This window comes from Marinobacter similis (assembly GCF_000830985.1).
Taxonomy (GTDB): domain Bacteria; phylum Pseudomonadota; class Gammaproteobacteria; order Pseudomonadales; family Oleiphilaceae; genus Marinobacter; species Marinobacter similis.
The window spans coordinates 804,331-862,001 of the sequence record NZ_CP007151.1; the positions used below are offsets into that span (position 1 = coordinate 804,331).

General features: G+C 58.1%; 44 protein-coding genes, 1 other RNA gene and 13 pseudogenes (2 of these 58 only partly in view). 37 read left to right on the plus strand and 21 right to left on the minus strand.

Annotated elements, in window-relative coordinates; translation table 11 throughout:
• Both AU14_RS03655 and ubiE read right to left on the minus strand, forming a co-directional pair.
• Positions 1-316, minus strand: partial view of a ubiquinone biosynthesis accessory factor UbiJ gene (locus AU14_RS03655; RefSeq protein ID WP_041339007.1) — the 5' portion only. Its footprint begins 326 nt before the window's first position; the window shows 316 of its 642 coding nt (coding positions 1-316); its start codon is at positions 314-316; its stop codon lies off the left edge, out of view.
• Positions 316-1,107, minus strand: coding sequence for a bifunctional demethylmenaquinone methyltransferase/2-methoxy-6-polyprenyl-1,4-benzoquinol methylase UbiE (gene ubiE, locus AU14_RS03660; protein WP_041339010.1), 792 nt, complete (start codon positions 1,105-1,107; stop codon positions 316-318). The genes AU14_RS03655 and ubiE overlap by 1 nt, the downstream gene beginning before the upstream one ends.
• Before the next feature lie 126 nt (positions 1,108-1,233).
• Between ubiE and AU14_RS03665 the strand changes: the two genes are divergently transcribed.
• Positions 1,234-1,512, plus strand: a complete 279-nt coding sequence (locus AU14_RS03665; protein WP_041339013.1) for a polyhydroxyalkanoic acid system family protein — start codon at positions 1,234-1,236, stop codon at positions 1,510-1,512.
• Between the two features lie 17 nt (positions 1,513-1,529).
• Here AU14_RS03665 and AU14_RS03670 read toward each other — a convergent pair whose 3' ends face one another.
• Together AU14_RS03670 and AU14_RS23155 are read right to left on the minus strand one after the other, a co-directional pair.
• Positions 1,530-2,279 carry an FFLEELY motif protein gene (locus tag AU14_RS03670; protein WP_041339015.1) on the minus strand — a complete coding sequence of 250 codons (750 nt, stop codon included), beginning with the start codon at positions 2,277-2,279 and terminating at the stop codon, positions 1,530-1,532.
• A gap of 72 nt (positions 2,280-2,351) precedes the next feature.
• Positions 2,352-3,274: pseudogene (locus AU14_RS23155) on the minus strand (alpha/beta hydrolase).
• Positions 3,275-3,609: 335 nt separating this feature from the next.
• On the opposite strand from AU14_RS23155, the gene AU14_RS03680 reads away from it, so the two are divergent.
• A complete protein-coding gene (locus AU14_RS03680) occupies positions 3,610-5,019 on the plus strand; it encodes a WS/DGAT domain-containing protein (protein ID WP_041339018.1) in 1,410 nt (469 codons plus the stop codon).
• A gap of 108 nt (positions 5,020-5,127) precedes the next feature.
• Positions 5,128-5,997, plus strand: coding sequence for a bile acid:sodium symporter family protein (locus AU14_RS03685; RefSeq protein WP_041339022.1), 870 nt, complete (start codon positions 5,128-5,130; stop codon positions 5,995-5,997).
• 18 nt (positions 5,998-6,015) lie between these two features.
• On the opposite strand, the gene AU14_RS03690 is transcribed toward AU14_RS03685, so the two are convergent.
• The gene (locus tag AU14_RS03690) at positions 6,016-6,939 is read right to left on the minus strand and encodes a DMT family transporter (RefSeq protein ID WP_041339025.1); all 924 of its coding nucleotides are present in this window, start codon (positions 6,937-6,939) and stop codon (positions 6,016-6,018) included.
• Positions 6,940-7,191: 252 nt separating this feature from the next.
• Here AU14_RS03690 and AU14_RS03695 point away from each other — a divergent pair.
• From AU14_RS03695 to AU14_RS03705, 3 genes and pseudogenes are all read left to right on the plus strand, one after another.
• A pseudogene (locus tag AU14_RS03695) lies at positions 7,192-8,300 on the plus strand (porin).
• 251 nt (positions 8,301-8,551) lie between these two features.
• Positions 8,552-9,712 (plus strand): nitric oxide-sensing protein NosP, encoded by a 1,161-nt coding sequence (gene nosP / locus AU14_RS03700; protein WP_169745955.1) that lies wholly within the window; start codon positions 8,552-8,554, stop codon positions 9,710-9,712.
• Positions 9,699-11,920, plus strand: a pseudogene (locus tag AU14_RS03705) (NahK/ErcS family hybrid sensor histidine kinase/response regulator). The gene nosP and the pseudogene AU14_RS03705 overlap by 14 nt, the downstream one beginning before the upstream one ends.
• Positions 11,921-11,986: 66 nt before the next feature.
• On the opposite strand, the pseudogene AU14_RS03710 reads toward AU14_RS03705, so the two are convergent.
• A pseudogene (locus AU14_RS03710) lies at positions 11,987-12,662 on the minus strand (response regulator).
• A 187-nt stretch (positions 12,663-12,849) separates the two neighbouring features.
• Here AU14_RS03710 and AU14_RS20495 point away from each other — a divergent pair.
• From AU14_RS20495 to AU14_RS03725, 4 genes and pseudogenes are all read left to right on the plus strand, one after another.
• The gene (locus tag AU14_RS20495; RefSeq protein WP_236744357.1) at positions 12,850-13,497 is read left to right on the plus strand and encodes an ABC transporter substrate-binding protein; all 648 of its coding nucleotides are present in this window, start codon (positions 12,850-12,852) and stop codon (positions 13,495-13,497) included.
• Between the two features lie 23 nt (positions 13,498-13,520).
• Positions 13,521-13,865, plus strand: a complete 345-nt coding sequence (locus tag AU14_RS20500) for a hypothetical protein (protein ID WP_236744358.1) — start codon at positions 13,521-13,523, stop codon at positions 13,863-13,865.
• 105 nt (positions 13,866-13,970) lie between these two features.
• Positions 13,971-14,719, plus strand: a pseudogene (locus tag AU14_RS03720) (ABC transporter permease).
• Positions 14,712-15,383, plus strand: a complete 672-nt coding sequence (locus tag AU14_RS03725) for an ATP-binding cassette domain-containing protein (protein WP_041339030.1) — start codon at positions 14,712-14,714, stop codon at positions 15,381-15,383. The pseudogene AU14_RS03720 and the gene AU14_RS03725 overlap by 8 nt, the downstream one beginning before the upstream one ends.
• A gap of 15 nt (positions 15,384-15,398) precedes the next feature.
• Here AU14_RS03725 and AU14_RS03730 read toward each other — a convergent pair whose 3' ends face one another.
• The 4 genes from AU14_RS03730 to AU14_RS03745 are packed head-to-tail and all read right to left on the minus strand — an operon-like array spanning position 15,399 to position 19,111.
• On the minus strand, positions 15,399-16,205 hold the full coding sequence (locus AU14_RS03730; protein ID WP_041339033.1) for an ABC transporter permease: 807 nt from the start codon (positions 16,203-16,205) through the stop codon (positions 15,399-15,401).
• Position 16,206: 1 nt separating this feature from the next.
• Entirely contained in the window at positions 16,207-16,929 is a 723-nt protein-coding gene (locus tag AU14_RS03735) for an ATP-binding cassette domain-containing protein (RefSeq protein WP_041339036.1), read from the minus strand.
• The gene (locus tag AU14_RS03740) at positions 16,926-17,900 is read right to left on the minus strand and encodes a YVTN family beta-propeller repeat protein (protein ID WP_041339038.1); all 975 of its coding nucleotides are present in this window, start codon (positions 17,898-17,900) and stop codon (positions 16,926-16,928) included. The genes AU14_RS03735 and AU14_RS03740 overlap by 4 nt, the downstream gene beginning before the upstream one ends.
• Positions 17,901-17,941: 41 nt before the next feature.
• Positions 17,942-19,111 carry an ABC transporter substrate-binding protein gene (locus tag AU14_RS03745; RefSeq protein WP_041339042.1) on the minus strand — a complete coding sequence of 390 codons (1,170 nt, stop codon included), beginning with the start codon at positions 19,109-19,111 and terminating at the stop codon, positions 17,942-17,944.
• A gap of 325 nt (positions 19,112-19,436) precedes the next feature.
• Between AU14_RS03745 and pedF the strand changes: the two genes are divergently transcribed.
• The 5 genes and pseudogenes from pedF (at position 19,437) to exaC (ending at position 24,535) form a co-directional block, all read left to right on the plus strand.
• Positions 19,437-19,799: a cytochrome c-550 PedF gene (gene pedF, locus AU14_RS03750; protein WP_407942846.1), complete on the plus strand. Its 363-nt coding sequence runs from the start codon at positions 19,437-19,439 to the stop codon at positions 19,797-19,799.
• Between the two features lie 77 nt (positions 19,800-19,876).
• Complete coding sequence (locus AU14_RS03755; protein ID WP_236744359.1) at positions 19,877-20,692, plus strand: substrate-binding periplasmic protein; 816 nt, start codon at positions 19,877-19,879, stop codon at positions 20,690-20,692.
• Positions 20,650-20,832: a hypothetical protein gene (locus AU14_RS20505; RefSeq protein ID WP_236744360.1), complete on the plus strand. Its 183-nt coding sequence runs from the start codon at positions 20,650-20,652 to the stop codon at positions 20,830-20,832. Before AU14_RS03755 ends, AU14_RS20505 begins: the two co-directional genes overlap by 43 nt.
• A gap of 193 nt (positions 20,833-21,025) precedes the next feature.
• Positions 21,026-22,799 (plus strand): annotated as a pseudogene (locus AU14_RS03760) (PQQ-dependent methanol/ethanol family dehydrogenase).
• Positions 22,800-23,015: 216 nt separating this feature from the next.
• A pseudogene (gene exaC, locus AU14_RS03765) lies at positions 23,016-24,535 on the plus strand (acetaldehyde dehydrogenase ExaC).
• A gap of 101 nt (positions 24,536-24,636) precedes the next feature.
• On the opposite strand, the gene AU14_RS23160 reads toward exaC, so the two are convergent.
• Genes AU14_RS23160 through AU14_RS23170 form a run of 3 tightly spaced genes read right to left on the minus strand, consistent with a single transcriptional unit; the run spans position 24,637 to position 26,761 of the window.
• Positions 24,637-25,527, minus strand: coding sequence for a 4Fe-4S binding protein (locus tag AU14_RS23160; RefSeq protein WP_330217954.1), 891 nt, complete (start codon positions 25,525-25,527; stop codon positions 24,637-24,639).
• Positions 25,497-25,997, minus strand: a complete 501-nt coding sequence (locus AU14_RS23165; protein ID WP_330217955.1) for a hypothetical protein — start codon at positions 25,995-25,997, stop codon at positions 25,497-25,499. Before AU14_RS23165 ends, AU14_RS23160 begins: the two co-directional genes overlap by 31 nt.
• Before the next feature lie 8 nt (positions 25,998-26,005).
• The gene (locus AU14_RS23170) at positions 26,006-26,761 is read right to left on the minus strand and encodes an FMN-binding protein (protein WP_330217956.1); all 756 of its coding nucleotides are present in this window, start codon (positions 26,759-26,761) and stop codon (positions 26,006-26,008) included.
• A gap of 221 nt (positions 26,762-26,982) precedes the next feature.
• On the opposite strand from AU14_RS23170, the gene pqqA reads away from it, so the two are divergent.
• The 11 genes and pseudogenes from pqqA (at position 26,983) to AU14_RS03825 (ending at position 37,269) form a co-directional block, all read left to right on the plus strand.
• Positions 26,983-27,054 (plus strand): pyrroloquinoline quinone precursor peptide PqqA, encoded by a 72-nt coding sequence (gene pqqA / locus AU14_RS18915; protein ID WP_007153157.1) that lies wholly within the window; start codon positions 26,983-26,985, stop codon positions 27,052-27,054.
• A 53-nt stretch (positions 27,055-27,107) separates the two neighbouring features.
• Entirely contained in the window at positions 27,108-28,037 is a 930-nt protein-coding gene (gene pqqB, locus AU14_RS03775; protein WP_041339045.1) for a pyrroloquinoline quinone biosynthesis protein PqqB, read from the plus strand.
• A complete protein-coding gene (gene pqqC, locus AU14_RS03780; protein WP_041339048.1) occupies positions 28,034-28,789 on the plus strand; it encodes a pyrroloquinoline-quinone synthase PqqC in 756 nt (251 codons plus the stop codon). The genes pqqB and pqqC overlap by 4 nt, the downstream gene beginning before the upstream one ends.
• Positions 28,786-29,064: a pyrroloquinoline quinone biosynthesis peptide chaperone PqqD gene (pqqD, locus tag AU14_RS03785; protein ID WP_041339050.1), complete on the plus strand. Its 279-nt coding sequence runs from the start codon at positions 28,786-28,788 to the stop codon at positions 29,062-29,064. The genes pqqC and pqqD overlap by 4 nt, the downstream gene beginning before the upstream one ends.
• Positions 29,061-30,205: pseudogene (pqqE, locus tag AU14_RS03790) on the plus strand (pyrroloquinoline quinone biosynthesis protein PqqE). The gene pqqD and the pseudogene pqqE overlap by 4 nt, the downstream one beginning before the upstream one ends.
• Positions 30,171-32,069: an alpha/beta hydrolase family protein gene (locus AU14_RS03795; RefSeq protein ID WP_094191145.1), complete on the plus strand. Its 1,899-nt coding sequence runs from the start codon at positions 30,171-30,173 to the stop codon at positions 32,067-32,069. The pseudogene pqqE and the gene AU14_RS03795 overlap by 35 nt, the downstream one beginning before the upstream one ends.
• Positions 32,070-32,126: 57 nt before the next feature.
• Positions 32,127-33,289: pseudogene (ercA, locus tag AU14_RS03800) on the plus strand (alcohol dehydrogenase-like regulatory protein ErcA).
• A pseudogene (locus AU14_RS03810) lies at positions 33,273-35,019 on the plus strand (NahK/ErcS family hybrid sensor histidine kinase/response regulator). Before ercA ends, AU14_RS03810 begins: the two co-directional pseudogenes overlap by 17 nt.
• A 66-nt stretch (positions 35,020-35,085) precedes the next feature.
• Positions 35,086-35,367, plus strand: coding sequence for a hypothetical protein (locus AU14_RS03815; RefSeq protein WP_041339054.1), 282 nt, complete (start codon positions 35,086-35,088; stop codon positions 35,365-35,367).
• A 66-nt stretch (positions 35,368-35,433) separates the two neighbouring features.
• Positions 35,434-36,809, plus strand: a pseudogene (locus AU14_RS03820) (class II fumarate hydratase).
• 58 nt (positions 36,810-36,867) lie between these two features.
• Positions 36,868-37,269, plus strand: a complete 402-nt coding sequence (locus AU14_RS03825; RefSeq protein WP_236744361.1) for a CDP-archaeol synthase — start codon at positions 36,868-36,870, stop codon at positions 37,267-37,269.
• A gap of 98 nt (positions 37,270-37,367) precedes the next feature.
• Here the strand turns inward: AU14_RS03825 and AU14_RS03830 are convergent, their stop codons facing one another.
• Positions 37,368-38,339: a metallophosphoesterase gene (locus AU14_RS03830; RefSeq protein ID WP_041339056.1), complete on the minus strand. Its 972-nt coding sequence runs from the start codon at positions 38,337-38,339 to the stop codon at positions 37,368-37,370.
• 219 nt (positions 38,340-38,558) lie between these two features.
• Between AU14_RS03830 and msrA the strand changes: the two genes are divergently transcribed.
• Genes msrA through AU14_RS03845 form a run of 3 tightly spaced genes read left to right on the plus strand, consistent with a single transcriptional unit; the run spans position 38,559 to position 40,438 of the window.
• Positions 38,559-39,224: a peptide-methionine (S)-S-oxide reductase MsrA gene (msrA, locus tag AU14_RS03835; protein ID WP_041339058.1), complete on the plus strand. Its 666-nt coding sequence runs from the start codon at positions 38,559-38,561 to the stop codon at positions 39,222-39,224.
• Positions 39,225-39,234: 10 nt separating this feature from the next.
• Entirely contained in the window at positions 39,235-39,660 is a 426-nt protein-coding gene (gene msrB, locus AU14_RS03840; protein WP_041339060.1) for a peptide-methionine (R)-S-oxide reductase MsrB, read from the plus strand.
• Positions 39,661-39,673: 13 nt separating this feature from the next.
• A complete protein-coding gene (locus tag AU14_RS03845; protein ID WP_041339062.1) occupies positions 39,674-40,438 on the plus strand; it encodes a lysophospholipid acyltransferase family protein in 765 nt (254 codons plus the stop codon).
• Positions 40,439-40,476: 38 nt separating this feature from the next.
• Here AU14_RS03845 and AU14_RS03850 read toward each other — a convergent pair.
• Together AU14_RS03850 and nhaD are read right to left on the minus strand one after the other, a co-directional pair.
• Positions 40,477-41,461 (minus strand): annotated as a pseudogene (locus AU14_RS03850) (calcium/sodium antiporter).
• A 9-nt stretch (positions 41,462-41,470) separates the two neighbouring features.
• A complete protein-coding gene (gene nhaD / locus AU14_RS03855) occupies positions 41,471-42,721 on the minus strand; it encodes a sodium:proton antiporter NhaD (protein WP_041339064.1) in 1,251 nt (416 codons plus the stop codon).
• A gap of 354 nt (positions 42,722-43,075) precedes the next feature.
• Here nhaD and mqo point away from each other — a divergent pair, with 354 nt between their 5' ends.
• From mqo to AU14_RS03880, 5 genes and pseudogenes are all read left to right on the plus strand, one after another.
• Positions 43,076-44,557: a malate dehydrogenase (quinone) gene (gene mqo / locus AU14_RS03860; RefSeq protein WP_041339068.1), complete on the plus strand. Its 1,482-nt coding sequence runs from the start codon at positions 43,076-43,078 to the stop codon at positions 44,555-44,557.
• A 155-nt stretch (positions 44,558-44,712) separates the two neighbouring features.
• Positions 44,713-45,945 (plus strand): ATP-grasp domain-containing protein, encoded by a 1,233-nt coding sequence (locus AU14_RS03865; protein ID WP_041339070.1) that lies wholly within the window; start codon positions 44,713-44,715, stop codon positions 45,943-45,945.
• A gap of 54 nt (positions 45,946-45,999) precedes the next feature.
• A pseudogene (locus AU14_RS03870) lies at positions 46,000-48,023 on the plus strand (hypothetical protein).
• A 100-nt stretch (positions 48,024-48,123) separates the two neighbouring features.
• Positions 48,124-49,800 (plus strand): acetolactate synthase large subunit, encoded by a 1,677-nt coding sequence (locus AU14_RS03875; RefSeq protein WP_236744362.1) that lies wholly within the window; start codon positions 48,124-48,126, stop codon positions 49,798-49,800.
• Positions 49,801-49,869: 69 nt separating this feature from the next.
• Positions 49,870-50,751, plus strand: a complete 882-nt coding sequence (locus tag AU14_RS03880; RefSeq protein ID WP_041339073.1) for an SNARE domain-containing protein — start codon at positions 49,870-49,872, stop codon at positions 50,749-50,751.
• Here AU14_RS03880 and AU14_RS03885 read toward each other — a convergent pair whose 3' ends face one another.
• From AU14_RS03885 to smpB, 5 genes are all read right to left on the minus strand, one after another.
• Entirely contained in the window at positions 50,752-51,639 is an 888-nt protein-coding gene (locus AU14_RS03885) for a chemotaxis protein (protein WP_041339076.1), read from the minus strand.
• 194 nt (positions 51,640-51,833) lie between these two features.
• A complete protein-coding gene (locus AU14_RS03890) occupies positions 51,834-52,430 on the minus strand; it encodes an exopolysaccharide biosynthesis protein (protein WP_041339079.1) in 597 nt (198 codons plus the stop codon).
• A gap of 151 nt (positions 52,431-52,581) precedes the next feature.
• Positions 52,582-52,946, minus strand: a transfer-messenger RNA (tmRNA) gene (ssrA, locus tag AU14_RS18920).
• 89 nt (positions 52,947-53,035) lie between these two features.
• Positions 53,036-54,466 (minus strand): WS/DGAT/MGAT family O-acyltransferase, encoded by a 1,431-nt coding sequence (locus tag AU14_RS03895; protein WP_094191146.1) that lies wholly within the window; start codon positions 54,464-54,466, stop codon positions 53,036-53,038.
• A 141-nt stretch (positions 54,467-54,607) separates the two neighbouring features.
• Positions 54,608-55,087: an SsrA-binding protein SmpB gene (gene smpB, locus AU14_RS03900; RefSeq protein WP_041339082.1), complete on the minus strand. Its 480-nt coding sequence runs from the start codon at positions 55,085-55,087 to the stop codon at positions 54,608-54,610.
• Positions 55,088-55,113: 26 nt separating this feature from the next.
• Here smpB and AU14_RS03905 point away from each other — a divergent pair, with 26 nt between their 5' ends.
• The 3 genes from AU14_RS03905 to AU14_RS03915 all read left to right on the plus strand — a co-directional run.
• Complete coding sequence (locus AU14_RS03905) at positions 55,114-56,889, plus strand: sodium-dependent transporter (protein ID WP_236744363.1); 1,776 nt, start codon at positions 55,114-55,116, stop codon at positions 56,887-56,889.
• A gap of 66 nt (positions 56,890-56,955) precedes the next feature.
• Complete coding sequence (locus AU14_RS03910) at positions 56,956-57,399, plus strand: type II toxin-antitoxin system RatA family toxin (RefSeq protein WP_041339085.1); 444 nt, start codon at positions 56,956-56,958, stop codon at positions 57,397-57,399.
• Positions 57,399-57,671, plus strand: the 5' portion of a protein-coding gene (locus tag AU14_RS03915; RefSeq protein ID WP_041339088.1) for an RnfH family protein. Its footprint extends 9 nt past the window's final position; 273 of the gene's 282 nt are visible here — the first part of the coding sequence; its start codon is at positions 57,399-57,401; its stop codon lies beyond the right edge, outside the window. Before AU14_RS03910 ends, AU14_RS03915 begins: the two co-directional genes overlap by 1 nt.

Here is a 57,671-nt window from a genome sequence, read left to right on the forward strand (position 1 = left end):
CGGTATCGCCCTCTACCTGCAACCGGCCATCGCTGAAGACGCGATCATCGCCGAGCGCGAGCGCAGCCAGGGCAATGGGTTTGCCCTGAATTTCCAGCCCCGGCGCTTCCGGGGGCTGGCTACTGACCTGCACCCGATTACCGGTGGTGTGCAATGTGTAGGCCAACGCCAGAGGCGCGGTAATGGTGACCCGGACCGGTGCATTCAAAGCCGAGAGCAACGCCTGCCGGCCTGCCGGGTCAAATTCCAGGGCCTGGTTCAGCGCACCTTCGATGATGGCGGTGACGGCGGCGAGCAGGGTCGGCCCGGGAAACATCAGGGCTTGATTCCCACGTGCAGGGCGACAATGCCGCCGGTCATATTGTAGTACTTGCAGCCCACCAGGCCGGCGTTTTCCATCATGCCCTTCAGAGTGTCCTGATCGGGATGCATGCGGATGGATTCGGCCAGGTACTTGTAGCTCTCGCTGTCGCCGGCGATCAGTTGGCCCATCAGTGGCAGGGCGGTGAAAGAGTAGGTGTCGTAGGCCTTGCTCAGCAGCGGATTAGTCGGCTTGGAGAACTCGAGGATCATCAGCTTGCCGCCGGGCTTGAGAGTCCGCGCCATGTCTCGCAGCGCCTGATCCTTGTCGGTGACATTGCGCAGGCCAAAGGCAATCGACACGGCATTGAAGCTGTTGTCCGGAAACGGCAAGTGTTCGGCGTCGGCTTGAACATACTCGATATTGCCTGCGTAGCCGCGATCCACCAGCCGGCCGCGGCCGACTTTCAGCATAGATGCATTGATGTCGGCCAGCACCACCTTGCCGGAGGGACCCACCAGGTCGGAAAACTTCATGGTGAGATCGCCGGTGCCGCCGGCAATGTCGAGCACCTGATGACCTGGGCGCACACCCGAAAGTTCGATGGTAAAGCGTTTCCACAGGCGGTGAATGCCCATGGACATCAGGTCGTTCATGAGGTCGTATTTGCCAGCTACGCTGTGGAATACGTCCGCCACCTGGCTCGCTTTCTGGCTCTTGGGTACATCCCGAAAACCGAAATGGGTGACGTCATCCTGGCCCTGGCTGTTCTGGGCCTGATTGGCCGGCGTTTGCTGCTCGCTCATGAGAGAAATCCTGTCTGAATCTGAACCTCGTATTCTAACCGCTGGCGGGGTCGCTACAAGGGTGGCGGCGAGTTTAATAGCGCCCTAAACTATAAAACCTTCCATTTTCCAAGAGAAAACTGATTTATGTCCGTTATTGATGTACGCCGTCCGCACACACTGGACAAGGAGCACGCTCGGGAAGCTGCTGAAAATTTGGCGAAAGATCTGTCCGAACAGTTCGACGTGAACTACGAGTGGGATGGGGATCTGCTTCGATTCAAGCGCAGCGGCGTTAAAGGTCAGCTCGAAATCAGTCATGCCGACCTGCACATTCATCTTGAGCTTGGCATGATGCTCCGCCCGTTCAAATCCCGGATCGAACAGGAAATCAACTCCCAACTTGACCAGATGCTGAAGGCCTGAGGCTGTTCTAGCTCGGGTCAGAGATCGGCCGGTAGCCGGAACGGCTCCGGGTGGCCTGCAAGGATGTTATCCATCACCCGCTGTTCCCGGCTCACCAGTCGTTCAATCAGTGAATCGACATCGTCCATGGCGCGAAAGGCCGTATAGCCACGGTGCATAAACCCGTGCAGGTCGGCGAGTCCGGCCATCTCGGCCGGAGTCCTGCTCATGGATAGCAGCCAGCCCAGGGTCCGGTTGCGCACGTAGCGGTCCAGTTGCAGACCAACATCCTCAATCAGTGCCAACTGGCGCTCACGCAGCGGCAGTTGCCGGCTCTGGCGAAAGGCTTCGCAATATTGGGCCACGGTCAGGTTGTCGGCGGGGATCTGTGCCTCGCGCAGCTGTTCGGCCAGCTCCAGGTCCAGTTGCTGGGTAATCAGGTTTAACTCCACCAGGCCTGCCAGGGTGCCCAGAAGGTGGTCCGGTAGCCATTTCACCATTTTTGGAAAGACCCGATCGATGTTGTCGTCCCGGCCGGTCATGGCGGAAGGAGCGTACAGATCGGACAGCAGAAACTCGAGGCCAGTGTGATAGCCAGGGTGCTGGTACAGATCCAGATGGGTGGTTTTCAGCCGTTGCGCCTGCCAGTCGGCGACCTCAAAGGTATCGGCCAGCAGCGGATGCGCGGCTTTGTGTCGGCGGAAATCGTGATATTCCAGCAACAGATGACGAAGCAGGCGCCCATTGTCGGTGCTGACTTCGGTGGCGACAAGGCGCTCGCGGTACATGAGGAACTGGCTCCGTTTAACTAGCCGTGGGACAGAGGCCAGGTAGTTTAACGAAGCTTCGCCCGCAGGACACTAGCCCTGGGCGGCTTCCGGCAGGGATTCGAGACCGGGTAGCCATTCCTTGCTGTCGAGAGTGATGAAGTGACTTGGTGCCTCGGTTTCGATTATGCGCATGGTGGTCGGGCTGTGACGGGCACTGGCGAGCATGGCGGTGCGGTCGAGAATGCGATCCACGGCCGGAATCAGAAAGGTGCCATGGCGGATGTTGTTGTACACACTGGTGTCCGTGCGCTCCATCCATTCCATGATGTTCTCGATGTTGCGAACAATGGTCAGATGGTCTTTGGTCGCTGAGAACAGTTTGCTCAGCAACTGTTTTTTGCGCGGGTTCATCTTGCCAAAGAAGGTCTGGCCGTAGGCAGATGAGGGCGCTGAGTTGATCAGGCGAATCAGCCAGGGCCACATGCCATGGCTGACCGGCTCCAACAAGGTAGTTACCAGAGCGTGAATTTTGGCTTGAGGCAGTACCGGGGCTTCCAGCACCACTTCCACATCTTCATATAATTCCGGCCACTGATTCATTGCTCCAGGATCACCGCTCCGCCCCGGGAATGCCCGTGGATGCGGATGTTCTGGGTGGTCGGAAGGTTGGCAAGCGCCTGGTTCAGGATGCAGGCATCGTATTCAATGGTGCCTTCGAGGTGCTTGATCGGCACTTCCCAGTGGGGTGTTTCCGGGGTCACGCCGTTTACAGGAATGTGGTAGTTGCTACAGGTCAGCAGGATCAGTTCGGTGGTGGGAGCCTCGTAGGCCTGCGTGAAGTAACAATGGTTTTCCAGGAATCCGTGTACACCGACTACGGTCGCCTGGGCTTTGCCACTGTGATTGCGTACTGAAACAGCGCCCTTGCCTACGCGATACACGCGGCCGGAAAACATCTCTGAATAAGCGTTTTCGATGGGCTTGATCAGTTTGCGAACATGGCTCGCTTTCATTGTTACTCTCCCGACCAGCGTGGTATTGGCCTGTTATTAGTGTTGGACGCTGTTGGAAACTCAGTATTACAGTCTGTTGTACCCCGAATCCGCATTGTTTGTATTGGCACAGTTAACAGTATCTACGCTTGTCTGGGGCCAATCGATGAGTCTTTAGTGGTATTTGGTAACGATTGACCCGGTATTTAGCCAAAGTTTAGGCCGAAAAGTCGTCAACTGGTAACCATTTGTAATCTTGTGCATGACACCGTCGATGGAGACGCTGCTACTTGTCTGGCACAATGCGGAGTTCGGTTTTTACGTAGCTTCATCCATTTCCCCAGGGACGCCCAGGTTTGAGTCACGAGCAATCGCATCTTCTTTTGCCTGCGGATTCGGCCTGGCTGGCTCTGGAACGGCCAGAAAACCCGATGACCATCACGGTCATGATGCGGGTGGACGGCCTCACGGCACCCCGATTGCGGGAATTCCTGCAGGTGTACTGGCTGGCCTGGGAGCGCTTCCGGTTCATGCCTGTTCAGCGCTCGCCCGGCTGGTGGTGGGAGCAGGACCCGGTGTTCGATCTCAAACACCATCTGGATGTCGTTCTCGACCGGTTCAGCCCCGACGACCTCCAGGATTGGATTTCGGCGCGCCTGAATCAGCCTCTTCCCTTGTACCGCCCGCGCTGGAAATTCTGGCTGGCCCCCAATGCCGAGGGCGGCGCCGCGCTCCTCCTCCGTCTGCATCACTGTTACGCCGATGGCCTGTCCTTGCTGGGCATTTTCGATCGGCTGTGTCCGCCATCACCACAGCAGCATCCCGCGCTGTACGGCGCTGCTGAAACCCCACAACTGGCTCGTTGGAGCGTCGCTGCCAAGGCCTGGTTGGAGCGGCTGATTGCGAGCGGAACCGCGACCCGGGGTGAGGTAAGTGACGACGAGCCGGAAGCCCCGGCAACAGACCGGATGCAGCAGGCAGGGCGATCGCTGGAGCGTGTCGCTGCCAGTGGTCTGAGATTGCTGAATGAGGTCAGCGAATTCCTGGTTGAGCCGGCGGATACGCCCTCCGATCTGAAGCGGCCTTTGCTGGGCCGGCGTCAGTGTCGCTGGTCGGAACCGGTGGCCCTGGCGCGCTTCCGGTCGGTGGCGGATGCCACCAATGTCACCATTAACGATGTCCTGCTCAGTTGTGTTGCCGCGGCGGTTCGCGGTCGGCTTGGAATCGAGGCGGCCGAACTTGATGATGCCGTGCTGCACGCGGCAGTGCCGGTGGATATCCGGTCCAGACTGCCGGCCGACCTGCAACCGGAGCCCGGCTCCCTCGGTAACTATTTTGGCACTGTGTTCGTGCCCTTGCCGGTGGACGGTGAGAGTCCGCTGGAGCGACTTTACCGGATCAAACACGAAACCCGGCGGCTGAAGAAGAGCTGGCAGCCTGGTATCGCCTGGGGGCTGGTGGCCAGCGCTTCGGCGATTCCAGAGCCCTGGCGCCAGCCGGTGGCTGATGTGTTTTACCGCAAGGCCAGCGCGGTGGTATCTAATGTTCCGGGCACACCAGAACCCCGCTACATGGCCGGTTGCCGCATTACCGAACAAATGTTCTGGGTACCCCAGGCCGGTGATATCGGCCTGGGCGTCAGCATTGTCAGCTACGCTGGCCAGATCCAGTTCGGGGTAGTTGCCGACGAGGCGATCATGGCCGATCCCGGTGAGTTCCTGGCCGACTGCCTGCAAGAGCTCCAGCGCTTCCCGCAAGGACACTGACCTCGAAGCGAATTGTCAAAAAGTTTACATTCTGGGGCAGATCTTTCGATTAGACTCCGGATGTCACGCCGCTGGGCCCGACCAACAACAATAACGAGGAGTCTCAACGTGGAGACCAGTCCGCTGATTTCGATCGGCCTGCCGATTTCACTGTTTATCATCATGGTGGGCATTGGCCTCACGCTGACCCTGCGGGATTTCGGCCAGGTTACTCGCAACCCCCGCAGCATCGTGGTCGGTACCATTGCCCAGATCCTGCTGATGCCCCTGGTGGCTTTTGCCATAGCACCTTTTCTTGGCCTGGCGCCGGCGCTGGCGGTTGGCCTGGTTATCATTGCCGCCTGTCCGGGGGGAACCACGTCGAATCTGTTCGTCCTGCTGGCCCGCGGCCACATCGCACTGTCGATTCTGCTGACGGTGTCTGCCAGCCTGATCACCATCATCACGCTGCCATTTTTCACCAATTACGCTCTGCAGATGTACTTCGGTGAAGCCGCGAACATCTCGCTGCCGGTGGGCAAGACCATCGCCATGCTGGTGGTGATCGTGCTGCTGCCCGTGGCCCTGGGCATGTTCATTCGCACCAAGGCCCCGGCGAAGGCGCAGAAAGCCGAGGGCATGGTTAGCATCTTTGGCGGATTTGTCTTACTGCTGCTGATCATCGCCCTGCTGTGGGGTTCCCGGGAGCGGTTGCCGGAGTTGCTGGCCCAGGCCGGACCAGCGGCGTTCCTGTTGAATCTGGCCGGAATCGTGATTGGGTTGGGGCTAAGCCGGCTGGCGGGCCTGTCCCAGAGAGAGTCCCTGGCCATTGCCGTGGAGCTGGGCATCAAGAACGGCACCATCGCCCTGATGGTGACGCTGACCCTGCTGGAATCCAGCGAAATGTCGATACCGGCAGTGGTCTACAGCGTGCTGATGTATGGCTTCGGCTGCATCCTGATTGCCATGGGCCGCCGCTTGGTGCCGGTGCACCAGTAAGCGGTTATCTCGGTTGGGCTAGAGTCTTGCGGCAACGACGCGGGACCAGAGCCGGCCATCGATAGCAGACAGCCCCAGCGCAATCAGCCCCAAGCCCGCGAGCTGGGTCGCCGTGATCGACTCGTTCAGGAACAGAATCCCCAGCAGAATTGCCGACCCGGGGACCAGTAGAGTGACCAGTAGCAGGTTGGTGGCGCCGGCCGATTCCAGCAGTTTGAAATAGATGATGTAAGCCAGGGACGTTGAGAACAGCGCCAGTCCCAGAATGGCACCCCAGCTTTGCACACTTGCTGTACTGAGCGCCTGCGTGCCCTCCAGGCTCATGGCAATCGGCATCATGATCAGGCCCGAGGCGGTGACCTGGCCCGCGGCGGTCAGAATCGGATGAACCCCCAGGGCCTTGAAACGCCGGCCATACACCCCGCCAAACGCATAGGACATCGCCGCACATAGAATCGCCAGCTGTGGCACCCAAGGCGTGGGCTCAGAGGAAGCCGGCAACCCGATCATCACCACCACGCCCAGGAACCCGATCACCACACCCAGCACCTTGAGTGGCGTTGCGCGCTCGTCCGTCAGCAGGCAGGTGGCCACCACCACGGTAAACAGCGGCGTGGTGGCATTAAGGATGGAGGCCAGGCCCGAGGCAATCTGGGTCTGACCCCAGACGATCAGTGAAAACGGAATGGCGTTGTTGATGGTACCCATGCCCAGGAACGCCAGCCAAACTTGCCATTGCCTGGGAGGGCGTAAGCCCAGGATCAGCACCACGCACCAGAGCCCAACCGCGGCCAGCGATACCCGAAGGGCCACAATGGTTAGTGGCGGTAAGTCCTGGACGGCAACGCCGACAAAGAAGAACGAACCACCCCATAGCAGCGACAGCACCAACAGCAGTGTCCATTCCCGGAGACCCATGGTCAGACTGATTGGAGATGTCACGATATGCGCTGCCTTATCAATTATTTGGAACGACCAAGGCTAGCCGGCATTAACCGGTTCCGCCATCCGATTCTTGCCAGGTCGTACTGCCAAAGTGGCGAATTACTCCCCTCCCAAATGAGCAGGTAATCAATTCCCTTGTGCCATTTTCCCTTGGTTGTGCTTCTCCGACTATGGAATTCGGGCGCCAGATTGCGCCTCGGGTCGGATTTTCGCGGCCCTGATCCGAGATTTCCAACAACAACCGGGGGAATTATGAATAACAACAATATCCGAAAAGCAGCTTTGGCCTTGGCCATTTCAGCGACGTTGGGAGCCAGTGCTGGCGCCCAGGCAGCCATTGAAGTTTACAACGAGGGCGGCACCAGCTTCTCGGTGGATGGCTACTTCAATGCTTTCTATGTGAATCGGGACGACAAGCTGGCAGATACCCGCAATTCAGACGTCAAAATGGGCTTCTTGCCGAACACAGTAGGCTTCAATTTCAGCAAGGAAATGGGTGAGCTGACGCTTGGGGGGCGTTCTTCATTTTGGAGCACGATCAATGACAGCTGCAGTCGCCAACCGATACTGCCATCGATGTGCGTCAGCTGTATGCCACCGTGGACGGATCTTTTGGTCAGGTGCTGATTGGTAAAGACTTCGGTCTTTATTCCCGTTCCAATATATTTCAGGACGAGATCCTGATGGGCTTTGGTTCTCCGGGTGCCGCAACCGGGGTGTCGTTTGGCAACATCCGGACCGGTTACCCTTACCCCAATCCCTCGGCGCAAATTACCTATCGATCGCCAGAAATGGGTGGCTTAAACGTGGCGGTGGGTATTTTCGAGCCGGCCAATACCACGCCCGGGGCTGGTTCTGAACAATCAGCGCCCAGGTTTGAAGCTGAAGTCACCTACAGTGCTGATCTCAGTGGTGTCAGCTTGACTGGCTGGCTCAATGGTCGCTCCCAAAAGTCTGAAAACGATACCAGTTCGGTGGATTCGACAGGGCTGGGCTATGGCCTGCGGGCGTCAGCGGCCGGATTTTCGCTCAGTGGCTCCGGGTTCACTTCCGAAGGTGACGTGCCGGTCCTGATCAGTGACACGGCAGCGCCTATTTCCGAGGAGGATGCCGATGGCTTCCTGGTCCAGGGTTCCTATACCCTTGGCGCCAATCGCCTGGTTCTGTCTTATGGCGAGACTGATTCCGATCAGGCTGACTATGAGACAGAAAATACCTCGGTGGCGTTGTTCCACAGCGTGAACAGCAACCTAAAGCTGGTGGCGGAATACAACATGTTCGAGCAATCCACCAAGTCCACCGGTGCTGATGCAGCCGATATCGATACCCTGGCACTGGGAGCGGTCGTGATGTTCTGAGTCGGCTCTGATCGGCGCAGCAGCTGAGACCGGAGCCGATGTTGGCTTTTCGGGGCGGCCGACGTACGACTTAAGTGTCGTTTTACCCACGCCGCAGCTGGCAGTGTCAGCTGCGGTCGGCTAAGAGGGTAATTTTATCAATGACTTACCTAAGTTTCGGCGCGCCAATAAAAAGCACGGAAGTCGCATTGGCAGGTTATCCGGATTCCGTAGAATCGGAACAAAGACCTCGACCTATGGATCCGGTGATTATGAGCTCAGAGACGGTCCCGTCGGCTGTTCGGACTGCCAGCGTTAACTTACGCGATCCGGTCCTGGCAGCCAGTCAGTTGGAGGCTCAGCTCAGTCACGACTATCTCGGCTGTGTGCTATTTTTTTGTTCGGCGGAATACGAACTGAAACAACTGGGGCCCGCGCTAGAGACGGCGTTTCCCGGTGTTCGCATTTGCGGGTGCACCTCGGCCGGCGAGATCACCCCCGAAGGTTACGGACGCGGTTGCATTACCGCCATCGGGTTTGACCAACGCTATTTCGCTATCGATTGTGCCTTGATTTCATCCCTGGATCGCTTTTCCTTGCAAGATGCCCAAGGCGTAATCAATGGCTTGCTCGCGACCTGTCGCGACGCCGGTCTTGCGCCGGTTAAAGGCAACACCTTTGCAATTACCTTGCTTGATGGCCTGTCCAGCCGGGAAGAGCTTGTTCTGGCTACACTCAATTCGGCGCTGGGAACCATCCCGCAGTTTGGCGGCTCAGCAGGCGACGACGAGCGCCTGGCCAATACCCACGTGTTTTATGACGGTCGGTTTCACACCGGTGCGGCTACCGTGATGCTGGTGAATACGCCGCTGGACTTTCGGGTGTTCTCCACCCATCACATGGTTGATCGCAGCGAAAAGCTGGTAGTGACAGACGCCTGTTCCGAGCGTCGCACGGTGAAGGAACTCAATGCCGAGCCGGCAGCCCAGGCGTACGCCAGGGTTGTTGGGGTTCGGGTGGAAGAGCTGGACCGGGAAATCTTCGCCCTGCGCCCGCTGGGGGTGAAAATTGGCGGCCATTTCTTTGTCCGTTCGATCCAGCGGGTAAATCCGGATGGCAGCCTTACTTTTTACTGTGCCATTGAAACTGGGATCGTGATGACCGCGATGGAGCCGGAAGGCCTGCTTGACAGTGTTCGACATCAGATCGAAGCCTCCGAGCGGGTAGTAGGAACGCCTTTGATCACCATTGGGTGCGACTGTTTCCTGCGCCGCCTGGAAGCAGAATTAACCGGGGAGCTGGCCGCCGTGTCCGAATTTATGCGGCATCATCGGGTGATCGGATTTAACACCTACGGTGAGCAGTTTGACGGAATGCACATCAATCAAACGTTTACGGGGGTGGTGATTGGCCAACCTGATGCCCATTCCTGACTCAGACCCGCCGTCGACCGACGAGACGAAAGACCGCCAAATCGAGGCGCTGTTGCAAGAAAACCAGCGCTTGCGAAGGATTCGAGACGCCCTGATTGTGCGGGTGGAGTCCGGTACTGCCCACAAGCCGGAGCCCTACGCTGCGTTCGAACATTCGGTAATTTTGGCGGAACAGGTCCGGGAGAGGACCGATGCCTTGAATAATGCTCTGGAGGAGCTCAAGGCTAGCCATACGGCTGTCAATTGGGCCAGGGAAGAAGCCGAAACCACTCGTCAGCGGCTCAGCGATGCGATCGAAAGCATTGCCGATGGGTTTGTCCTGTTCGACAGTCACCATAAATTGATACAGAGCAACAGTCGTTTCCGCAGTTATTGGCGTGATGCCGGGATAGCGGCGCCGGAACCGGGAGCAAGCATTCAGGAGGTCAAGACTCGTGCCGAGGCCAACGGCCTGATCGTCGAAGAGCATGATCACGACGATCCCGAAGGCTCGGTGTTCCTGCTATCTAATCAGCGCTGGGTTCAAGTTACCGAACGTGCCACCCGTGAGGGTGGCTTGGTCGTGCTCTATTCCGATATCACCGACGTTAAAAACAGCGAAATGATCCGCCGCATTAAGGCACTGGAAGAAAGTGAACGATGGATCCGGGTGGTCACCGATCATGTGCCAGCCTGATCGCCTATGTTGGTTCTGATATGCGGGTGCAGTTCTGCAACAAGGTCTACGAGGCTTGGTACGGAAGAGGGGGCGTGCCCGTTCTTGAGCAACGTCTGGATCAGATACACAGCTCTGAGTTCTACCAGCGCTTGCTGCCCCAGATTATGGAGGTGATGGACGGGCATAATGTCACGTTTGAGTTGGAAGAGACCGGGGAGAATGGCGAGGTGCGCTACATGCTCCGCTCTTACGTGCCCAACTTGGACGAGTTCGGCGACATCATCGGTTTCTTTGTGCTGATCCGGGACATTACGGATCGGCGAAAGACCGCGTTGGCGCTGGAGGAGGCCTACGATGACCTTGAGCGCCGGGTTAACGAACGCACCGCGGCGTTAACCAATCTGAATCACAAATTGCGTGACGCAAAGCTTGAAGCTGAACGAGCGAACATGTCCAAGACCAAGTTCCTGGCGGCGGTCAGTCACGATCTGCTGCAACCGTTGAACGCCGCCCGGCTGTTTACCAGCTCGCTACTGGAGCAAAGCTTTGGTCCGAAGGCCGAGGGATTGGTGCGTTCAGTGAGTACGTCGTTAGATGATGTGGAGAATCTGCTCGGCACTCTGGTCGACATTTCCAAGTTGGATGCTGGTGTCATCAAGCCGGATGTAACGGCGTTTGATCTGCGCGATTTACTCAACAACATCGCACGGGAATTTCGGCAGATGGCGCTTTCCGAAGACCTGAGGCTGGATTTTGTGCCCTGCTCGGCGGTGGTGGAGTCTGACTCCCAGTTGTTGGCTCGTATTCTCCGAAATTTTCTGACTAATGCTATTCGCTACACCCGCACCGGGCGCATCCTACTCGGTTGCCGCCGCCATACAGATCATGTCCTGCTGCAGGTCTGGGATACTGGGCCTGGCATCCCGGAAGATAAACTCACCGAAATTTTTCAAGAATTCAAACGCATTAGTCCCGCCGGTGCCCAGGCTGACAAGGGCTTGGGGTTGGGCCTGGCTATCGTGGACAAGATTTCCCGAATGCTCGGCCATGAGGTGCAGGTGTCTTCGGTTGAGGGTAAGGGGTCTGTGTTCAGCGTTCGGGTGCCCCTGGGGCAGCTGCAACCGTCGAGAGCGGTTGCGAGTGCGTCCCTTCCGGTGCTGCATGGTGACCTGGACGGAGTCCGTATATGGGTGATCGACAACGATCGCTCGATTTGCCAAGGCATGCAGACTTTGTTGGAAGGGTGGCAGTGTCAGGTGGTCACGGCGGTTTCCCTGGTTGACCTTGAGCGGCAACTGGCCATTGAGACCAGTGAGGTGGATCTAATCCTTGCTGATTATCACTTGGACAATGATGAGAACGGTGTTGACGTGGTTGGCGAGATAAACCGGCGGCGTTGCACCCCGGCGCCGGTGTTGATGATCACGGCCAATTACTCCAATGAGCTAAAGCAACGGATTCGAGCGTTGGGTTACATGCTGATCAATAAGCCGTTGAAGCCGCTGAAATTACGCAGCATTTTGCACCATGTAATGCGGGGCCAGAGGTAGGCGTGGTGCCCGGCTTAAAATGAGGTGAGGTGCGAAGGGCGACTGGGTCCCCCTTCACCTGAGATCTTAGCGTTTGAGGTACTGGCTGAAATCAACATCGCTAGCGGACAGAATGGCCTGAACCCGGTTGTGAACCCCGAGCTTGCGCAGGATCGCCGAAACGTGCGCTTTAACTGTGGTTTCAGCAATATTGAGGTTGTAGGCAATTTGCTTGTTGGATTCTCCCTTGGACATCCTTTCCAGCACCAAAAGCTGGCGGCGGGTCAGGGAGTTCAGGAGTTCCGGTGAAACGGGGTTGTCGTCGTTCCGGCTGCGCCGCTGGCGGCTTTCATTGCTCGTGCGGATTATGTCTGAGGGAGGTAGACATTGCCGTTGAGGATCTGCTGGATCGCCTCGGTCATCTGGGCCCGGGGCGACGACTTGGTGATAAAGCCAATCGCGCCGTAGGTAATGGCTTGCAGCACCACCTGCTTATCTTCCTCAGCGGACACGATCACCACAGGAATACTGGGCGCCTCATTGCGCAGCGTGATCAGACCGTTCAGGCCATGCATGCCAGGCATGTTGAGGTCCAGCAGAATCAGATCAAGGTCATCGTTGTCGCGGGTGATGTCCAGGGCGCTGTCCAGATCGTCGGTTTCGATGATCTCGCTGCCTTCAAAGCCAGAGGCAATAAGCTGCTGATGGCTTCGCGGAACAACGGGTGGTCGTCGGCAATCAGAATCTTGTAAGCCGGCTCCATGGATGGGTCTACCTGTTTGTTTTCAGTATCGGGAATGGCTTCCGAATCATGATAGCGGTTTTCGGAAGACAGTGCGGCATCGAGCTCGCTCAGCATGGCGGCCTCCTGTGCAGAGAATCGCCGGAGTCGGTTCCGATCCTCTGTTTATTATTGTGATGGTTTCATTACACGCCATCTTGGTCTCACGTTGAATGCGACCATCGCACCAAAAAACAGGCACCAAAGTACTATTCTTGCCGAGCCGTGGGCTTCGTATCGTGGTCGTATGAGCCTACAACCAACAATAACGCCTGTCTCACGACCCTATCGTGTCGCTCCCTGGATCAAAAAGGGAACGGCAGCTTTGGTGTGTATTCTCATTACTGTCACGGGCAATGTTCATGCCCAAGAAAAGGCTTCCGACTTACCCGTGCTGTCTATCAGCGTGCTGCAATTCGGCACTGCTCATTGGGAGCTTGACCATATCCGGCACCGGGGACTGGACCGGAAAAATAGCTACCGGCTGGAATTGAAACCGGTTGCCAACCTCCCGGCTTCCAGACTGGCGGTCACCAGCGGCTCTGTGGACGGCGCTGTGGCCGACCTTTTGTGGGCCCAGTCGCGATTCCAGGCCGGCACGCCCTACCTTTATGTCCCTTTCTCCTCCCAGATTGGCGATATCGTTGTCGCTGAAACCTCAACGATCCGTTCGGTGGCGGATCTGGTGGGTAAACGCATCGGCGTTGCCGGCGGGCCGAGCAGCAAGGTTGGATACTGCTCAAGAAGGTCGCACAGCGGCAGGGAATCGACCTCGAAGAATCCGCCGAACTTCAGTTCGCAGCTCCGCCTTTGTTGAACCATGCTCTAAAACGTGGGCAAGTGGATGTCATCGTCACCTACTGGCATTTCGCGGCCCGTCTCCAAGGTGAGGGCAGCTGGCGATCGGCGTTCGCCATGTCTGCCTTGCTCACTGAATTGGATCTGGACCGCAACCTGCCGGTTCTTGGCTATGTTTTTCCCGCCAACTGGGCGGAAGACCACGGCTTGCTGATCGATGGTTTCGCAGCTTCCCTGGATCAGCCAAAGCTGAACTGGCGAAAGGTGACTCCCCCTGCAGCGCTTGCGCCCTCTGATGAACAATCCGGAGGACGGTGTTTTCTCGGCATTGCGAGAGGGCTTTGTTGCCGGTACTCCAGCGCCGCAGACAGACCAGCGCATCGCTGACCTGCGGCGTTTGATGACCCTAACTGGCGCCGAGTCAGGTGACCTTATGCCGGTTGATCTGTTTTACCGGAGACCGCGGTGAAAGGCCGCTCCGGTCGGCCGCCCTTGTGGAGCTACTGGATAGCTCTGCCCTCCTTTGTTCTGCTCTGGGCACTGGTTGCCTGGTTGCTTCAATCGCCCCTTCTGCCAACGCCCCCGAGTGTTCTGGATACCTTGGTTCGGGAAGCTGCTTCGGGAGAACTCTGGCACCACTTGGGCGCCACCCTTGGGCGTGTGGTAGTCGCCTTTATTCTGGCCATGGCAATTGGCAGCGCCATCGGCATCTTCATGGGGCGCTCACAAACCACCAATGCCCTGTTGGATCCCTTACTAGTGCTCTTTCTGAACCTGCCAGCCTTGGTCACCATCATCCTCATGTATGTTTGGTTTGGTCTGGTGGAAGTGGCTGCCGTGATGGCTGTGGTTCTCAACAAAGTGCCAAACGTTGCGGTCACGGTTCGGGAAGGCGCGCGCAGCCTCGACTACCGGCTAGAAGAAATGGCCACGGTCTATGAGTTCACCCGATGGCAAAGGTTGCGTGAAGTTTGGGCGCCACAGCTGTTTCCTTACGTTATGGCAGCCACCAGAGGAGGCCTTGCCTGATCTGGAAAATCGTCCTGGTGGTGGAGCTACTCGGTCGCTCCAGCGGCGTTGGTTTCCAGCTGCACATGGCTTTTCAAGTGTTCGACGTGGCCACCATTCTCGCCTACAGCCTGGCATTTATCGGCGTTGTCCAACTCATCGAACTGGCTATCCTGCAACCCCTGGAGCGTCGATCCAGCCGCTGGCGTCAGCCGGAGGCTGCCCATGCTTGAGCTCAAAATCGCACGCCGAGATTTTGGCCAGCCGGTGCTTGGGGAGGTTTTTGCGACCATCGAACGCGGTGACCGCATCTGCCTAATGGGCCCCTCAGGTATTGGCAAGACCACGCTGCTTAATGCGATTGCCGGTCTCGACAAGTCGGTTCCAGAAGAGTCGGTTGTCGGTCGCGACCAACTGCGGGTGGGCTACCTGTTTCAGGAACATCGCCTGCTGCCGTGGCGGAGTCTGGATTCGAATCTGAGGCTGGTTGGTGCCAGTGACCAGGAGGCCGAGAGCTTATTGATGCAGGTAGGTTTGTCAGGTTACGGCCACTACTTGCCGGACCAGCTCTCCCTGGGCATGGCCAGAAGGGCGGCCCTGGCACGATGTCTGGCTGTAAAGCCGGACTTGCTGCTACTGGACGAGCCGTTTGCATCTCTGGATCCGGCAATGTCCGGTGAGCTCAAGGCGTTGATAGCCGGGCTTCTGGATTCGCATCCGGATATGGCGATGATCTGTGTTACCCATGATGGCGGGGATGCAGAGATATTGGCAAACCGCCTCTGGTATCTGGATGGTAAACCGGCCCGTTTACAGTGGGATGATGCAGTCGAAGAATCGGGTTTGATTGATGGGCTTCTCGGGAAGCTTCGGAGTCTGGAAAGCCCATCCCGCTGACTGCCGTTCACCGGATCAAGCGGGCTTGGAAGTACCGAGGATTTTGGTCTGTTGTGGTCGGAAGCCGGCGGTGGCCAGAAGCGCCAGAACTAAAGTTACACCCGCAGTGATCCCATACGCTATCGGATTCCACTCCAGATACAGTGAGAACCGAATCGCCTCTACCGCATGGGTGAAAGGATTGAACTGACAGATCCAGTACAGCCAGGGGCTGGCTTCGTTCATCCGCCAGAGCGGATACAGCGCCGAGGACATGAAGAACATCGGAAAGATAACGAAGTTCATCACCCCGGCGAAGTTCTCCAGTTGTTTGATCCAGGTGGCAATGAGCAATCCCAAAGCGCCCAGCATGATGCTGGTAAGAATCAATGCTGGCAACACTGCCAGGTAACCCCAGAGCGGTGGCTCCACATCCACCATCAATGCCAGCAGCAGAAACACATACACCTGGCCGATGGACACCACTCCCATGGCCAGTAATTTGGTCACTAGCAGGAAAGGCCGGGGCAGGGGGCTCATTAGCAGCACCCGCATACTGCCCAGCTCTCGGTCGTACACCATGGACAAGGCGCCCTGCATGCTGTTGAACAGGATGATCATGCCGCACAGTCCGGGGGCAATGTAGGTCTCGTAGGTAATGTAAGTGTCGTAAGGGGGAATGATGGAAATTCCCAGCACGGCCCGGAAACCGGCGGCGAACACCACCAGCCATAGCAGCGGCCGCACCAGGGCACTGGCAAAGCGGGTGCGCTGCTGCCAGAACCTCAGCCATTCACGGGTCTGGATGCCGACAAAACAGTGCCAGTAGTGCGCTGCGTTCATATCAGCCGGCTCCAGTCAGAGAGTGGAAGGTTTCAGTCATATCCTGATGGCCTTCGGCTTCGCAGATGGCGTGGCCGTTGTCCTCGGCCAGTAATTGGCCCCGGTGCAGGACCAGAATCCGGTCGTCTCCACAGACCTCTTCGATCAGGTGCGTGGCCCATAAGGCGGTCAGGCCTTCTTCTTCGCACAAGGTTCGTACGTGCTCGTTGAGCGCCTTGCGGCTTGCAACGTCCAGACCCACGGTTGGTTCGTCGAGCAACAGCAGTGAGGGCTCGTGAAGCAGAGCGCGGGCAATTTCCACCCGCCGGCGGTGGCCGCCGTTAAGGTGGCGGACCGCATCGTTGGCGCGATCGAGCAGGTTGAAGCGTTCTAGTTCCCGGTCACCCCGAATCCTGGCCTCCTTGCGGGATAACCCGTGCAGCGCTGCATGGTATTGAAGGTTCTGGCGTACAGTCAGGTCCAGATCGAGGGCATTTTGCTGGAATACTACGCCAATCTGCCGCATGGCCTCAGCGGGCTGTTTTTTGAGTGACTGTCCGGTCAGCAGAATATCGCCCTGCTGCAAGGCCAACAGGCGCGTAAGCAAACCAAATAAAGTGGATTTGCCGGCGCCGTTGGGCCCGAGCAGTGCGTGAAAGCGGCCGGAGGTCAGCCTAAAGCTGACCTCCCGAAGCACCGGCTTTTCGCCATAGCGAAAGCTAAGGTTACTCGCTTCGATGGTCATGACGTCGGATCAATAACCACACCCCAGGGGTAGCGGCCTACCTTGATCGATTTGAGTACTTTCAGCTCGTCCACATCGATCACCGAGACATCGCCGGAGACCCCATTGGTGGTGTAGAGGTGTTTTTCGTCCTTGTCGAGATCTAGCTGCCAGACTCGGGCGCCGACCAGCAGATAGTCCAGTACCTCATAACTCTGGGCGTCGACTACGGCCACGTGATTGGAGGGGCCGAGAGCCACGAAGGCGTATCTGCCATCGGAAGTCAGTTCAATGCCCACCGGCTGGACCCGATCCTGATTTACGCCGGGGACCTTGAAGGACATCTCGTGGATCTGCTCCAGATTGTCCACGTCGATGATGTGAACAGTGCCGCCGATTTCGGCCGAGGCCCAGGCAATCTTGCTGTCTTCGCTGAACTCCACATGGCGTGGGCGCTGGCCGACCACAATGTTCTTTTCGATCTCGAAGGTCTCGGTGTTGATCCAGTGCAGCATGCTGGTGGTTTCGGAGGTATTTACCGCCCATTTGCCATCGGGGCTGACCGCCATACCCTCGGGCTCGATGCCTACGTCAATCTGGGCCAGCACGTCCTTGGTGTCTACATCAACTACGGTCACGATGGCGTCGTCTTCGTTGGCGATGTAAAGGTGTTTGTTGTTGGGGTGAAGGGCGAACTGCTCCGGGTCTTCACCCGAGGGCAGGGTGTCGATGATCTTCCGAGTTGCCAGATCCAGAACCTGCACGGTGTCGTCGTCACTGGCGCAGATATACAGCTTGGTATGGTCCTTGGACAGCAGGATGCCACGAGGGCGCTGGCCAACATCGATGGTTTCAATAACCTCCCGGGTTTCGGTATCGATAACCGACAGAGTGTTGTCCTTTTCGTTGGACACGTAGGCCACGCTGGCCAGGGCCGGCGTCGACAGGGCAATCATGGCGGCCAGGGCCGTTTGTTTGAACAGGGATTTCATGGTGAGGCTCCTTCTTGTTTTCATCAATGGGGCTATCTGGTTCAGCCGTTTATCCGACACTCGCTTTCAGGCCTGTCAAAGCCAAGGGTGTCCATTTCTGTGTTGGGGTGGAGAAAGCCCTCGAACGGTGCGCGTGCCACCAGGCCTCTGGGGTGAATTAAGGGGATGGGCTGTCTCAGCTGTCCATTCCAGCTCCGAAAGGTAAGCTTTCGGCCCTTGAAGGCGGCCAGCTGGAATTTGTCGCTGAACAGGAAAGCCCGGATGTCAGTGGGGCTTGCCGAATTCAGATCGGTCACCGACGTGCCTACTGAGCGAATGGCCGCCCAGGCCGCGTAGTCTTCACTGTTCATATCCCGCCCGGCAAGGTCACGGAAACGGTTTTGCAGCTGGGCGGCGCCCCAGCTTTCCACCACACGGTGCCAGGTCACTGGCGACATGCCCTGGGTGCCCACCACAGGCCGAGGCAGCCAGGTGTTGAACGGTACGTATTCGCCAAAATCTCCACGCACATCAGCGACAACCACGGCGTCGTAATCGCTGGCCTGGGTAAACAGGGGCAACTCCTTGGAGGCGGTGCGACGCAGGTCGGCATCAAAGATCCAGGGTTTGTCCTCAACGATTTCCAGCCCGAACCGCTTTGCGGAACGCCGGAAGGCATCGGCCCAGCCCTTGTCGGCTTCGGTAGGCCCGGTGATCAGGAAAACCTCGTCCCAACGCCGCTGATTCAGCCATTGACCGAGGGCATCGGTGAGCATGGAATAACTGGGCATAGTGTGCAGGAGATTGACGTGGCATCGGCCAGTGCGCAGTGCATCGTCTTTTGCCCCTGCATTGAAGATAAGCTCGTCTCCGGCCTTCTCGGTGAGGGTTGTCAGTGTCGAGGAGGGCGCATTCACCACAAACAGTTCCAGTCCGTCCTGGCGCATGGCCTCGAATGCTGCCACAGCAGCTGCTTCCGAATCGGCCACTTCGCTCTGAATCGAATAGGTTTGCCCGAGGAATTTGCCGGTGGTGCTGTTGTCGTTGATGCCCAATTCGGCGCCCCGTAGACCGGCGTCTTCCGGCTCAGGAATGACATTGGAGAGCACCGGGCCCCGATCCGGAACCCACTGCAGGTAACCAATCCGCACTTTCAGGGATTCCGCTTGTAGCGGTGTTGCCGCTGCCAGTGTGATCAGTGAAGTAGCCGCTGCCCGGGACAGAAAAGACATGGGGTTCTCCGGTTTGTTTTTGTCTTTACAGCTTATGGAAGGGGGGGGCGCCCGGAAATATTCAGAAAGTAGGAATCAGGCAGTACCAAAGGATGAAGTTTCCGTTCAGAGACCAAAACTCTACTACCAAGGAACTAAGCCAAAACCCCCAAAGTGGCATACGGATTGGACAAGGAGATTCCTAGACTGGAGATCGGCACGTTGGCAACTGACAAATCCAATAGCCAACTACGGGGAATCCAATAATAGAGGTAAGACCAATGGCAATGTCCTTTTCACTCAAAGCAATCGTGCTGCCGCCGCGCTTGGCCTGGCGGGTTTCGCTATTGCACACGGCAATGTCACACCACAGGACGTGGATACGGGCAATCTGCCGGAGCTGGGCGATGAGGTGCGCAGCGAGAATCCGTTCCGTGAGGGCAATGAATTCGGCGAGTTCAACGCTCAGGCTGCAAAAATCGGGGAGAGCGCCTACGCCGGCAATTGCGCCGCCTGCCATGGAATCCGGGCAATGTCCGGCGGCCTCACACCCGATCTTCGGGAACTGACCGAATGGGATGATGAGTATTACATTGGCCGGGTGATGAACGGCACGGACCGTGGCATGCCTTCCTGGAAGAAGAGCATGGACCAGAACGCCATGTGGGCGATTCGCACCTATGTGGAATCTCTGGCCAAGCCGGAGTGATCATCGAGGTCCGCATCAACAAGAATGCTTGAATCTGGGTCGGCCATTTGCCGGCCCTTCGTCGTTGGGAGAAAACAATGAAAATACTGTCTCCAATTCTCGCCCTGTTGCTTCTCGCCGAGTTTGCCCTGGCCACGGAGGTTAACGATGGAAATGAACTTCTTAACCGGCCTGCGGAGCGCACCTACGACATCATTCTGGATTCCGGCTATTTGAAGGTCGGCGTCTACGAGGATTTCCCGCCCTATTCCTATGAGCTTGATGGTGAACCCAGGGGCATCGACATTGAGCTCGGGCGTCGGATTGCCAAGGAAATGGGCGTTGAGTTCAAAGTTCACTGGATAATCCCGGATGAAAACCTGGGGGACGATCTGCGCAATAACGTCTGGAAAGGGCACTACCTGGCCAAACAGCGTCTCGCGGATGTCATGCTGCGGGTGCCCTACGATAAGACATACGCCTATATGCAGGATTCCACCGGCGAGTACATCAACGAGCAGGTGGTGCTGTTCGGCCCCTATCAGCAGGAAACCTGGCAGATCGCCTATAACCCTGAAGAGCTCGACTCCGTCGAAACTGTTGCGGTCTTCCAATACAACCGGATCGGCGTAGAGATAGACACGCTTCCTGATTTTTACCTGACTTCCGCATTCGGCGGACGCATGCGTGAGCAGGTGCGTCACTACACCAATGTGGCGGACGCATTCAAGGCAATGCGCAATGGCGAGGTCAGTGCCGTCATGGGCATGCGGTCGGAGATCGATCACGAACTGGCCAGGCCTGAGAACGATGGTTCAAGGCCGCCGATAATGGCTTTCCGGGTATTGGTAAGCAAGTCTGGGACGTCGGTATGGCGATCAAACACACCCATCGCCAACTGGGTTATGCCCTAGAGGCCATCGTCGACCGGTTGGTGAAAACCGGGCAAATGAACGAGCTGATGGCCAGAAACAATATTCAATACAGCGTGCCGGGCTATTACAGGGATTTTTTGGGTGAACAGGCTATCGCCAAGGCCGAAGGGGAGCTCTGATCCTTCTGACAATACGCCTCGGCCGGAAAGTCTGGGGTAGTCGTACTACCAAGTGATGAGAAAACCTGTTCCGGGGGGCAATTGTTGGCTTTTTCCACAAAGCGAAGAATCGTATCAGAGGCGGGAAAAGTTCCCGGTTCGTCCTGACTCGAACGCAAGATAACCGAAAACAAGAGACTTGGAGAGCGCAATCATGAGAACCAACAAGTTCGGGATTCGCATTGCGGCCAGTGCGCTGGCCATGGCTGTTTCCTGCGGAGCCCATGCGGTAACCGACCAAGACATCATCAACGATCATAAGACCCCTGAAGATATTGTCAGCTACGGTATGGGTACTCAGGGACAGCGCTACAGCATCCTGGAAGATCTGAATACTGACAACGTCCAGTATCTACAGCCAGTCTGGGCTTTCTCCTTTGGCAGCGAAAAAATGCGTGGCCAGGAATCCCAGCCGCTGATCAAGGACGGCGTCATGTACGTGACCGCTTCCTATTCCCGAATCTATGCTATTGATGTCAGAACTGGCGAAGAAATCTGGCAGTACGATGCCCGCCTGCCGGATGGCATCATGCCCTGTTGCGACGTGGTTAACCGAGGCGCTGCCATATATGGCGACAAGGTTATTTTCGGCACCCTGGATGCCAAGCTGGTCGCTCTGAACAAGGACACCGGTAAGCCGATGTGGATCAAGAAGGTTGCTGATTACCAGGCCGGCTACGCCATCACTGCCGCACCCATGGTTATCAAGGGCAAGATCATCACCGGTGTTTCCGGTGGTGAATTCGGTATTGTCGGCAAGGTTGAAGCCTACGACGCCAACACCGGTGATCTCGTCTGGACCCGCCCGACGGTAGAAGGCCATATGGGCTATGTCTACAAAGACGGCAAGAAGATCGAGAACGGTATATCTGGCGGCAAGGCTGGTGTTACCTGGCCCGGTGAGATGTGGAAGAATGGTGGCGCAGCGACCTGGCTGGGCGGCACTTATGATCCTGATACTGACTCTTTGTTCTTCGGCACCGGTAACCCGGCACCCTGGAACTCGCATTTGCGTCCCGGCGACAACCTGTTCTCCTCAAGCCGTCTGGCGATCGATCCGGACGACGGCAGCATCAAGTGGCATTTCCAGACCACTCCCAACGATGGTTGGGATTATGACGGCGTTAACGAGCTAATCTCCTTTGACTATGAAGAGAGCGGCAAAACCGTCAAAGCGGCTGCGACGGCAGACCGCAACGGGTTCTTCTACGTGCTGAATCGTGAGAATGGCGATTTCATTCGTGGCTTCCCGTTTGTGGACAAGATCACCTGGCTGAAGGTCTGGATCCGGAAACCGGTCGTCCGATCTATGCTGAGGGTGGTCGTCCTGGTAATCCTGCTGACATGGAAGGTAGCAAAGGCGAGACGGTTCTGGCGCAGCCCGCTTTCCTGGGGGGCAAGAACTGGATGCCCATGCTTTCAGCCAGGACACCGGCCTGTTTTATGTGCCCTCGAACGAGTGGTCCATGGACATCTGGAATGAGCCGGTCTCCTATAAAAAGGGCGCGGCTTTCCTGGGCGCCGGATTTACCATCAAGCCGGCCAATGACGAGTATATTGGTGTGCTTCGGGCCATGGACCCGAAAACCGGTGAGGAAGTCTGGCGCTATGAGAATCCTGCCCCTCTGTGGGGTGGCGTGATGACCACGGCTGGCAACCTTGTGTTCACCGGTACGCCGGAAGGCTTCCTCAAGGCTTTCGACGCCAAAACTGGTGAAGAGCTGTATCGCTTCAATACCGGTTCCGGTGTGGTGGGTACCCCTGTTACCTGGACTATGGATGGAGAACAGTACGTCTCTGTTTCTTCCGGCTGGGGCGGTGCGGTTCCGCTCTGGGGTGGCGAAGTTGCCAAGGTGGTGAAGGACTTCAACCAGGGCGGTATGGTCTGGACCTTCAAGCTACCGAAGGATCGTGTGGCGTCAAAGTAAGCTGAGCAAGTTGAGTGCTTTTGGCTGCCTTCGGGCAGCCTTTTTTTTGAGGTCCTGACGCCGCGTGCCTGGAACCGCGGCTGAGGTTTCTACTACCAAGGAATGAGTTTTTCGCCCCTATTGAATCATTCACCCACCCGGCATCGGCAACTACATTGGATGGGTACACGCGAAATTCCGCGTTGTCCTGCGACAAACACAACAAGAGGTCGATGCATGATCTACGCACAACCCGGACAGGAAGGCTCTGTCGTTTCATTCAAATCCCGCTACCAGAATTACATTGGTGGCGAATGGGTCGAGCCCACCAAGGGCCAGTATTTTGAAAACATCACACCGGTTACCGGCGACGTGATCTGCGAGATTCCTCGCTCGACTGCCGAAGATATTGAACTGGCACTCGATGCCGCCCACAAGGCTGCGCCGGCCTGGGGCAAGACATCACCCACTGAGCGTTCGAATATCCTGCTGAAGATTGCCGATCGCATCGAAGCCAACCTGGAAATGCTGGCAGTTGCGGAAACCTGGGACAACGGCAAGGCGGTGCGTGAAACCTTAAACGCTGACATCCCGCTTGCCGCGGACCACTTCCGGTATTTCGCCGGATGCCTCCGCGCACAGGAAGGTCACATGGGGGAGATTGATCACAATACCGTGGCCTACCATTTCCACGAGCCGCTGGGTGTGGTGGGGCAGATCATTCCCTGGAACTTCCCGTTGCTGATGGCAGCCTGGAAGCTTGGGCCATGTCTAGCCGCCGGCAATTGCACCGTGCTCAAGCCGGCCGAACAAACACCGGCCAGCATTTTGTTGCTGATGGAGGTCATCGGTGACCTGCTGCCACCGGGTGTGCTCAATATCGTGAATGGCTACGGTATCGAGGCGGGTCAGGCACTGGCCACGAGTAAGCGTATTGCAAGATTGCTTTTACCGGCTCCACGCCAGTCGGCTCGCACATTCTGAAATGCGCGGCGGAAAACATCATTCCGTCCACCGTTGAGCTGGGTGGTAAATCCCCGAACATCTACTTCTCTGACGTCATGCAGGCTGAGCCGGAGTTCGTCGACAAGTGTGTCGAGGGGCTGGTGCTGGCTTTCTTCAACCAGGGCGAAGTTTGCACCTGCCCGTCTCGAGCGCTGGTTCAGGAAGACATGTACGAGGCGTTCATGCAGAAAGTGGTTGAACGCACCAAGGCTATTAAGCGTGGCAACCCGCTCGATACCGACGTGCAGGTTGGTGCTCAGGCATCCAAAGAACAGTTCGACAAGATTCTGTCTTATTTGGAAATAGGCAAGCAGGAAGGCGCGGAGTTGCTGACCGGCGGTGGCAGGGAAGACTTGGGCGTTGAGTTCAACGACGGCTTCTATATCCAGCCAACGCTGTTCAAGGGCGACAACAAGATGCGGGTATTCCAGGAGGAAATCTTCGGGCCGGTGGTTGGTGTAACCACCTTCAAGACCGAAGAAGAAGCTCTGGCCATCGCCAACGACACCGAGTTTGGTTTAGGTGCCGGTGTCTGGACCCGCGATACCAACCTGGCTTATCGCATGGGCCGAGCTATTCAGGCCGGTCGGGTGTGGATGAACTGCTACCACGCTTACCCCGCGCATGCGGCCTTTGGTGGCTACAAGAAGTCCGGTGTGGGCCGTGAAACTCACAAGATGGCACTTGAGCACTACCAGCAGACCAAGAACCTTCTGGTCAGCTATGACACCAACCCGCTGGGTTTTTTCTAACCAGCAAGCTGTAAGCTGCGGGCCAGGGTTGGCCTGCGGCTGGTCTCCAATCACTCAGTCTCCGACCTCTTTTGGCCCCTCCCCGGGGCCTTTTTTGTGCCTCAGGCAGAAGCATCCGTGGCCAGGATCTGGGCTTGTTGCTGTTGCCTGAGCTGTTGTTTCCCTCTAACGATGCTGTCTACGCATTGAGTCTCGTCGCGAAGGATTACCACACACTCGAGGCACTGAATGCACTCGTCGTAGTCTATCTGGCCATCTTTGCGAATGGCATTGATGCCGCATTCGTTTTTGCAGTGCTGGCACGGCGAACCACAGCGGTCGATTCGGTCTAACCAACTGAACAGCCGGAATCGGCCCAGCACAGCCAGGCCAGCGCCGAGCGGGCACAGGTAGCGACAATAAAATTTGTGTATAAACATGCCGATCATCAGCAGGCCAAGGGCATAGGCGACAAATGGCCAGTACCGCCAGAAAACCAACGTGATACTGGTTTTGAACGGTTCTACCTCCGCCAGCTGTTCGGCCAGGGTCAGCGAGATGAACGCCGTGCCCACCAATCCCAGAAGGATAGGGTACTTGATTAAAATCAGGCGCCGGTGCCACCGTTCCGGCACGCGAATCTGGCGGAAACGAAGTTTCTGACCCAACCACGCGGCCATTTCTTGCAATGCACCGAATGGGCAAAGCCAACCGCAAAACAAGCCTCGGCCCCAGACGAACAACGTAACGAAGGTATAGGTCCAGAGAATGAAAAGGACCGGGTCGAGCAGGAAAACGTCCAGAGTGAAACCGTCCCAAAGGGCAAGCAGCAAGGTGTAGATATTCACCACCGATAGCTGGCCCTGGGCGTAAAACCCAATAAAGAAAACCGTGAACAGCAGAAAGCCCCAGCGAAATCGGCGCACCAGTTCAGGGTGCCGGCTGAGCGTTTTCTGTCTTGCGAAAAAAACGGTCAACACGATCAGACTGGTGACCAGAAGTGCAATCTGCACCAGCGCTCCTGCCAGAGTCCCATCCATACCGGCTGCCGACTGGATTCCGGTGTCTCAGCGATTTCTACGGTTTCGAACAGGTCGCCGGAAAATTGCACGGGCAGTTTGAAGCTGGCGGAATCCGACACCAGATGGTTTCGGGCCAGCTCGACATGCAACTTCAGGCTGGCTTCCGCCCCAGGGTTGAACCCGGCATTGCCGCCAACCCGGAACAGGTTAACGGCATCAAACTGGGGCAACCCCTCGGCTTGGAGTGCCAGGTTCTGATCCAGCCAGTTCAGATCCCGCATCTCCACCGAAAGATTGTTTTGGGTCAGTCCAATCCGATCCGGAGAACTGCCCGGGGTGAAATCACCACCAACGTGCGGATGGACGCCGTGGGACGCCACCAGAAGAACCTGGTCATTGCTGCCGAGGCGGCTCATGAGCCGCTCGTAGCCCTCGTTGCCCAGAAGGTTGCGTCCGACCATGGGGGAATTCATATAGGCGAAGAATAACTCGGAGAAGGCAGCACCGAGGTTGGTTCCATGTTGACGGGATAGTCGGACAGCGGCCGGCCCAATTGCTGTTCAACGTCGTCTGCGCTGATACGTGCGTGGCCAATAAAACCCCGATCGATTAGCGCTTGCCATCCCAGGGGTTCAAAGAAGTCGGGCCTGGCCCGGGTTGGGGTAGTCTGGGCAAAAGCTTCCAGCTTCTGGCGGGCGACCTTAAGGGCAGAAGACAGCACGGTGTCGTTGATGATGAGCACGGATACCGTGGCCTTGCTGACGCCGTCGAAGTACACCACGTCGCCGTCCGAGGTTTTACCTTGCTTGCCGGCGTATGACGATTGCACCACGATCTGCTCCCGCAGGGAGCGACCTTCATACTGGTCGACAAACTCAAACAGGGGCTCTTCCCCGAGCCCGTGGAGAAAGACCGGTTCGTGATGATGCAGCACTTCGACTCCGGTAAATCGACCCTGGGTGTCCAGTCCGATCATCATCCGGATAGGTTTGCCGGCGAACCCCTGAAGCCGACTCAGATCGGTGGACTCGTAGGCGTAGCCCAGCAGCTCCTGCAATTGATAGACCGGATAGACGGGGACATCGGACAGTTTCTCTTCAATGGTAGTAGCAGAGGGAAACAGGGAGCGAATCAGGTCGCGTCGGCTATCGGTAAGTTCAGCCCCGGACAGCCCCGGAAACAGTAAAAGAAGGAACAGCAAGGGTGCGAGTCGCCTGACCATCATGGAACTCCTGGAAGTTATTATTTTGCTTGTTCCATGCTACGGGGCGGGTGTCAGGTCTCAATGCGACCTCAGAGCCAGGACGGTGCTACTTTGTGGGGTAGTAAAACGGTTCTAAAGTACCATGTTGGCCTAAAGCCTCTGTCGCTACATTGAAAGCGTGTAGTCGGTCATTCCGGTGATCACACGCAATGCGCTAACAATCATGACAAGAGGTGAGCATTATGTGGACTAAACCCGCTTACGAAGACCTGCGGATCGGTTTTGAAGTCACTATGTACTTCGCCAACCGCTGAGTGAGAACCGGCCGGCGCAATTGCGCCGGTGCTTCTCTCAGTGGATACTTCCCATGCAGATTCGAGTGCTTGGTTCCGCCGCAGGCGGAGGGTTCCCCCAGTGGAACTGTAATTGTCGCAACTGCGCCGGGTTCCGAAACGGTACCCTGAACGCGCAGGCCCGCACCCAGTCCTCTATTGCCATCAGTGAGGATGGTGAGCACTGGATTCTCATCAACGCCTCACCGGATATTCGTGCCCAGCTGGCGGCTTTTCCAGCCATGCAGCCAGGTCGCGCTCTCAGGGATACCGGCATCAACGCCATTGTTCTGATGGACAGCCAGGTTGACCACACCACCGGCTTGCTGTCGTTACGCGAGGGTCTGCCGCTCGATGTCTGGTGCACCCGACAGGTTCACGACGACCTCAGCTCCGGCTTTCCCTTGTTCCCTATGCTCGGTCACTGGAACGGCGGCCTAAACTGGCAATCCATTGAAGCCTCGGAGCAACAGGCGTTCACCATTCCCTGTGCGCCTTCGATTGAGCTCACAGCGATTCCGTTGTTGAGCAACGCGCCGCCCTATTCGCCGAGACGGGACAACCCCCATCCGGGTGACAACATCGGCTTATTCCTGAGGGACACTCGCACAGGCACCCGGGTGCTCTACGCGCCGGGCCTTGGTGAGCCGGATCAGCGCCTGTTGGCCTGGATGCGTATTGCCGATGTTCTGTTGGTCGACGGTACCGTCTGGCACGACGATGAAATGATTCGCCAGGAGGTCGGCACCAAGACTGGGCAGGCTATGGGGCATCTGGCTCAAAGCGGCGCGGGTGGCATGATTGACGTGCTTGGCACAATGCTGGCCAGTCGTAAGATCCTGATTCACATCAACAACACCAATCCGATTCTGGACGAGGATTCGCCGGAGCGCGCTGAATTGAGTCGGCACGGTATTGAGGTCGCCTGGGACGGGATGCACATCGATTTGTCGGGGCCGCTATGAACGCTGACACCATTGCCGCACTGAGCCGGCCGGAATTTGAGCAGGCCCTGCGCGCCAAGGGCCAGTTTTACCATATACACCACCCTTACCATAAAGCCATGTATTCCGGGCAATGCACGCCCGAGCAGATCCGCGGCTGGGTGGCGAATCGGTACTACTACCAGATCCAGATTCCTCAGAAAGACGCCGCCATCATGGCGAACTGCCCTGATCCCTCGGTGCGTCGGTTGTGGCTGCAGCGGATCCTTGATCATGACGGCCACGATGGCGATGCCGGTGGCATCGAGGCCTGGCTCAACTTGGCGGAGGCAGTGGGGCTGACCCGGGAAGAAGTGATAGACGAACGCCACGTCTTGCCGGGGGTACGGTTTGCAGTAGATGCCTATCGCAACTTTGCTCGCCAGGCCAGCTGGCAGGAAGCCGCATGTTCGTCACTGACCGAGCTGTTTGCGCCGGAAATCCACCAGTCCCGTTTGGCCAGCTGGCCGCAACACTATCCCTGGATTGATCCTGCTGGCTATGGCTATTTCCGCAAGCGGCTTTCGGAAGCCCGTCGCGACGTGGAACACGGCCTGACCATCACCCTCGATTTCTTCGTTACCGGGGCTCAGCAGAACCGGGCCCTCGAAATTCTCCAGTTCAAGTTGGATATCTTATGGTCTATGTTGGATGCGCTGACTATGGCTTACCTGCACCAGACGCCCCCGTTCCACACCGTAACCGACCAAGCGGTCTGGCATCGCGGTCTGTGAGCGAAGGCGTTGCAAGCAGAATCCCCCGTTTGCGCCGGGGCTTCCGGTTCCAATGGGAGCCGGTCCAGAATTGTCATGTGCTGCTTTATCCCGAGGGTATGGTAAAGCTCAACGACAGTGCGGGCGCCATTCTCGAAAAGGTGGATGGGCAACGGAACGTTGACCTCATTGTGGCCTCGCTTGAACTGAAGTTTCCGGACGAAAGCGACCTCGGTGCCGATGTTCGTGAATTCCTGAAAGATGCCGTTCAGCGGCACTGGATTGAATGGCTATGACCGCCGTAAACGGAACCGGTACCAGTACTCAGGTTGGCCCTCCGTTGTGGTTGCTGGCGGAGTTAACCTACCGGTGCCCGTTGCAATGCCCTTACTGTTCCAATCCCCTGGACTTTGCCCGGAGCGAGCAGGAGTTGAGCACCGAGCAGTGGTTCAGTGTCCTGCGTCAGGGCCGGGAGATGGGAGCTGCCCAGCTCGGCTTTTCCGGCGGGGAACCGCTGGTACGATCGGATCTGCCAGAGCTGATCGCGGAGGCCCGGCACCTGGCTACTACACCAATCTGATCACTTCGGGTCTGGGGCTGACCGACGCCAAGTCGATGCCTTTGCCGAAGCCGGCCTGGATCACATCCAAATCAGTTTTCAGGCATCTGATCCAGAGCTGAATAACGCCGTGGCAGGCTCCCGCAGCGTTTGAGCAGAAATTGGCTATGGCTGAAGCGGTAAAAGCGGCCGGCTATCCGATGGTGCTGAACTTCGTTATTCACCGGCACAACATTCACCAGATGCCGGATATTCTCGATCTGTGCGAACGCCTGGGGGCGGACTATGTCGAATTAGCCACCTGCCAGTACTACGGCTGGGCATTCAGGAACCGGGAGGGGTTGATGCCTTCCCTTGCCCAGTTAACCCAGGCAGAGGCAGAGGTGAACGAAGCTCGGGAGCGGCTGCAGGCCAGTGGCTCTGCAATGAAGCTGATCTTTGTTACCCCGGATTACTACGAAGAGCGGCCGAAGGCTTGCATGAACGGGTGGGGCAGCCTGTTTTTGACCGTGGCACCCGATGGCACGGCATTACCGTGTCACAGTGCTCGGCTGCTGCCGATCGATTTTCCGAAGGTACAAAGTGCCAGCCTCAAGGAAATCTGGTACGACAGCCCGGGCTTCAATCATTACCGGGGCGACAGCTGGATGCCAGAACCCTGCCGGTCCTGCGATGAAAAAGGCAAGGATTTCGGGGGCTGTCGCTGCCAGGCCTATCTGCTCACCGGCGACGCCGATAACGCCGATCCGGTGTGCAGTAAATCCGCTCATCACGATCGAATTCTCGCGGCGAGGCGGGCAGCGGATCATGCCACCGCCGGGCTCGACGATCTGGTATACCGCAATGTTAAGAACTCCCGACTGTTTTTTCGCAGCTGAGACCGCCCGCATACTGCCCGAGTCATTTTCGGAGCCTTCGCTCAGCGCCTATGAGGTTTGCGCCGGCCATGCCCAGCGCTTGGAACTGGTCGCTTCCGAGGCTGGGCTGTTCTGGCTGGAAGAGCCGGCTGGTCATCATGGCAGGCTGCTCATGTATTGCTCTGAAGCCGATGACTGTAGGCGCATTCTGGAAACAGGGGCGCTGGGCAGTCACCTCAATGGTTACGGCGGTGGTTCGCTGGCAGCATTGGATGATCGGGTGGTGGTTGTCAGCGACAAACAGAGACTGATTTCGGTTAATCCGGACGATGCAGTGGCCACGGTATTGGTGGATGAGCGTGAGTGTGAGTGGGGTGGGCTGGCGGCGGATCCTGCCCGAAACCGGGTGCTTGCAGTTCGAGAGGCTAGTGGCGCGCAACAACTGGTGGCGGTTGGTGACAATGGTGATTGGCAATGCCTGCATGAGGGTGAGGATTTTTACGGCGCCCCCGCGTTGTCGCCGGATGGCTGGCGTATCGCCTGGATCAGTTGGCAGTTACCCGACATGCCCTGGCATCAGAGCAAACTTTGGATTGGGGAGCTTGATCGGGCGGGAAACGTGCGCAACCTGCGGTGCTGCGTTCCGCCCGCGGAAGGCTCCATCCAGCAGCCATTGTTTAGCGGAGACGCCCTTTGGGTGCTGTCTGATCATGCCGGCTGGTGGCAGCCCTGGCAGGTTCAGGCCCGGGGGCATGATGTTATTTGGCACGAGCTTTCGGCGCCGGAACTGGACCACGCCAATGCGCCCTGGCAACTCAGTGAACGTCATCACTGCGCTCTGGCGGGCGGTCACTGGGCACGGGTTCAGTACCGGGCGGGCACCGGCGAGCTGTGGCTGAGCACTCTGACGGGCGGTGAGATTCGGGTGGCCAGTGAATTCAGTGATTTTCGGTATCTTTGCGCGCGGCATGGCCGTTTGTGCTGTATCGCTCGCTCGGCCAGCCGGCTGGATAGCATCATCGAAGTTGACCCCTACAGTTGCGAGACTCGAGTTTTAGCCGGCGGTGAGTCTCCTTTACCCGGACGGCAGGTTGCTGTTCCCGAAACGTTTATCATCCCCCCACAGGCCTCTGTGGAGTTTCCCGTGCAGGGCTTTGTGTACTCACCGGTCGGTCCGGCTTCTGACGCGCCGCCTTTGATCCTGATGGCCCATGGCGGACCGACCTCCGCGGTATATCCGGTCTATAACGCCCAAATCCAGTACTGGTGCCAGCGGGGCTTCGCGGTAGCCGAGGTGAATTATCGCGGTAGCAGCGGCTTTGGACGAGAATTTCGGCAGGCTCTCGCCGGTCGCTGGGGCGATATTGACGTGCAGGACATGCGGCGTGCGGCCGCGTACCTGGTTGCCAAGGGCTATGCCGATGAGCGCCGACTTTATATTCAGGGCCGAAGTTCAGGTGGATACACCGCTCTTATGGCGTTAATGGACGACAACTGCTTTAAAGGAGGCGCCAGTCTATTCGGAGTGACTGATCCACAGCGCCTGAAGCAAATGACCCACCGTTTTGAGTCCGGGTATCTGGACTGGTTGTTAGGGCGTCCTGAGGAAAATCCCGAACGCTGGCATGCCCGCGCGCCTTTGTACCATGCAAGTAAGATCAAAGTACCGGTCATCTTTTTTCAGGGTGGTTTGGACCCGGTAGTAGTGCCAAGCCAGACCCGGGCGATGGTGGACTCCATGACCGCCTCGGGCAATCCTCCCGAGCTGCACTGGTTTGAGGACGAAGGTCATGGTTTTCGCCGGCGCCGTAATCAGGCCAGGATGCTGGAATGGCTGCACAGTTTTTACCGGCGCCCTAGCGGAAAGCCCAATGATTGGGCTTGAAACTTGAGTTAGACTGTCGGGTATTCCTATAACAACAACCGATAGAGCGTAGCCTGCATGAGTCACGACATTTCGGCCTTACGAAAGTTTGTCTCACCTGAAATCGTTTTCGGTGCCGGGTCACGACGGTCAGTGGCTAACTTCGCGAGCAACTTCGGCGCCCGTCACGTTCTGCTGGTATCGGATCCAGGTGTAGCCGCGGCCGGCTGGGTCGGGGAAATTGTCACGTTGCTGACGGATGCGGGAATTCGATCAACTGTTTATACCGGCGTGTCACCAAACCCGAAAGTCGATGAAGTGATGACGGGAGCCGAGCTCTACAAGTCCAGCCAGTGTGACGTCATCGTGGCGATCGGCGGCGGTAGTCCTATGGACTGCGCCAAGGGGATTGGCATTGTGGCGACTCACGGCCGCCATATCCTGGAGTTCGAGGGGGTGGACACCATCAGTAACCCACCGCCGCCTTTGATCCTCATTCCCACAACCGCCGGAACCTCTGCCGACGTCTCCCAATTTGCCATCATTTCTGACCCCAATCGCCGCTTCAAATTTTCCATAATCAGCAAAGCCGTGGTGCCGGACGTATCCCTGATCGATCCCGAAGTGACCGAGACCATGGATGCTTATCTGACCGCCTGCACCGGTGTTGATGCGCTGGTGCACGCGATCGAGGCATTTGTTTCCACCGGTAGCGGGCCATTGACTGACACGCACGCGCTGGAAGCAATCCGGCTGATCAACCGTAACCTTGAGCCCCTGGTGAGTAACACGGCCGATGCCTACCTGCGTGAGCAGATCATGTTGGCCTCGATGCAGGCCGGGTTGCATTCTCCAATGCCATCCTCGGTGCGGTGCACGCCATGTCGCACAGTTTGGGTGGTTATTTGGATTTGCCCCACGGCCTGTGCAATGCCCTGTTGCTGGAACATGTGGTGGCATATAACTATCGCTCGGCCGAGGACCGTTTCCGGCTAGTGGCGGAGGCGATGAATATCGATACCCGAGGCATGAGTCATCGAGACATCAAGAAACGTCTTATGGCGCGGATCATTGAGCTGAAAAAACAGGTTGGGCTGGAAGCCCGGCTGGCCCAACTGGGTGTTAGCACTTCTGATATTCCCTATCTGTCGGGATATGCTCTGCAAGACCCCTGCATTCTCACTAATCCGCGAAAATCCTCGTTGCGGGATGTTCAGGTCGTCTATGAAGAAGCCCTCTGATCAACCGGACAGCGGCTATGGAATTGGCGATCTACTGGGGCTGGGCAGTCAGTCTGTACGCAAGAACTATTATCCCGCGCTGCAGGATCGCATCTACGAACTCGAGCAAGAGCGAAACCGGTATAAATGGCTGTTCGAGAATGCCTTCATGGCATCTTTCAGGCCAATCTCCGGGGTGGCTTTCTCGCTTGTAATCCCGCCATGGCCCGCATCTGTGGGTACGACAGTCCCGAGCATCTGAGTCAGAAAGTCATCCGGTTGCGGGAACAGTTGTTCTGCAAGGCGGCCGAATTCGATCAAATTCGACAAGAATTGCTGGACCAGGGCAGCCTGAGTGCCCGTGAAACCACGCTGCAGCGAGCTGATTTTACGCCGGTTCCTGTGGCTATAACCTTGCTGCGTCGCCCGGATCTGGGCCCGGAAGTGGTGGAGCCTTTGTGGCAGATATCACTGAAAGGGTCCAGGCCCGGCAGAAACTGGAACAGTTGAATCAGGATCTGGAGCGCAGGGTTGAGGAGCGTACCCAGGCATTGCAGAACGCCAACGACGGCCTCCACCATCAGATAGAAGAGCGGGAGCGGGTGGAGCAGGAGCTAGTGTTGGCTGTTGATGCGGCGAAAGAGGCGAACCGAAGCAAGGACAAATATCTGGCCGCTGCCAGCCATGATTTGATGCAGCCCCTGAATGCCGCTCGCCTGATGATTTCTGCTCTGCAGGACGCACCGTTGCCGACTGCCCAAAGCCGCACTGTGCATCAGATTCATCGAGCCTTGGAAGGCGCCGAAGAGCTCCTTTCAGACTTGCTGGATATCTCCAAGCTGGATCAGCAGGCAATGCGGCCGGACTTGGTGCCGACTGATTTGCAGGCCTTGTTGGAGGGCTTGGGGGAGGAATTTGAGGCTGTAGCTGCTAATGCCAGCCTGGAATTTCGTTCCCGTCTGATTCCGCTGACGGTAAGCACCGACCCGAGAATGTTGACGCGGATCGTCCGCAACTTATTGAGCAATGCCTTTCGGTACACCCGGACCGGCGGTGTGGTCCTCTCAGTACGTCGTTATCAGGGCAGTTTGCAGATTCAGATCTGCGATACCGGTGTGGGCATCGAGGAAAGTAAACTCCAGGAAATTTTCACGGAATTTCATCAGCTATTGCCCAAAGGCTCAGGGGGACGCCAGGGCGTTGGTCTCGGGTTGGCGATCGTCGATCGAATGGTTCGGATTCTCGGCTATCAGATTAGCGTGTCATCTCGCCCGGGAAGAGGGTCGCGCTTTGTGGTGACCTTGCCCGCGGAGTCCGAGACTCAAAGCGTCCAGGACTCGCCGCGGAGTAATCATGTGTTTGCTTTTGACAGTCTCGCAGATGCATGTGTCCTGGTCATCGATAACGATTCAGCGGTTCTTGAGAGTATGGCCTTGCTATTGAGTGGTTGGGGCTGCCGTGTGGTCGCTGCTACCAGCGCGGAGGATGCGATTGAGTTAATAGCGGGGGGGACTGTGCCACAGGTTGTTTTGGCAGACTTCCACCTCGACGAGAATCGTACCGGCTGCGAGGCTGTCGCCTTACTGCGCAAAGCTCTTGGGTACGCGGTGCCTGCTGCGGTGATTACCGCTGACCAGAGTGATGAAACCCGGCGTTTGATGCGCGAACAGAAGCTCCCTATGCTCAATAAGCCGGTTAAACCGAATCGCCTTAGAGCGCTGCTTACCAGTCTGCTATTCCCGCCGGTCTGACCCCTCAGGCTTTGCAGCAGGGTCTACACTTACCTCATCAGTGCTGAGGAATGGAGGATCCGCCTAATGAGCAACGCTGAATCCGGACTGAACAACCACGAAGTCACCATCTGCCTGGCGGGTGGCGCCGTACTGGGGCCGTTTAACGCAACCTGGAGCAAGAACGAAGGCGGCGATGTGCGGGAGCTGGTACGCGAGTACGATGCCTACCTGCAGGGAGACAAGCAGCACCGGTTCAAGTTCCATCTGCACGACACCTACACCAATACCGTACACACCCTGATCTTGAATTTTGAACAGGTTACTGGCATCTGTGACCACGTGCGGCTGCGATCGAATGCCCACTGATACGGAGTAGGCCGGCGGCCGTAAACGCTTGTGATTGCACGAGGAAATGGACGAACGGGAGGCAAAATGAGCGAGTATCGAACGGAAACAGACAGCCTGGGTGATATCAAGGTACCGGCACAGGCGCTTTGGGGCGCCCAGACCCAGCGCGCCATCGAGAATTTCCCGGTCAGTGGCCAGCCACTGCCGCACACGTTCATCGCCGCGGTGGCCCAGATCAAGCGGGCGGCCGCCGAGGCCAATACCAGCCTGGGCTTGCTGGACGCCACCCGCCGCGACGCCATTGCCGAGGCCTGTGAAAGCATACTAAACGGTGAAGTTGACGATCAGTTCCCGATCGACCGTTATCAGACCGGTTCCGGCACCAGCACCAACATGAACGTGAACGAGGTGATCGCTGCGCTTTGCAAGAAAGGTGTGGTGGATGTGCACCCTAACGATCACGTCAATATGAGCCAGAGTTCCAACGACGTGATACCCACGGCCATTCATGTCAGTGCGGTGATGGCGGTGAAGGAACGACTGATCCCGGCCCTGACTCACCTGGCTGGCGTCATCTATGAGCGCGAGTCGCTGTTCTCTAACCAGGTAAAGACCGGTCGCACCCACTTGATGGATGCCATGCCGGTTACCCTGGGCCAGGAGCTGCGCACCTGGCGGGAGCAGTTGGTGGCATCCCAGACTCGGGTTGAACACGCAGCCAATGAATTACTGTCGGTGCCCCAGGGCGGCACTGCCGTGGGTACCGGCATTAACGCGGCGCCGGAGTTTGCCGAGCAGTTCGTCAAGTTCCTGCAGCACAACACCGGTTATGGCTTCAGTGCCATGGAGCATAAGTTTGTTGGTCAGAGTGCCATCGACGGCCCGGTGGCGTTGTCGTCCCAGTTGCGAGGCGCAGCCATTGTGCTGATCAAAATCGCCAACGATCTGCGCTGGATGAACAGCGGCCCGATTCATGGCCTGGCTGAAATCAGCCTGCCGGCGCTGCAGCCGGGCAGCAGCATCATGCCCGGCAAGGTCAACCCGGTGATCCCCGAGTCCGTTGCCATGGTGGGTACCAGGTGATGGGGCTCGACAGCGCCGTGGCGATGGCCGGGCAATCGGGCAATTTCCAGCTCAACGTGATGTTGCCGCTGGTGGCGGGCAACCTGCTCGACATGGTGGAGTTGTTGAGCAACGCCTCGAAGCTGCTGGCGGAGAAGGCGATCAAAGATTTCACAGTGAACACTGAGACCCTGAATGAGGGGGTTGGTCGCAATCCGGTACTGGTCACCGCGCTAAACCCGGAGATCGGCTATAGCCTGGCTGCTGACATCGCCAAGGAAGCCTATCGTGATGGGCGACCGGTGATTGACGTGGCTGAGGAGCGCAGCGGTTTGAGTCGCAAACGACTGGAGCAGTTGCTGGATCCGCTAAAACTGACCCGCGGCGGCCTGGCCTAAGGGAGATGTGCTCCACGGCCTGGCCCGTGGAGCCTGACACAAAAGGGAGTAGAAGTACTTGCTGCTATCACTGGTGCTGTTCGTGATGCTGGTGCTGGCCAACGGCATGCCGGTGGTGGTTGCGCGCATTCTGAAGCGGCGGTGGGCCACGCCGGTGGATGGCGGGCGGCTGTGGTCGGACGGTCGCCCGATCCTGGGTCCGAGCAAAACCTGGCGGGGATTGATCTCCGGGGTGGCGTGCTGCGCCCTGTTTTCGTCAGTGATCGGACTTGGCCTGATGTTCGGGCTGTTGTTCGGGACACTGGCGTTGTGGGGCGATTTGCTCAGCAGTTTTTACAAGCGCCGCATGGGCATGGCATCAAGCGCCCGGGCCTTGGCCTGGACCAGGTACCGGAGTCGGCGTTGCCGATGGTGCTGGCGGTGTTCTGGCTGCCGATCGGCTGGTGGAATGCGGCTTTAATCGTCGTGCTGTTCACTCTGTCCAACATCCTGTTGTCGCCGCTGTTGTACCGCCTGGGAATCCGGCGCCATCCCCACTGATTGATGCCCGTTCTTAGCCTACTGAGGCCCACGAGTGAGGGTGTGGATAGTCACCTCCGGCGGGCAGTTCAGTCTGACATTGACCACCGAGGTGCCCGAACCCGGTGAGGTATAGCCCTGCATGCCGTTGGCCTGCCAATAGCCCCGGCCGAGGTGGCGGGGGCAGTCTGAATCCAGGGTGACTGGGATACCGCCGGGCAGGCAGATCTGTCCACCGTGGGTATGGCCGCACAAAAACACGTCGTAGCCGGCGTGCGCGGCCTCGTGCCAGATTTCCGGGGTATGGCTGAGCAGCACGCTGACGCCGTCAATGGGAATGTCGTCGCCGGCGCGGTGCAGGTTATGCACCTTGTAATAGTGCGCGTCATCAACACCGGCCAGATAGATTTTCTCGCCCTGGTGCTCCACCGGTAGCATCTCGTTCATCAGTAGCACGTAGCCCATGTCTTCGAGGCCCGGCACCATGCGGATGCTGTCGTGATTGCCCAGCACCGCGTAGGCTTCGCCGCGAATGGCGTCCCTTAACCGGGACATGCCGTCGAGGGCTCCGTCCACCGGGCCCCAGGTAAGCTTGCGATAATCACCGGTTAGCACGCATAGATCGTATTCCAGGGGCTCAATCTTCTTGAGCACTGCCTGCAGGTTGGCTTCGTCCATATCGACGTGCAGATCGGTCAGGTGCAGGATGCGAAAGCCTTCGAAGGCGGCTGGCAAGGTTGGCAGGATGAAACGATTGTGCGCGGTGTCCAGTCGGCGGCTGTTGGCTTGTCCGCGCCGGAACAGGCCAGCCAGTTTCAGGCAGAAACTGATCAGGCCGGGCGCCGCGGTCACATTTTCCAGATGAAAGCTGGAGCCCTGGCCGAACACCTGGGCCTCGTATTCCCGCTCGATCCCCAACCGCTGGCGGGCATGCACAGGCCCGAGCCGGAGACTCAGGCGGTACTCCAGAAGTTCGTCCTGGTTTTTCGGTGTCCGAGCCCTTGCCGTCATGTCTCTGTCCTTGATATGCCGAACGGGCGATTGTCAGATCGCGATGTGGCAAACCCTGTTTGTCAGTATGGTTGCCTGCGGCACGGATGCAACCAAAACCCGGCAATGTTCATGTTCGTAAAAAACCACTGGGCCGTTGGCAAATCGCCAGCGTAACAGCCACAATTCAGGGCATTACACGTGCCTTACCCACACCCAAATTCGAGAGTTGAGGACACCATGGTCAATTCCTGTGATATCCCCGGGCTGAATGTGCCCCGAAGCCGTTTTCCTGATCCGGAGCAGGATCTCCCCCAAACCGCCGACGAAGCGCGGCTGGTGCTGGCCGGAGGTTGCTTCTGGTGCGTGGAGGCGGTGTTTAAGGCCATGGACGGTGTCACCAAAGTGGAGTCCGGGTATTCCGGCGGCAGCGCCGAAACTGCCACTTATGAGGCTACTTGCAGTGGTACCACTGGTCACGCCGAGGTTGTGGATATCCACTACACGCCGTCAAAAGTCAGTTTTGGCGAGCTGCTTAAGGTATTCTTTTCGGTCGCACACGATCCGACCCAGCTTAACCGCCAGGGCAACGATCGGGGGACCCAGTACCGTTCCGCCATCTTTTACGAGACGCCGGAGCAGCGGCAGGTAGCCGAGGCTTACATTCGTCAGCTCGGCGCCGCTGGCGTGTACCCCGATCCGATCGTAACGACACTGGAGCCGCTCGAGGCGTTTTACCCAGCCGAGGCCTACCATCAGAACTTTGCGGCCCGGAACCCCTACCAGCCATACATCATGGCGGTAGCCGCACCGAAGATGGAAAAGCTGGTGAACAACTACGGCGATCGCCTGAAACCGGAATATTCCGACGACGGCTCCGGCTCTTCTGACGACAACACGGCCTGAGGAGGCATACATGGGCGTTTCTGCTGCAGGATATGACCTGACACCGCTGACACCAGAGCAAATTGAAGAAAAAGCCGCCGATCTGACACCTGAAGAGCGCAAGGTGCTGCTCGACCACGGCACTGAGCATCCGTTCTGCGGAACTCTGCTGGACAACAAAAAAGCAGGCGCTTATTACTGCCGCCTGTGTGACCTGCCTCTGTTCAGCTCGGACTCGAAATTCGATTCCGGTACCGGTTGGCCGAGCTTCTTCCAGCCGTTCGATCCCGAGCATATCCGCTACCTGGAAGACACCAGCATGGGCATGGCCCGTACTGAAATCCGCTGCCCGCGTTGCGACAGCCACCTGGGGCACGTATTCCCGGATGGCCCGCCACCGACCGGCAAGCGCTACTGCCTGAACTCCGTTGCCATGGTATTCCAGGAAAACCAGTAACGGCGCAGCATCGATGATTCGATTGAAACTGAACCCACTGACCGAGTCGGCAACCCTGCTGCGACGGGTTGGTGTGGTTCTCGGTAGTGTCGGGCTGACTGCACTTTACTCCCTGCTAATTCTGCTGCGCGCCCTGTTCGGGCGCCTGCACCGACAGATTGTCGATCAGTACTGCCGGGAGTGGTCAGCAGCCCTGCTCAGGTTGGTTCGTGCCAGCCTGACCGTGCGCGGTCATGTGCCGGATTTCGGTGATGGCCGGCGCTACATCATCATGTGTACCCACGCCAGCCACTACGACATTCCTGCCAGCTTCGTCTCGCTGCCGGGCTCCATCCGAATGCTCGCCAAAAAAGAACTGTTCAAGATCCCGTTGTTGGGCCAGGCCATGAGGGCGGCAGAATTTCCATCGGTGGACCGGTCCAATCGCGAGAGGGCGGTGAAGGATCTGGAGCGGGCCCGCGCGATGATGGAGAGCGGGATTGTGTTGTGGGCCGCACCCGAGGGCACGCGCTCGCCGGATGGAAAGCTGCTGCCGTTCAAGAAGGGCTGTTTCCACTTGGCGTTGGATACCGAAGCGGTGATCGTGCCGGTGGCCATTCGCGGCATCCATCAGGTGCTGCCGGCCCGGAGTTGGCAGATCAATCTGGGGCAACCGGTGGACGTGCGTGTAGGCCAGCCGCTGGAAACTGCGGGCAAGACCAAGGCGGAACTGGACGAGGTAATGGCCGAGGTTCGGCTCAGGCTGGAAGAGTTGCTAGGGGACGGCGAAGCCGAATAATGCGGCCTCGCCGAGGTTCTCGGGTTAGAGATGACCGGTCAGGCGCCGGAGGCGGTGACGACGGTTGAAAGCAGATAGCCGGTGTAGGCGACGTAGACCAGCATGAGCACGGAACCCTCGCCCCGGGTAATGAGCTTGCGCTTGCCCGTGATGCCGTAATAGCCCATCAGCAGAAGCCCCAGTGTCAGCGCCAGCATCAGGTCCAGTCCCGGTAAAGGACTTCTGGATCGACTTGCAGGGGCTCGATGACGGCGGCCAAGCCAACCACGGCCAGGGTGTTAAATATTCCAGAACCAGGATGTTGCCCAGAATGAGGTCGTGCTCGTTCTTTTTGATGGCAGCCAGGGCAGATGCCAGTTCCGGCAGTGAAGTGCCAATCGCCACGATGGTCAGACCAATCACCAGGTCACTAACGCCAAGGGTTTGGGCAATGGTGACTGCGCCCCAAACCAACAGGCGTGAACTCACCACCAGCAGAATCAGGCCCACTACCACCCAGATAACGGCGGTTTTCAGGGGCATTGGGTGAGCGATCATCTCGGCGTCGGCGTCGCCTCCCAAAGGATCTTCCTTGCCCTGAAAGCCCTGGTAAATGGACCAGCCCATCACACCGGCAAACACCGCCAGCAGAACCCAGCCGTCCAGCCGTGTCAGTTGGCCGTCGATCAATTGCGCGCCGGCAATCAGGGTCAGAACCAGCAGCAGTGGCAGTTCCTTGCGGATGACCTGGGAATGCACGGCAATGGGCGCGATGACGGCGGTCAGGCCGACGATCAGGGCAATGTTGGTGATGTTGGAGCCGTAACCGTTACCCAGGGCCAGCCCCGGGTTGCCGTCTGCCGCCGCCATGGCGGATACCGCCAGTTCCGGGGCGGAGGTGCCAAAGCCGATGATTACCATCCCGATCAGCAGCGTGGGCATGCCCAGATGTTTGGCGGTCGCCGCGGCGCCTTCGACAAACTTGTCAGCGCTCCAGACCAGCAGGATCAAACCGGCGACGATTGCGCCCATTGCCATTAGCATAGAAAAACCTCAGTTAATAAAACGTCCGAGCATGAACACACCGGCATACCCCAAGGTGTAGGCGGCCAGGAGGTGCGCAAGATACCGCATGTAGGCCCCAAAGGTCAGCCCCGGAATCTTGGTCATGGCGACAATGCCAGCCGCCGAGCCGATAATTAGCAGCGAACCACCCACGCCCACGGCGTAGGTCAGGCCCATCCACTCGCCCGGCGTCATCCCGATACCAGCCTTCAACAGCGCGGCCGTTAGCGGCACGTTGTCGATCACCGCCGAGAAAATGCCCATCAGGTAATTGGCATACAGCGGTGGCAGCACATCGTAGATGGCAACCAGGGAGTCGAGCGCGTGAATTTCCTTGAGCATGCCCACCAGCAACAGGATGCCGAGGAAGAACAGCAGGGTTTCAAACTCGATGATACGGATGTACTCGAGAATCGGGTCCAGGTCGGAGTCGTCACTCATGAACCTGGATATCAGGAACATGACCGACAGCCCGAACAGGAAGGTCAGCACCGGCGGAACCCCGTACACGGCATTGCCGGCGATGGTACACAGGATTGTTAACAAGAACAGTGCACTGATCACCGCATCCACGGGGCGGATCTCGTTCTTGGTCGCACGCAGGGTGACCGTTCCGGTCAGGCCCCGAGACAGGAACACCGCCAGAACGAATACGGTGATGGAAGCGGGGATGGCGAGTGTCAGCAGGGTGAGTATTTCCACCTTGTCAGCGAGGAATATCATCAGGGTAGTGACGTCGCCGGTGATCAGGGAGACGCCGCCGGAGTTGACCGCAAACACCACCAGCGTGACGAACTGCAGGCGCTTTTTCAGCTCCAGGTCGAGCGACAGGATGAGCGAGCATGAGACTAACGTAGCGGTGATATTGTCTGCCAAAGAGGAGAAGATAAAACAGAACAGTCCGGTTAAAAATAACAGCTTCCGCTCGCTGACCTGCTTCGGCATGATCAGATAAATCAGGTTTTCGATCATCCCTTTCTTGTTCAGGTAAGCGACGAATGTCATGGCCGCGACCAGGAACAGCCAAAGACCCGCAATCTCGGCAATACTCTCGGCTAAACCGGTCGAAATCGCGGAAGTCTCACCCTCGCTTTTGCTCGTAAGAAACAGAAGAATCCAGCTTAGGGTGCCAAAAAACAGCGTCACCTTGGCTTTGTTGACGTGCGTAACTTCTTCGAAAATAACGCCGAGCAGCGCGAGAACAGCAAGACCGATCAGAACAGCTTCTAGGGCAGACATGGGTGCGTCCCGTCTCGATATAGGGGTAAACAGGCCGCGATTAGCCTGAACCGACGTGTTTGAGGCGGGAGTTTAGACCCTCGGCTGGGAGCGGGCCACTGCCCTTAGGTAGTAGCGATCCACTGCCTTTAGGTAGTAAAGGTCGGTGGCGTCAGTATGGGCAAAGGCCTGTGCGAAGCGCATCGAATGACAATCGCAATTTATTCTTCCCGTAAAAATCGGGATAATTGCGCCACGTTTACATCCGAAAGCATACAGCGGCGCCTTATACCAAGCGCCCGGTCGGCTTTCGACAGGCTTTCCTGCTGATCGTGGGAGAGTACACAGGCTCAATACTAGTTAGGGTATAAAGCAATGGCCGTTAGACAGGCAGACGTAGTGCTGGTCGGCGGTGGCGTCATGAGCGCCACCCTCGGCATGATGCTCAGGCAGCTCGATCCGTCCCTGGACATCGTCATGGTGGAACGTCTTGATCACGTTGCCCATGAGAGCACGGACGGATGGAACAACGCAGGTACCGGCCACGCCGGGTACTGTGAGCTGAACTACACCCCGGAAACCGACGACGGCGATGTGGCCATCGATCGGGCTCTCAAGATCAACGCCCAGTTCGAAGTGTCGCTTCAATTCTGGTCGTATCTGGTGGAGCAGGGCATGCTGCCCGACCCCAAAACCTTCATCAATCGCACCCCGCACCAGAGCTTTGTCTGGGGCGAAAAGGATGTGGCTTTCCTCAAGCGCCGGTTCGAGCGCCTGAGCGCCCATCACCTGTTCCGCGAGATGGAGTACACTGAGTCCCCGGACGATCTGGAAGAATGGATGCCCCTGGTGGTCAAGCACCGGGATCCGATGGAGCGGGTTGCCGCTACCCGGATCAAGCACGGGGCCGATGTCGACTTCGGGTCCCTGACCCGGAGCATGGTGGAATACCTGCAAAGCCAGCCCAACTTCGAGCTGATGCTTAGCAGCCCGGTGCACTACATCGACCAGCGTGACAACGGCCGCTGGAAAGTTCGGGTGCGCAATCAGAAAACCGGCGAGCTGACCAAGCTGGAAGCCGGCTTTGTCTTCCTCGGTGCCGGTGGTGGTGCTCTGCCCATGCTGCAGAAATCCGGTATTGATGAAGCGTGCGGTTACGGCGGCTTCCCGGTCAGTGGCCAGTGGCTGGTGTGCCGCAAGCCGGACATCGTGGAGCAGCATCATTCCAAGGTATACGGTAAGGCGCCCATCGGTGCGCCGCCGATGTCGGTTCCGCACCTGGATACCCGGATCATCAATGGCGAACCGGCCTTGCTGTTCGGGCCCTTCGCCGGTTTCACCACGCGCTTCCTGAAGCAGGGCTCGCTGTTCGATCTGTTCGGCTCGGTCAAGCCCACCAACCTGCGCCCCATGCTGTCGGTGAGCAAGAGCAACATGGATCTGACCCGCTACCTGATTGGCGAAGTGTTCCAGTCTCACAGCGATCGGGTTGCCTCGCTGCGCAATTTCTTCCCGGATGCCCGTGAGGAAGACTGGGAGCTGAAAATGGCCGGCCAGCGCGTGCAGATCATCAAGCAGGTTGATGGCGGCGGTGGCAAGCTGGAATTCGGTACTGAAATCGTAGCGGCCAAAGACGGTACGCTGGCGGCTTTGCTGGGCGCCTCACCGGGCGCATCCACCGCGGCCAACGCCATGCTGACGGTTCTGGAGCGTTGTTTCCCGGAGAGCCTGAAGTCGGCCGAATGGCAAGAGCGGATGCGCCAGTTGGTGCCGTCTTATGGCCAGTCGCTGGTCGAAGATGAGCAATTGCTGACCAAAGTGCGTGAGAGAACGCTTACGACCTTAAAACTGGGCTGATATACCCAAACAGTATTAAAACCGCTCAGACACTGGGGCCGCTGGAATACAAACCAGCGGCCCCTTTGTTTTTGTGCGCTTCAAAGGTGGTCTGATTTGCGATTTCCCAAGTAAAGCGTAGTGTTAGAGAACACCCCACGCAAAGGAGAGAGCCTATGAGCGAGCAAAAGTACAATCCGGACAAGGGGTATGTAGCACTCCTCGGTTGGAGTCTGAGTGCCGTTGAGGCCGCAGACAAGTTTGACCGACGCTATGTGGTCGTCGCTCCAGACTGGGCGGAGGCATATTGCAAAGAGCACGATATTCCCTACGTGCCCTGGAACTTCGAGCGTTTGAATGATCGCTCGGTCGAAATCGCCCAGACCCTGCAAGACATGGGCGTTGACGTGGCCATCCCGCTGTTTGAAGAAACCGTCGAATGGGCAGGTGCCATCAACTCTGTGCTCATGGACAAGCCGCGCCTGTTTGGCCAGGCCATGCTCCTGCGTGACAAGGCCCTGATGAAGCGCCGGGCCCAGCTCGGTGGTATCCGTGTCGGCATCTTCGAAGAGGCCCACGATAGAGGCGACGTTATCCGCTTCCTGAAGCGGGTCAACCAGACCCTGCTTAAGCTGGACGGTGACCCCAACGACCCGATTCACCTCAAAGCCTTTGATAAGGCGGGTTGCCTTGGCCACCGGGTTATTCGTACCCCTGATGAAGTCGACACCATTCCGGAAGAAGAATTTCCGGTGTTGATGGAATCACACCTCGATGGCTGGGAGTTTGCGGTTGAAGCCTGGATTCACAACGGCAAGATTGCATTCCTGAACATCTCCGAGTACGTCACCCTGGGTTACTCCGTGTTCGTGCCGGCGACACCGGACCTTGAGAAGTACCGTGACCAGATCCGGGGCGAAATCGAGAAGCTGATCAAAACGTTCGACATCGATTTCGGCTTTATTCACCCGGAATACTTCGTGACCAGTGACAGCACCATGTACTTTGGTGAGGTGGCATACCGGCCGCCGGGCTTCAAGGTATTTGAACTGCTGGAGCGGGCTTACGGCTTCAACGCCTACCAGGGTCTGATTCTGTCCTTCGATCCGAAGACCACGGCCGAAGAAATCAAAGCGTTCTTCCCGAAAGAAGTGGTCGATGCCAAGGGCTACGCCGGTTGCTTCGGTGTTTACCCGCGTCGCCGGGTGGTCAGCAAGCTGGAGATTCCAGAGGAGACCGAAAACCACGAGTATTTCGAGTCGCACGAGCTGACGCCGCCGCTGGAAGAAACCGTGACCAAGCGGACTGCCTTCGGCACCCACTGGGGTCTGGTGTATTTCTTCGGTGATGATCCTTACACCATGCGGGATCTGCTGAAACATCAGGAAGAACTCGATTTCTATGTATAATCCGGAGAAGCATTAACTACAAACGGGTTTGGTGCAGGCCCTGAGGAACGTCGTTTGAACGATCACCAACCGGGCAGCGCAGTGCCAGTCGTCAACTTCGACAAGCTGGTGCAAAAACTGGATGACGCAATCCAGGTACTGGAGGAAAGCCGGCCTTTTGCCAAGGCCGGCAAACTCCCGCGCGTGTTCGATATTGCCCGTCGGGTATTGATGCAGCCGGAAGGCTGCCGAATTATCGAAGAGCGCGCGGAGCGTCTGGAACTGGCGGGCGTGTATCTGGGCACTGACTGGGCCGAACCCGGCACTCTTCTCCCTACCCTCACCACGTATTCGCTGCAGAGCCAGAACGCCGACACGGTGGTTATCGAGGCTTTCAGCGAACTGCGTTTGCTGGCGGTTGCCAGGGGCTTTTACCTGCATCCGTCGGTATCCGCCGAACAGGCTCACCATTACCTCACCCAGGTGTTGGCCATTAATCTGGGCCTGCTGTTTGGTATGGTCGGCGAGGCGGAGCGAGAGCAGGGTAAGCTGTCGCAAATCAGTCAATCGCTGGTGCAGTACGTTGCCCACCACATTGGCTACGAGCACGTCATCGATAGTCTGATCGAGGAAATCTGGCGCATTCTTCAGCAGCGTCCGATCCAGGTTTCCGATGTCCGTAAAATGATTACCCAGATCGCCATCTGTCGCGCCGATCCCCACGCTGATTTGGGCGGGGCCGGCCGGGGTGCCGATCGATTAATTTCCAGTCTCTATGGACCGACGCGCGCCTGCAGCGAGGATCCGGGGACCGTCGTTTACGAGCAGCGCCTGGAATCCATGGATGCCCAGGCTTTGCAGAATGAGGCCACGGGCTTTGCCCGCGCCATGCACGACACCGGTCTGGTGTCGCCTTACCACGCCAGCTTTGTCCGCTTCATCCTGGACGACCAGGACGCCCTGCTGACCGAAGCCCTGGCTTGTCGAGCACCGGGCGCGACTGCCTGCTGTGTTACCGGGAGCTGGTTTGCACGCTGATTCGAGAAGGCGTGTACCCGGAAACCGCCCAGGGCCTCTATGGCATGGCGTTGATGCTGGAGCGGGGCATTCTCTACCAGCCCCCGGTCGCCCCGGCACTGTGGCGCCAGGCCCGGCTGTCGCTGTGCCCGGACGCTCGTGAACGCCTTCAACTGGCCTACGGCTATCATCCGCAGCCGGGCGCCTGGCTGGTGCAGGGCGTGTTGAACATGCTCGGCCAGCCTTTGGGTGTGGGGCAGGGCAACAACCCGACCTGCCAGTCGGCACGGGCGCTGTCCATGTGGGCCTACAACGATCCTGACTATCTGTTGCAGATGGTGGCCTGGGCCGCGCGGGACAATGAAATCATCATGCACTTCGAAGGCAAGCCGGTGTCCTCGGCGCACAGCCGTGGTGGTGTCGCCTCCGAGGTAACGCTGGATCTCGATCCGGTGTCGCTGGTGGTGGTGCCGCACCTGGACCGGATCTATGCCGAAATGGGACGCATGGTTATTGACCGGGAAGGCGATCCGCACCGCTGGGTAAACCCGGAATTCCACGGCTGGTCTGCCGGCCGGGGTTTTGCCATAAACGTGGATGTGGCCACTGGCAAGCTCGATGATCTTGAGGGTTTCATCCGGCATTTCTACGCCAGCTATCACCCCTACTACAACGGCAATCAGCCGCTGATTCATCCCCAGCCTGCCGGTGTCGCCGTAACCGACAGTGCCGCCCGTTTTATCGGCTGGCACGCCATTACCATTCTGCGGGTGGCGCTGGACCCGGAAGGCCAGATGCGGGTCTATTTCTTCAACCCCAATAATGACAGTGGTCAGAACTGGGGTGACGAAGTGCGCGTCTGTACCGCCGGTCACGGTGAACGGTTTGGTGAGTCATCGCTGCCGTTTGAGCAGTTCACGTCCCGGCTGTATATCTTCCATTACGATCCGTTAGAGCGGGGCGAACCGGCGGATGTCGGCGACGAGGAACTGCACCGGGTGGTTGCGGGGGTTCATCGTAGCTGGGGTGAAGACCGGTTACCGGCCGAGGCCCTGCAGGCGCAGCCGCCGCTGGGCCAGTAATTTGTGCGCCTCCTGTGCACTTCTCAGGTAATCCCCGCGTACGCCATAGATGAGGGCTGTGACACCGGCAACAAACAACCGGCAAAAAAACAAAGGGACAATGATGACAACCGAGCTAACCACGGAGGCGCGCAACGGGGCTGAGCTGTTCATCCGCGCATTGGAGAACGAAGGGGTTCGGTACCTCTTCGGGGTTCCCGGGGAAGAGAACCTTGCCCTGCTGGAAGCACTACGGGAATCCAATATCCAGCTGGTGCTGAACCGCCACGAACAGGCCGCTGGCTTCATGGCCGCCACCTATGGACGGCTCACCGGTCGGGTTGGCGTGTGTCTCTCCACCCTGGGCCCGGGTGCCACCAATCTGGTCACCGCCGCCGCTTACGCCCAGCTCGGTGGCATGCCGATGATGATGATCTCGGGCCAGAAGCCGATCAAATCGTCGAAGCAGGGCCTGTTCCAGATCCTTGATGTCGTGGATCTGATGCGCCCGCTGACCAAGTACACCCGCCAGATAAGCAACGCCAACACCATTCCCGCCAAGGTGCGTGAGGCCTTCCGGCTGGCGTTGGAAGAACGGCCCGGTGCGGTGCATCTGGAATTACCCGAAGACATCGCCGACGAGCAACCGGATTTGGACACTCACATCTTCGAGCCCAGCGATGCCAGGCGCCCCTCTGCCAGTATCAAAAGCCTGGAGATGGCCTGCGACATGCTGCGCCAGGCCAAGCACCCGCTGATCATGATCGGTGCCGGGGCGAACCGGAAACGGGTGTCGCAGGCGCTGATTCACCTGGTCAACGTGACTAACATTCCGTTCTTCACCACCCAGATGGGCAAGGGCGTGGTGGATGAGCGGCACCCCCGGTATCTCGGGAATGCCGCGCTCTCCTCGGGCGATTTCGTGCACTGCGCCATCGACCATGCCGACCTGGTGGTTAACGTGGGCCATGATGTGGTCGAGAAGCCGCCGTTCTTCATGAAGCCCGGCGGCAAGCAGGTCATCCACGTGAACTTCAGCGGTGCCGATGTCGACCCGGTGTACTTCCCCCAGCACGAGGTGGTGGGCGACATAGCCAACAGCGTGGAGTACATGGCCGAGCACTGTGGCCATTGCGGCAGCCACGACTTCACCTGGTTCATGGAAGTGAAAGCGGCAGTGGATGAACATCTGAAGAATCGCGCCGACGATCCCCGGTTCCCGATCATTCCCCAGCGCATCGTCAGCGACGTGCGTGCGGTAATGCCGGACGACGGCATCATTGCCCTCGATAACGGCATGTACAAGCTGTGGTTTGCGCGCAATTATCCGGCTTACGACAACAACACCGTGCTGCTCGATAACGCCCTGGCCTCCATGGGCGCCGGCCTGCCCAGCGCCATGATGGCTGCCATGCTGTACCCGCACCAGAAGGTGATGGCGATTTGTGGCGACGGTGGCTTCATGATGAACAGCCAGGAGGTGGAGACAGCCGTTCGCCTGAACCTCAACCTGGTGGTGCTGATTATCAACGACAGCGCCTACGGCATGATCAAGTGGAAGCAGGCCCAGGAAGGTTTCCAGGACTTCGGCCTGGACTACCAAAACCCGGATTTCGTCAAATATGCCGATGCCTATGGCGCCACCGGTCACCGGGTAACTCGCACCGAGGATTTGCGGCCGGTGCTGGAGAATGCCCTGGGGGCTGGCGGTGTGCACCTGGTGGACGTGCCGGTGGATTACAGCGAGAACCGGCGGGTGTTTGATGAGGAACTTGCTGACCTGACCTGCCGGCTCTAGCCGTTGTATGATGGCCTCCTGATTTCGCCAGCTATCTATCAACTATTTAGCCAATTAGGAGGCCACTGAATGAGCCAGTCCCTGTTTCGATGCCTGTTTGCAGTCATAGCCCTGTTGGTGTTGGCCGGTTGCAGCAAACCGGAAACACCCCAGCAAGTGGCCGAAGCATTCTGGCAGGCCGTCGCTGAAAACGATGCCGATGCCGTCGCCGAACTCTCTACCCTCAGCTCTCCCGACGACTTTGATGGTTTCCGCAAAGACTGGACCGGCATTGAGCCGTCTTACGGCCGGGTGGTGATTGATGAACGGGAAGCTACCGTGGTCACTCGGCTGCCGCCGGAATACGGCAAGGAAGGTGAGCACCAGGAGCTGATCACCTTTCTGATCAAAGAGGCCGAGACCTGGCAGGTGGATTATGACCGCACTGAGGATGCGCTCCTGCGGCCCTCAATGTTCGGCAATCTCATGGGCGAACTGAACAAGCTGGGGGAAAAGCTGTCGAGCAGCTTCGCTTCGTCATCAGACGATATTGAAGCCAGCATGAACGAGTTTGCCCGGAACTTTGAGGCTTACTCGGCGGAAGTAGAGCGCAAGACCCGGGATGCCGTTGAGGACTTCGGTGCGCTGATGCAGCAGGCCATCGAGAAACTGCAGGAGTCGATCAACGAAGCGTTGGAGCAGGGTGAGCAGGCAACGCCTGAAGACCGGGTAATTCTGGAGCAGGCATCCCGAAGCCTGAGTAAAGAGGTTGAGTCACTGGAAGAACCCACCATGGAGACCCTGGCTCAGGCCAGCCGCACCCTGGCCGAGACTGGCGAGCGATTCACCCAACTGAGTACGCAAACCTACAACCGGTACAAAGATGACTGGGAAGCTCAGCTGGAAGAGATTCGCGCTGAGACCAACGCGTTCTTTGCTGACCTGCGCGAGAGCCTGACCGCCGAAGGCTGATTACCGGGCCTGTTCGGCACCCCGCAACATGGCCTGCAGCAGCTCTTTGGCATCGAACTTGGTGAGCGCCTCGTTGGCGCCCACCTGGTTGGCGTAGCTCAGGCTCATCTCACTGTTCAGTGAGGTATGGAGAATCACGTAGGGCTGTTTCACGGCTGCGTTGTCGCGGAGATTGAATGTCAGTTCGTAGCCATCCAGCCCGGGCATTTCGATATCGCTGACCAGAATGTCGATGGGATTGTTTAATTCGTCATTGCCCAGCAGAATCTGTAAAGCTTCATCGCCATTGGAGGTCACCTGGTAGGAGATACCCTTGCTGTCCAGTGCATCCGACAGCTGCTTGCGAGCCACCTGGGAATCGTCCACCAGCAGGATGTTGAGCGCCTTCAGGGTTTCACTCTGAACATCAGTGAGTGCCACATCCTCGGTCAGCAGGGATTCCGGATAAACCTTCGCCAGCAACAGCTCCACATCCAACAGCTGGATGATGTCGCCTTCCCGCTCCAGCAGGCCGGTGATGAAGGCCCGGTCGCCCAGCGCCTTGGGTGGCGGCATCACGTGTTTCCAGTCAGCCTCGATAATCTGGTGCACACCCCGCACCAGAAAACCGATTTCCTGACGCTGGATGTCGGTGATGATGATCGATGCCTTGGCCTGTTCGTCCGGGTTAAGCGGGGCATTCCCCACCGCAGCGGCCATGTCTATGACTGGCACCGCAGAACCACGAAACATCGCGGTGCCAATAACGGCGTGGTGACTGTGAGGTAGCTTGCTCAAACGCATGAAAGGCAGGATTTCCCGAATCTTCAGGGTGCCAATCCCGAACAACCGCGCACCGGACAATCGAAACAGCAGTAATTTCTGGGCCTGTTTCGTTTTACTGAGCATACAACCGAATCCTCGAAGCGACGAAGGCCCGCAAGTACGGGCGTTCTCTGGTGTATTGGCTGGTAGTACCGCTGAGCACGGAGCGTAGGCAAGCCATGGGTATGTCGTAATAATACCAGCATTGGCCGGGTGTCCGGTTCAACTGCTTTGTTTCAAATGGTGACCAGCGTTAAGTTGGTTATCGGCAGCCTGTGCTATCCCATGAGCCCGATCATCACCGCCCACAAAGTACCGCCGGTGATGGCCATGCCCAGCAAGGCCAGCACGCCATCCTCCACCACCATGGCCATCCCGAACACCATCAGCGCCAGCGCACCACCGTTGGCGCTAAAAGGCACCACCTCCATGGCTGGCATGGCCGCAGCCACCAGCATGCAAATCACCGCCATCAGGTACTGCCCGGGCCCCCGCACCAGCCAGGTCAGCCTTGGGCGGGTCCAGCGATCGACAAAGCAGGCCGGCTTCTGCATCCAGTCCAGGCCCTTGATCAGAGTTTCCCGGGCCACGCGGCGGTTGGACAGTTTATTCGGAATCCACACCGATTGGCGCTGGAACAGCAGTTGCCCCAGCGTCAGCAGCACGACCAAGCCCAGCAAAGTCGGCACGCCGGGAATATCACCAATCAGCGGGGCGATGGTGATCAGGCCCGCGATCAGCACCACCGGCCCGAACGAGCGCTGGCCAACCGCCGACAACAGGTCGCCAACGGAGATTTCGTCTTGGCCCCGGGTGTTCTCCCGTAGGCGTTGGAGTACGTCGGTGAGGTTGGCGGGCGGCTGGGTCTGGTCCATCGCTGAAGGTCCGGTGCAGTGAGTGGGTCAGGGGCCTTAACTATACAATGACTGGGATTAATTTAATCGGTATGACGCCATCTTCGGCGAACGGAAAGGTCTGCCCTGAAACGAAAAAAGCCCCGGAAACCGGGGCTTTTCTCTGGGTAGTTGGTGGAGACGGCGGGAATTGAACCCGCGTCCGCCAGTACTCAACCTTGAGAGTCTACATGCATAGCGTCCCTCTATTAATTTAACTTCAAGCGACCCGAAGGTCAGGGTGCAAGAAGCGATCTCTTTATATCTTAGCCGTTAACCAGTGAGCTCTGGATAACGGAGCATCCCGTAAGCGATGACGTCCTGAGATGTAGCTCTGGGCTACGGGCGACCCAGTCAGGACGACTAGCAGCTTACGCTGCTAGTGCGTAGTTTTCGTCGTTTGCGACTATTGCGTTGCAGCTTTGGATTAACGAGATTGGCTGCCATCTCGACATGCACTCAAGGGTTCGCCACCAGCGTCGAAGCCATGTCGTCCCCTTACCGACAGTATATGTGTCCGGTTTGCCGTACTTCAAGGGTTGTTTCGTGCCATCGCTGTTTTGGGGTAAGTGCTTGTGCTTATCCGGTCAGCTCGCTTTGCGTTCAATGGCACCTCGCCGGCCAGCCAGGGCCACATGGCTGAGGGCATCAAAGCTTTCCTGGAAGTACGCCATAATCTCGTCCGGATCGGCATGAATGTTCTTGTCCACGGTGATGCCGAACTGCACGGTGCCGGCATAACTGAAGATGCTCATACCTATGCCAATGGAGCCGCTCTGGGGCACCCAGAACATCGGCTGGGTGACCTTGGCGCCGGCCATGTACAGCGGCTCCATAGGGCCCGGTACGTTGGTCAGCACGGCGGAGGCCTTGTTGCTGAGCAAGCCCAGGGCCCGGCGCTCCAGCGCGTCGGGGCCCCGGCCAAACAGGTCGAGGAGGCTGTAGGTGACTTGCGCCTGGTAAGAGCGCTTCAGGCGGTTCATGTTTTCCTGCACCTGCCGGAAACACATGAATGGGTCCTGAACTTCTACCGGCAGGTTCACCAGCACTAGGCCGAACTTGTTGCCGAGGATTTCAATCGGCTGGTTCAGTGGTCGCAGGTTGAACGGAACGGCAACCCGCAGGCCGCACTCGGGGATCGCTTCGCGATGGGCGGCGAAGTGGCGCTGGAGGGCCCCGGTTGCGGTACACATCAGGGTGTCGTTTACGGTGCCGCCGAGGGCCTTGGCGCAGGCTTTAACTTCGTCCAGGTCCAGCGATTTTGCCCAGGCGACGTGTTTGCGCCCGCACAGGGGGCGCCGCAGTCCGGTCTCCGGCTCGAACGGCGCAAGCCCCAGTTTGAGCAGATCGAAAGCAACACTGCCAGCCGTGGACGCCAGTTTGGCAGGGTAATTCGGATCTTCACGAACCGACTGGATAAACAGCTGGGTCTGGTAGGTGGCGGCCTGAATGTTGTCCACCGCCCGGTGCAGGGTGCTTTGCAGCCATGACCGTTTGGGCGCCGGCCGGTTCGGGCTTACGGCCATTTTTCGCAGCACCGGTTCCGGGGTGTTGTCGGTGAGCGACAGCATCACCCGCACCAGGGAAATGCCATCGGCAATGCAGTGATGAATACGGATCAGTAGTGCGCTGCCGCCCTGGTAATTGTCGATGTAGTGCAGTTGCCAGAGTGGCCGCCGGAAATCCAGCGCGGTGCTGTTCAGGTCGCCCACCAGCTTTTGCAGTTGGGCCTGATCGGCCTTGCCGGGCAGAGCGACGGTGTGTAGGTGGTTGTCCAGATCAAAGGACGGGTCATCCTGCCAGTACGCGCGGTCGCCGGTGTCGACGATCCTCTGGCGAAACTGACGGAAGCGCAGAAGCCGTTCTTCCAGCGTGCGCCTGAGATGATTCACGGAAATGGGGCGGTCCAGCACCAACAAGCTGCAGACCATCATCGGATTTTCCGGGCTGTCCATGCGCAGCCATGCGCGATCAACCGCCGCCATGGGTGTTCGGGTATTCGAGGGGGTGAGAGACATTTGCACTCCCTTTGCAAGGCCTCGGGAACCTCCGAGTATAGGCCTGATTAAAAACTGTGCAAAGAGAGTGCGAATGCGACATACCTGATGCGCCATTTGAGGCCCGCATCAGGCATGGAGGGCGCTAGTCTGGCTGGGGCTTCAGGCGTTAGCGTCGCGCAGAATGCGCTGCTTCTGGCGATTCCAGTCGCGTTCTTTCTCGGTGGCCCGCTTGTCGAACTGTTTCTTACCGGTCACCAGGGCAATCTCGCACTTCACCTTGTTCTTCTTCCAGTACAGGGCGAGCGGGATGCAGGTGCGGCCGGTCTGGTTTACTTTGCCAATGATCTTGGCAATTTCCTTGGCGTGCAGCAGCAGCTTGCGGGTGCGGGTCGGATCGGCCACCACGTGCGTGGAGGCCGTGTTCAACGGCATGATGTGAGACCCAAGCAACCAGGCCTCGCCATTTTTCAGCAACACATAGGCGTCCACCAGCTGTGCCTTACCGGCACGCAGGGATTTCACTTCCCAACCGAGCAGGGACAGGCCGGCTTCGAAGCGTTCCTCAATGTGGTACTCGTGTTTCGCCTTTTTATTCAGGGCGATGGTACTGCTCGGCGTTCCGGGCTTTTTCTTGCTCATGAATCAGTTAATCCGGGGTCGGACGAATGAACGAATTGGCCGGCATGGTCGCCGGCAAAACGGCCATTGTAGCTCAGGACTGCCAGACCGGTCACGAAATCGCCGCGATCGGCTTTGTCTTGTCGTGCGTGGGCGAGTCGATCAGCTACAATGTCAGGCCAGAATCTACCAGGGACGCGAATGCCTACGCCGTATCAGACACACATCGGTCCTTTACCCGTAAATCGACGTTTTTCTGGGCCGCGTTGGGTGCCACTGTCGGGCTCGCCAACCTGTGGCAGTTTCCCTATCTTGCCAGCCTGCACGGTGGCGGGCTCTTTATCCTTATCTACCTGGCTTGCCTGCTCCTGGTGACCTTGCCATTGATGGTCACAGAGGCGGCGTTAGGCCGGCACTCCCGTCATGGCCTGGTGCTGGCGCTCGACGGTTTTGTCCGCAGTGCCAAAGCGTCCAATGCCTGGCTCATTGTGGGCCGATTGGGCATCCTGGCGGCGTTTCTGGTGTTGTCGTTCACCGCGGTATTTGGCTCCATTGCGCTGGCCTACGTGTTCTATGGCGCCATGGGGAAGTTTTCCGGCATTGATCAGGCCGGGGCCACCCAGATTCTCGCCGGCCTGGTGTCTGATCCCCGGGAATACCGGGTGTTCATGAGCTGGCACGCGCTGTTCCTGGTATTGGTGATCTGGGTGTCGATCCAGGGCGTGGTGAGCGGGCTTGAGCGCGCGCTGCGGGTTGTCGTGCCTGGCGCCCTGGTGTTGATGATGGCGTTGTTTGCGTTGGCGGTCTGGCACGGTCGGATCGATGGCGCCATTGAGCACATTCTGGCCACCCATCCCGAGGATGTCAGCTTCGCGAGTGTGAAGGCGGCGCTGTTTCACGCTTTCTTTACTTTGGGCCTTGGTATGGGGGTGTGGGCGATCTTCGGTGCTTACACCGCACCGGGCACCCGCTTGAAGCGTTCGATCCTGGCGGTAGTGCTCATGGACACCCTGGTGGCCATTGTTGCCGGCCTGATGATTTTCTCGGTGGCAACGGGTGGCACCAGTTTTGACGGTGAGCGCGGCTTTGACCTGTTGTTCGTGTCGCTGCCGGTGACCCTGGCGGAGTTCCCCATCAGTCAGTTCGTGATTGCCGTGGTCTTTCTGCTGACGGTGATGATTGTCTGGACCACCTCGCTGGCATTGATGGAGCCGGTGGTGGGCTGGTTCCGTGAATGGACCGGCGCCCCCCGGGGCTGGTCGGCGCTGATTATTGGTCTTGCGGTCTGGTTCGCGGGGCTGGCGTCGTTGTTGTCATTCAACGTTTGGGCCAGTGACCGGATGGCCGGTGCCACGGTGTTTCGCTGGTTGGAGCTGATTACCGGTGGTCTCCTGATCCCAGCTGTCGCCATTCTGGTGTCGGTGTTCACCGGGTGGCGCATTACCCGCGGTCTGTCGAGCCAGATTCTGGGTCAGGCGCCGAAGCTGTTTGAGGGGATCTGGTTCTGGGTGATGCGCCTGGTGCTTCCAGTGGTGGTGGCGTACATCGGCATTCAGTACACCGCTTTTTCACTGACCAATCTGTGTGAATCCGGCAGCGACGGCATCTGGTGTAGCCAGCCCGCCACTGTGCTGTTTGAGCCCGGTGAAGAATCTCTGTTGGAGGAACCCGCCCCTGCGCCAGAGCCAAAGCCTGGTGCAGCTGGTGAGCAGGGGGAGAAGGCTTTGCCTGCCGGTGACTCAGGTGCAGAGGAGCCAGCGGAGGAGTCCGAACCCGGCGAAAATGCCCCCAAAGACGGCGAGATCCTTTATCATAGTGTCTGATCAATCGTAGCTGTTTAGCTATACGTATACCTTTTTGAATGTCTGCCAGCAGGACCGTCGGTTTCCATGCCCCATCAGATCGATAAAACAGCCCTTGTCATGCACTCGGCCGAGCGCATGTTCCATCTGGTAAACGATGTCGCCCGTTACCCGGAGTTTCTGCCGTGGTGTGCCAACACTGAAATTCATGAGCAGAACGCGGACGAGATTACCGCGTCGATGGAAATTGCCAAGGGTGGTGTGCGCCACACTCTGACCACCCGCAATCAGTTGCAGCAACCTGAAGTTATTGAGATGAACCTGGTGGATGGTCCGTTCCGGAATCTGGCGGGTCGCTGGCATTTCAAGCCGCTGAGTGACGACGCCTGCAAGGTGATCCTGACGCTGGAGTTCGAGTTCACGGGCTCGCTGTCGCGCATGGCGTTTGGCACGGTGTTCAATCAGGCCGCCGCGACCATGGTGGATGCCTTCTGCAAGCGGGCCGACCAGCTGTATATGGGGGCGACGTAATGCCCCATGTGGAAGTGGCTTATGCTCGTCCGGATCGGCAGGAAATCGTGCCGGTGACGGTGCCGCAGGGCACGACTGCTCTCGAGGCGGTGAAGCTGTCCGGCATTGTTGGGATCTTCCCGGAAATCGATCCCGATGGCATCGACATGGGCATTTTTGGCAAGGTGATCAAGGATCCGTCCGCGCATCCATTGCGGGAAGGTGATCGGGTTGAGCTCTATCGCCCGCTCCAGATCGACCCGAAGCAGGCACGTCTGAACCGGGCCAAGAAG

What these genes read in the sequence shown, in the direction of transcription:
- AU14_RS03890 (WP_041339079.1), bottom strand. Translation starts at nt 52,430, where the DNA reads ATGGACCAGACCCAGCCGCCCGCCAACCTCACCGACGTACTCCAACGC.
- nosP (WP_169745955.1), top strand. Translation starts at nt 8,552, where the DNA reads ATGAGCTCAGAGACGGTCCCGTCGGCTGTTCGGACTGCCAGCGTTAAC.
- AU14_RS03755 (WP_236744359.1), top strand. Translation starts at nt 19,877, where the DNA reads ATGAAAATACTGTCTCCAATTCTCGCCCTGTTGCTTCTCGCCGAGTTT.
- AU14_RS03845 (WP_041339062.1), top strand. Translation starts at nt 39,674, where the DNA reads ATGATTCGATTGAAACTGAACCCACTGACCGAGTCGGCAACCCTGCTG.
- AU14_RS03665 (WP_041339013.1), top strand. Translation starts at nt 1,234, where the DNA reads ATGTCCGTTATTGATGTACGCCGTCCGCACACACTGGACAAGGAGCAC.
- msrA (WP_041339058.1), top strand. Translation starts at nt 38,559, where the DNA reads ATGGTCAATTCCTGTGATATCCCCGGGCTGAATGTGCCCCGAAGCCGT.
- AU14_RS03865 (WP_041339070.1), top strand. Translation starts at nt 44,713, where the DNA reads ATGAGCGAGCAAAAGTACAATCCGGACAAGGGGTATGTAGCACTCCTC.
- AU14_RS03895 (WP_094191146.1), bottom strand. Translation starts at nt 54,466, where the DNA reads ATGTCTCTCACCCCCTCGAATACCCGAACACCCATGGCGGCGGTTGAT.
- AU14_RS03745 (WP_041339042.1), bottom strand. Translation starts at nt 19,111, where the DNA reads ATGTCTTTTCTGTCCCGGGCAGCGGCTACTTCACTGATCACACTGGCA.
- AU14_RS20505 (WP_236744360.1), top strand. Translation starts at nt 20,650, where the DNA reads ATGGCGATCAAACACACCCATCGCCAACTGGGTTATGCCCTAGAGGCC.
- AU14_RS03795 (WP_094191145.1), top strand. Translation starts at nt 30,171, where the DNA reads ATGTTAAGAACTCCCGACTGTTTTTTCGCAGCTGAGACCGCCCGCATA.
- smpB (WP_041339082.1), bottom strand. Translation starts at nt 55,087, where the DNA reads ATGAGCAAGAAAAAGCCCGGAACGCCGAGCAGTACCATCGCCCTGAAT.
- AU14_RS03880 (WP_041339073.1), top strand. Translation starts at nt 49,870, where the DNA reads ATGAGCCAGTCCCTGTTTCGATGCCTGTTTGCAGTCATAGCCCTGTTG.
- AU14_RS03670 (WP_041339015.1), bottom strand. Translation starts at nt 2,279, where the DNA reads ATGTACCGCGAGCGCCTTGTCGCCACCGAAGTCAGCACCGACAATGGG.
- AU14_RS03875 (WP_236744362.1), top strand. Translation starts at nt 48,124, where the DNA reads ATGATGACAACCGAGCTAACCACGGAGGCGCGCAACGGGGCTGAGCTG.
- msrB (WP_041339060.1), top strand. Translation starts at nt 39,235, where the DNA reads ATGGGCGTTTCTGCTGCAGGATATGACCTGACACCGCTGACACCAGAG.
- AU14_RS03735 (WP_041339036.1), bottom strand. Translation starts at nt 16,929, where the DNA reads ATGACCATCGAAGCGAGTAACCTTAGCTTTCGCTATGGCGAAAAGCCG.
- AU14_RS03815 (WP_041339054.1), top strand. Translation starts at nt 35,086, where the DNA reads ATGAGCAACGCTGAATCCGGACTGAACAACCACGAAGTCACCATCTGC.
- AU14_RS23165 (WP_330217955.1), bottom strand. Translation starts at nt 25,997, where the DNA reads ATGGTCGGACGCAACCTTCTGGGCAACGAGGGCTACGAGCGGCTCATG.
- AU14_RS23170 (WP_330217956.1), bottom strand. Translation starts at nt 26,761, where the DNA reads ATGATGGTCAGGCGACTCGCACCCTTGCTGTTCCTTCTTTTACTGTTT.
- AU14_RS03885 (WP_041339076.1), bottom strand. Translation starts at nt 51,639, where the DNA reads ATGCTCAGTAAAACGAAACAGGCCCAGAAATTACTGCTGTTTCGATTG.
- AU14_RS03730 (WP_041339033.1), bottom strand. Translation starts at nt 16,205, where the DNA reads ATGAACGCAGCGCACTACTGGCACTGTTTTGTCGGCATCCAGACCCGT.
- AU14_RS03740 (WP_041339038.1), bottom strand. Translation starts at nt 17,900, where the DNA reads ATGAAATCCCTGTTCAAACAAACGGCCCTGGCCGCCATGATTGCCCTG.
- AU14_RS03830 (WP_041339056.1), bottom strand. Translation starts at nt 38,339, where the DNA reads ATGACGGCAAGGGCTCGGACACCGAAAAACCAGGACGAACTTCTGGAG.
- ubiE (WP_041339010.1), bottom strand. Translation starts at nt 1,107, where the DNA reads ATGAGCGAGCAGCAAACGCCGGCCAATCAGGCCCAGAACAGCCAGGGC.
- pqqB (WP_041339045.1), top strand. Translation starts at nt 27,108, where the DNA reads ATGCAGATTCGAGTGCTTGGTTCCGCCGCAGGCGGAGGGTTCCCCCAG.
- mqo (WP_041339068.1), top strand. Translation starts at nt 43,076, where the DNA reads ATGGCCGTTAGACAGGCAGACGTAGTGCTGGTCGGCGGTGGCGTCATG.
- AU14_RS03905 (WP_236744363.1), top strand. Translation starts at nt 55,114, where the DNA reads ATGAACGAATTGGCCGGCATGGTCGCCGGCAAAACGGCCATTGTAGCT.
- AU14_RS03725 (WP_041339030.1), top strand. Translation starts at nt 14,712, where the DNA reads ATGCTTGAGCTCAAAATCGCACGCCGAGATTTTGGCCAGCCGGTGCTT.
- pqqC (WP_041339048.1), top strand. Translation starts at nt 28,034, where the DNA reads ATGAACGCTGACACCATTGCCGCACTGAGCCGGCCGGAATTTGAGCAG.
- AU14_RS03910 (WP_041339085.1), top strand. Translation starts at nt 56,956, where the DNA reads ATGCCCCATCAGATCGATAAAACAGCCCTTGTCATGCACTCGGCCGAG.
- nhaD (WP_041339064.1), bottom strand. Translation starts at nt 42,721, where the DNA reads ATGTCTGCCCTAGAAGCTGTTCTGATCGGTCTTGCTGTTCTCGCGCTG.